The organism is Sandarakinorhabdus limnophila DSM 17366, from assembly GCF_945882885.1.
Taxonomy (GTDB): Bacteria; Pseudomonadota; Alphaproteobacteria; order Sphingomonadales; family Sphingomonadaceae; genus Sandarakinorhabdus; species Sandarakinorhabdus limnophila_A.
The window spans coordinates 1-48561 of the sequence record NZ_CAMCWT010000016.1; the positions used below are offsets into that span (position 1 = coordinate 1).

A 48561-nucleotide genomic window follows, 5' to 3' on the forward strand; every position below is an offset into this window, starting at 1 on the left:
AAATCGGCTGGATGTCGGGTTCGCCGGCGGGGGGTTTAGTGGTTGATACCATTGGGCTTTTCTTGGCTCTTTCAGGCGCACTTCAGATGCCCATTCGGATTAGGGGAAACGGTGCGAAAAGGCCAGTGGAAAGGGCAGGAATTCAGGGCGTGGGCAACGACTGGGTTGCAACCGCCCGGAACAGGGCAAAGCCCAGCCCGGCCCGGCCCGCAACAACGGCCCGTTAATCGACAGGTTCGGCCAAGGCGCAATGCAGCCAGAAGCGATGGGGTCGATCGCGGCAAAAGCCTCCCGTTCTTCGGGCAATCCCGATATCGGCTCGGCAAACCGTCGCGCCGCGGCCGGGTTCGCAGTCACGATGCACGCAGAAACACTGGCCACAATGGCAAAATCGCTGGTGGGCGGCACCGGCAGCGGCGGCACCACCAAGACGTCAGGCAGGCGCTCTGGATGGCGCACGAAGCCCATGCCGAAAAGGCCACGCGAAACACTGGCCTGCATACGGATCAAGGAGCTGCGCTGGTTGACAGATAGACAGGCTTGCAGCGCCTTCATAACCGGCTTTGGCCATTCTGTCGGCCCGTCAATCGCCAATACCCACGTAGCCACATTCTGCGCCCTGCTGCGAACCGCGCAGTCAATCATCTTGTTCACTGACTCCGCATCGGCCCGGCGCCGCGCCACAGCATCATCGGCAAAATTCTTCGATTGCGCGGCGCTTGGCACAGCAAGGCCGGCGAAAGCCAAAGCAACGGCCACGATGGTAACGCGATGCATCAAGCGAGCCTCCAGATCCACCAAGCGAAGGCTCGAACGGCCACAGACAGGAGTCAATACCCCGCAGACGGCTTGCCACTGGTAGCAAGTAACAATGGCTGGCAGCGTACGCCCGTGGCGACTGAGGCCTGACGGATAATAGCTGCTACTCCGCCGCGATCCCCATGTTCGGCACCTGGATGAAGCCCTTGCGCTTCGCAATCCGCGCTTCGATCTCCGGGCGGAAATGCCGGATCAGGCCCTGGATCGGCCAAGCCGCGGCGTCACCCAGCGCGCAGATGGTGTGGCCTTCAACCTGCGTGGTCACTTCCAGCAGCATGTCGATCTCGTGCGGTTCGGCATCACCCGTCACCAGCCGTTCCATCACGCGCCACATCCAGCCGGTGCCTTCGCGGCACGGCGTGCACTGGCCGCAGCTTTCATGCTTGTAGAAGTACGACAGGCGGGCAATGGCGCGCACGATGTCGGTGGACTTGTCCATCACGATCACCGCTGCGGTGCCCAAGCCGGATTTCAGATCGCGCAGGCCGTCGAAATCCATCGGCGCTTCCATGATCTGGTGCGCCGGCACCAGCGGCACCGAAGAACCACCAGGGATCACCGCCAGCAGATTGTCCCACCCGCCGCGGATGCCGCCGCAGTGCGTGTCGATCAGTTCACGGAACGGCAGGCCCATGGCTTCTTCCACCACGCAGGGCCGGTTCACATGGCCACTGATCTGGAAAAGCTTGGTGCCTTCATTCTTGGGCCGGCCGATGGCGGCGAACCATTCCGGGCCACGGCGCAGGATGGTCGGCACGACGGCGATGGATTCGACATTGTTCACCGTTGTCGGGTTGCCATAAAGGCCAGCGCCGGCCGGGAACGGCGGCTTCAGGCGCGGCTGGCCCTTCTTGCCTTCCAGGCTTTCGATCATCGCGGTTTCTTCGCCGCAGATATACGCCCCGCCGCCGCGATGGACGACGACATCCAAATCATAACCGGTGCCGCAGGCGTTCTTGCCGATCAGGCCGGCGGCATAGGCCTCCTGCACGGCGGTCATCAGCACCTTGGCTTCGGCGATATATTCGCCGCGGATATAGATGAAGGCCGCACGCGCGCGCATGGCAAAGCCGGCGATCAGCGCGCCTTCGATCAGCTTGTGCGGATCATGGCGAATGATCTCGCGATCCTTGCAGCTGCCGGGTTCGGATTCATCGGCGTTGATGACCAGATAGCTCGGCCGGTCCGGGTTCGGCGTCTTGGGCATGAAGCTCCACTTCATGCCGGTCGGGAACCCAGCGCCGCCGCGCCCGCGCAGGCCGCTGGCCTTCACCGAGTCGATTAGCGCATCGGGGCCAACGCTCATCAGATCCTTGGTATCGGCCCAATCGCCGCGCGTGCGCGCCGCCTCAAGGTTCCACGGCTGGAAGCCATAGAGGTTGGTGAAGATGCGATCCTTGTCGGCCAGCATCACACCATCTCCTGCAACGTTGTTGGACCAGCTTCGGGGCACGAAGCGGTGCGGCCGATCTGGCTGCCAACCTTGGGCTCCTCCCCGCGCGCCAGCATGTCCAGGATGGCGGTCATGCTATCGTAGGTCAGGTCTTCGTAGTTGTGATCGTTGATCTGCACCATCGGCGCATTGGCGCAGGCGCCCAGGCACTCGACCTCGGTAAGCGTGAACAGGCCATCCGCCGTCGTGGCGCCCTTGGCCATCCCCTTGTCCTTGCAGGCCTTCATGATGTCGTCCGAACCGCGCAACATGCAGGGCGTGGTGCCACACACCTGCACGTGGAAGCGGCCGACGGGCTTCAGATTGTACATAGTGTAGAAGCTGACGACCTCATAGGCGCGGATATAGGGCATGCCGATCTGGTTTGCGACAAACTCGATCACCGGCACCGGCAGCCAGGCCACACCCGTCTCGTCGCGCACCTGATATTGCGCCAGCCACAACAAGGGCATGATGGCGCTGGCCTGACGGCCGGGCGGATAGAGGCCGATCAGGCGCTGCGCTTCGGCGGCGTTCTCGGCGGTCCAGTTGAAATCGGAAAAATCGCTCACCGGATGAACTCCACGCGGCTGCACTTGTCGCCGTCGAAACTATAGACGCTCATCACCTCGAACGGCTCACCCGCATTCGTGCGCCACACCTTCTCGTGCAGCACAGCGAACGGGCCAAGCTCGTAACCCTTGATGATCTCGGCGCGGTTTTCGGGGAACTGGGCGAACATCGCCTTCAGGCCGGAATGCACGCCTTCCTTGCCTTCACGCAGCGCCGCGCCGCGATAGCCGGCTTCCACCGCATCATCGCTCATCAGCGCCACATAGGCATCAGCATCCTGCGCGTTGTAATGCGCGATCATGGCCTTGGCGATGGCAAGCTTATTCATGAGTGGCGCCGCCTGGCCGACCAGCGCACGAACGCCGCCGTCCACAAGGTCGCGCCAAGCGCCACGATCGGCATGCCGGCGCCTTCGCCCCACAGCTGCGCCGCCGCAAAGCCGGTGGCTGCGATCACCGCAGCGCCCAGGGCCGCCACGGCCAGAAGCTTGCCCTTCTCGTTCACCGGTCAACCTCGCCAAACACGATATCCAGGCTGCCCAGCACCGCCGGCGCGTCGGCCAGCATGTGGCCCTTGCACAGGAAATCAATCGCCTGAAGGTGGGCCATGCCGGTGGCGCGGATGTGGCAGCGCCACGGCTTGTTGGTGCCATCGGCGACCATGTAGATGCCGAATTCGCCCTTGGGGCTTTCGGTCGCCACATAGGCATCGCCGGCCGGCACGTGCAGGCCTTCGGTGTAGAGCTTGAAATGGTGGATGAGCGCTTCCATCGAGCGCTTCATCTCTCCCCGTGACGGCGGCGCCACCTTGCGGTTGTCGGTGATGTGGCTGCCCGCCGGCATCTCCTTCGCGCACTGCTTGATGATCTTCAGGCTCTCGCGCATTTCCTGCATGCGCACCATGAAGCGGGCATAGCAGTCGCCATCGTTCGACACCGGCACGTCGAAATCCATCAGGTGATAGGCGTCGTACGGCTGGCTCTTGCGGATATCCCAGGCCACGCCGCTGGCGCGGATGCACGGGCCCGTGAAGCCCCAGGCAATCGCGTCTTCCTTGGAAATCACGCCAATATCGACAAGGCGCTGCTTGAAGATGCGATTGTCGGCCACCAGGCCCTGCATCTCGTCGAGTACCTTGGGAAAATGGTCACACCAGGCCAGCACATCGTCCAGCAGGCCCGCCGGCAGATCCTGGTGCACGCCGCCAGGGCGGAACCAGGCCGCGTGGAAGCGCGCACCGGAAACGCGCTCGTAAAACTCCATCAGCTTTTCGCGCTCTTCGAACAGCCACAGGATCGGCGTCATCGCGCCCACGTCCATGGCGTGTGCGGTCGTGTTGAGGATGTGATTGAGAATGCGCGTGATTTCCGCAAACATCGTGCGGATATATTTCGCGCGCAGAGGCACCTCGATGCCCGCCAATTTCTCGATGGCCAGCACATAGCTGTGCTCCATGCACATCGGGGAGACATAATCGAGGCGGTCCATATAGGGCAGCGCCTGCAGATAGGTCTTGTACTCGATCAGCTTTTCGGTGCCGCGATGCAGCAGGCCGATGTGCGGATCGCAGCGCTCAATGATCTCGCCGTCCAGCTCCATCACCAGCCGCAACACGCCATGGGCCGCTGGGTGCTGCGGCCCGAAATTGATCATGTAGTTCTGGATTTCGTTGCCGTCCTTGGCGGGCAGCACGTCGGTGGTGTCGTCAGCCGTCCACGCGGCACCAGCAGAACCCAGGCTGCTCATTTGCCAGTCGCCTTTTCATCGCCCGGCAGCACATAATCCGTGCCTTCCCAGGGGCTGAGGAAATCAAAGCTGCGGAAATCCTGCGCCAGTTTCACCGGCTCATACACCACGCGCTTATGCTCTTCCGACCAGCGCAATTCGACATGCCCGGTCAGCGGAAAATCCTTGCGGAACGGATGGCCTTCAAAGCCATAGTCCGTCAGGATGCGCCGCATGTCCGGATTGCCGGTGAACATCACGCCGTAACAATCCCAGGTCTCGCGCTCATACCAGCCTGCGTTGGGATAAAGCCCAGTCAGCGACGGCACCGGCGCGCGGCCATCGGTAGAAAGCTTCACGCGCAGCCGCAGATTGTGCGTCATCGACAACAAGTGGATCACGATCTCGAAGCGTTCAGCCCGGTCCGGATAATCGGCGCCACATATGTCGGTGAGCTGGTTGAACTTGAGGTCAGCCGCATCGCGCAGCGCCGTGATCGCCGGCACCAGCGCCTCGCGCTGCACCACCGCCGTGGTCTCGCCGGCATGTTCAATCACGTCGATCAGGGCACCGCCCAGCAACTCGCCCAGCCGCGCGCTGAGCGCATCATGGGTGGCCATCACCGGCCAGCTGTGCCGGCCCAATTCAGGAGCAACAATTGCCATGTCGCTTACCGTTCAAACACGCCCACGCGGCGGATCTTCCGCTGCAGGGCCAGGATGCCATAAAGCAAAGCCTCGGCCGTGGGCGGGCAACCGGGCACATAGATATCCACCGGCACGATGCGATCGCAGCCGCGCACCACCGAATAGCTGTAGTGGTAATAGCCGCCGCCATTGGCGCAGCTGCCCATCGAGATGACATAGCGAGGCTCGGCCATCTGGTCGTACACACGGCGTAGCGCCGGGGCCATCTTGTTGCACAGCGTGCCGGCCACGATCATCACGTCCGACTGGCGGGGCGATGCGCGCGGCGCGATCCCGAACCGTTCCAGATCATAACGCGGCATGCTGCTATGCATCATCTCGACCGCGCAGCAGGCGAGGCCAAAGGTCATCCACCACAGGCTGCCGGTGCGGGCCCAGTGGAACAGATCTTCGGTCGATGTGACAAGGAAGCCCTTGTCCGCCACTTCCTGGGACACGTCGCCCAGGAATTGATCGCGGTTGTTGGCCGGCAGCAGAATGCCGCCATTGGTGACCATCAGGTCATCGCCGGGCTGGTTCACTCCCACTCCAACGCTCCCACTTTCCAGGCGTAAATCAGACCGATGCCGAGTTCGCCGAGGAATTCCATCATTGCCCACCAGGCACTTTCGCCGCCCCAATGCAGGCTCACCGCCCACGGAAACAGGAAGGCCGCTTCCAGATCGAACACGATAAACAGGATGGCGACGAGGTAGAATTGCACATCGAACTTGGTGCGCGCGTCGGAGAAAGCGGGGAAACCGCTTTCATATTCCGACAATTTCACCGCTTCCGGCTTGGACGTGCCGATCAGGCCGGACACGGCAATGGGCGCACTGACGAAGATCAGCGCGAAGGCGATACCCACTGCGAAGAACAGCAGCACCGGCAGATATTCAGAGGCAATGGCCGACATGGCCTGGGGGTTTCCAACAGCTGTTGCAATGTAGCGTGATTAGCCGTCCTGCCCCGGCAGGGCAACCTCTTCGAGCCGATAATTGCGACATTTTGTCAGGTGCGCGGCACTGGCAACCCTTGGCGCCCAGCGCTACCGCAACGCGCCCGCGATCAGCTTGTGGAGGCGCGACTGGATGGATTGGTTGCCCACGATGATCTCGCGCCGGCCGACCATGCCATCACTGCCCCGGAAATCGCTGACAAAGCCGCCGGCTTCCTTGATGATCAATATGCCCGCCGCGATGTCCCAATAGGAAAGCCCGGTTTCCCAGAAGCCATCAAACCGCCCGGCCGCCACCCAGGCCATATCAAGGCTGGCCGCACCGAAACGGCGCACACCGGCCACTTCCGGCATCACAGCATTCAGGATCGAGTTGAACTTGGCACGATCGCCATGGCCCAGATAAGGGATGCCGGTGGCGATCAGGCAATCATTCAGATCACGCCGGCCCGAAACGCGCAGGCGCTGTGTCTGCAGCCAGGCGCCACGGCCCTTTTCCGCCCAATAGCTTTCCCCGGTGAGCGGCTGGTGGATCAGGCCGGCTGTCACTTCGCCATCGATTTCGGCGGCGATGGAAATGGCGAAATGCGGGATGCCGTGGAGGAAGTTGGACGTGCCATCCAGCGGATCGACGATCCAGCGGCAGCGTTCATCCTCGCCCTTGATCTCGCCGCCTTCTTCCAGCAGCAGACCCCAATCGGGGCGCGCATGGCGCAGCACTTCCACCACCGCATCTTCGGCGGCCCGATCGGCATTGGAAACGAAATCAGCCGGGCCCTTGCGGGACACCTGCAGCGCATCCACTTCTCCGAAATCGCGGCGCAGCTTGGGCGCGGCCTTGCGCGCGGCCTTTTCCATGACGGTGATGAGCGAGCTATGGGCGACCATGGCGAAATCCTTGCAGCCGGCGTGAATGCGCGGGCGGCGATTGGGGAATGGGAATGCGAAAGAGCAATTAGAGAACGGGGCGCGCCTTAGCGGATGCGGGGCGCGATTACCAGCCCAGCACGTCCCCGAAAGCGGCAACCCCCGCCCCCGGCCCGCCCTCGTGATCCCACACCGCCCGTACCACGGCGATGAAATCCGCCCCGGCCTCGACCAGCGGCGCAGCGTTGTGCGGGAAGATGCCGCCGATGGCGACGCAGGGCAATTGGCTCAGCGTGATCCACCAGCTCAGTATTTCCGGCTGCGGGCGATAATGACTGGGCTTGGTGGTGGTGTCGTAAAACGCCCCGAACGCCACATAATCCGCGCCCTGCTCGCCGGCTTCCATCGCCAGGTGCCGGCTGTCGTGGCAGGTGCGGCCGATCTGGGCCTCGCGACCAAGCAGCGCACGGGCATCCGCAATCGAACCATCGCCCTGCCCCAGATGGACGCCGTCAGCGGCGGCCTGTTTGGCCAGATCGGCACGGTCGTTCAGGATGAAGGCCACGTCAGCCACATTGCACACCGGCAGCAACGCCTCGCAGGCGCGCAGCACGTCGGCATCGCTCACATCCTTCAGCCGAAGCTGGAACGCCGCCACCGGGCCGCCATCGAGCGCGGCCTTCAGGCTTTCAGTGAAGGCGGGGATCTCGATGCGCGGCGGCGAGACGACATAAAGCTGGCAGGCCGGCCGCTCATCCTGTTCGAAGCGGTCGGCAAAGTCGGCCGGCAGGGGAACCAGTTCGTTGTCCGTGCTGCTCAAGGTCAGGCCTTGCCGAGGTAAATGTCGACGATCTTGTCCAGCATGGCCATCGCTTCGGCGCGCGGGCGCTGGAAGGTGTTGCGGCCGATGATGCTGCCGTTGCCGCCGCCATCACGGATGGCAACCGCATCGCAGAACACCGCATCGGTGCCCTTGGTCGCGCCGCCGGAGAAGACCACCAGCCGGCGGCCATTGAGGCAGGATTTCACCACGTGCGCCACGCGCTTGTCCTGGCCGGACCAGTCGCCGCCTTCATAGGCCTTGTGCGCATCCTTCTGTTCGATATGCGCACTCGGCAGCTTCACCTTGATGATATGCGCGCCCAGCAGCGCCGCCATGTGGGCCGCATAGGCCCCAACATCCAGCGCCAGTTCGCCGTCCTTGCTGAGCAAGCCGCCACGCGGATAGCTCCACAGCACGGTGGCGAGGCCAACCGACTTGGCTTCGGCGGCCAGTTCGCGGAATTCCTCCATCATGTCGAACACGTCGTCCGCACCCGGATAGATGGTGAAGCCGATAGCGGCGCAACCCAGGCGCAGCGCGTCGTCCACGCCGCCGGTCACGGCCTGGTTGATGCCGGTGGCCCAGCTGTTGCTGCTGTTCACCTTCAGGATGGTCGGGACCTGGCCGGCGAACGTGTCCGCACCCGCTTCCAGCATGCCCAGCGGCGCGGCATAGGCCGACAGGCCGGCATCGATTGCCAGCTGGAAATGATAATGCGGATCATAGGCTTCGGGATTGGGCGCAAAGCTGCGCGCCGGGCCATGCTCGAAACCCTGATCGACCGGCAGGATCACCATCTTGCCGGTGCCGCCCAGCCGGCCCTGCATCAGCATGCGGGCGATGTTGCCCTTGGTGCCGGGATTGTCGCTCTCGTAATTGGCAAGGATCGCCTTGACGGTGGGCGTGATCGACATGCTGCGTCCCCTTTTCAAGCCTGTTGAAGCGCAACCACGCCCGGCAGCGGTTTGCCTTCCATCCATTCCAGGAAGGCGCCGCCGGCGGTGGAAATGAAACTGAAATCCTGGGTGACGCCGGCATGCGCCAGCGCCGCCACGGTATCGCCGCCGCCCGCCACGGTGAGCAGTGTGCCCCCTTGCGTGAGCGCTGCCGCCGTGCGGGCCAGCGCCACGGTGGCGGCATCGAAGGGCGGAATTTCGAACGCGCCCAGCGGCCCGTTCCACAGGGCGGTGGCGCAGGTTTTCAGCGCATCGGCCAGCGCCTCGACCGCGGCCGGGCCGATATCGAGCACCATTTCATCGGCCTCGATATCGTGGATATTGGCGACACGGTTGGCGGCGTGGGCCTTGAACTCCTTGGCCACCACCACGTCGTACGGCAGGTGGACGGTGCAGCCGGCAGCATCCGCCCGCGCCATGATGTCGAGCGCGGTTTCCTTCAGATCATGCTCGCACAGCGATTTGCCGACATCGATGCCGCGCGCCGCCAGGAAGGTGTTGGCCATGCCGCCGCCGATCATCAGGTGATCAACCTTTTCCACCAGATGTGTGAGCACGTCGATCTTGCTCGACACTTTGGCGCCGCCCACGATCGCCGCCACCGGCCGTTTCGGCGTGCCGAGCGCGGCTTCCAGCGCCTTCAATTCGGCTTCCATCGTCCGCCCCGCAAAGGCCGGCAACACATGCGCCAGGCCTTCGGTGCTGGCATGGGCGCGGTGCGCGGCCGAAAAGGCGTCGTTCACGTAAAAATCGCCGGCCGCGGCCAGTTCGGCGACGAACGCCGGATCATTGGCTTCCTCGCCGGCATGGAAGCGCGTGTTCTCCAATACCGCGACGCTTGCCTGCGGCAGCGCCCGTACAGCGTCCGTCACCGGCCGGCCAACGCAATCCGCCACAAAGGACACCGGCCGGCCCAGAACGGCAGCAAGTGCCAGCGCAATCGGCTTCAGGCTGTTCTTTTCATCGCGGCCCTTGGGCCGGCCGAAGTGCGACAGCACCAGCACCTTGGCGCCGCCGTCAGCCAGCGCCGCGATGGTCGCCACCGCAGCGCGCAGGCGGGTGTCATCACTCACATGGCCATCGGCCATCGGCACGTTCAGATCGGCGCGGACCAGCACGGTCTTGCCGGCAAGCGCCGGCATGTCATCGATAGTGCAGAACGAAGCCATTGTTCTTACAGGAACTTGCCCATGGCCACAGCGGTATCAGCCATGCGGTTGGAGAAACCCCATTCATTGTCATACCAGGTCAGCACACGCACCATGTTGCCGCCGATCACGGCGGTTTCCAGACTGTCCACGGTAGACGAAGCCGGGCTGTGGTTGAAGTCGATGGAAACCAGCGGCTCCACGGTGAAATCGAGCACGCCCTTCAGTTCACCCGCAGAAGCCTTCGCAAGCGCCTGATTCACTTCATCTTTCGTCGTCGGACGAGCAGATTCGAAGGTGAGATCGACCACCGACACATTCGGCGTCGGCACCCGGATCGCCGAACCGTCGAGCTTGCCCTTCAACTGCGGCAGCACCTCACCCACCGCGCGGGCGGCACCGGTGGTGGTGGGGATCATCGAAAGTGCCGCAGCACGGGCGCGGCGCGGATCGTCATGAATTTGATCAAGAATTTTCTGATCGTTGGTATAGGCGTGCACCGTCGTCATCAGGCCCTTCACGATGCCGAACTCGCGGTCCAGCACCATGGCGACCGGCGCCAGGCAGTTGGTGGTGCAAGAGGCGTTGGAAACGATGTTGTGATCGGCCGTCAGTTTGTCGTGGTTCACGCCGTAAACCACTGTCAGATCAACATTCTTGCCCGGTGCGGAGATCAGCACCTTCTTGGCACCGGCCGTAATGTGGGCACCGGCCTTGGCGGCATCGGTGAAGAAACCGGTGCATTCCAAGGCAATATCCACGCCCATGGCGGCATGGGGCAGGTTGGCCGGGTCACGCTCGGCGGTGACCGCAATGCGCTTGCCGTTCACAACGATGGCATCATCATCCACGCTCACCGTGCCGGGAAAGGCGCCATGCACGCTGTCGCGCGCCAGCAGGCGGGCGTTGGCCTCAGGGCTCGCCAGATCGTTGATCGCCACCACTTCGATATCGGTGCGGCCGGATTCGATGATGGCGCGCAGCACGTTGCGGCCGATGCGCCCGAAACCGTTGATTGCAACTTTCACAGCCATGTCATTGATCCTTCTTGAATTTCAGCCCAACCGGGCCTTGACGCGCGCAGTAATCGCCGGCGCGGTCAAACCATATTCGGCATAGAGCCGTTCCGCCGGCGCCGAAGCCCCGAAATGATCAAGGCCGATATTCAGACCGTCGCTGCCCGTCCAGCGTTCCCAGCCCATGGTCACGCCGGCTTCCACCGAGACCTTCAGCGCATCGCCCGGCAGCACATCGGTGCGGTAGCCTGCGTCCTGCGCCGCAAACACTTCCCAGCACGGCATCGATACCACGTCGCAGCCAATGCCATCGGCTTCAAGCAGCGCCGCAGCTTCGGCAGCAATATGCACTTCTGAACCGGTCGCGACCAGCACGACCTGGCGCGGCGCGGTGGCAGCCTTCAGGCGATAAGCGCCTCGCGCCGAACGATTTTCGGTGACGTCATCCCGCAGCGGCGGCAAGTTCTGCCGCGACAGCGCCAAGATGGAGGGGCGCTTTTCGTCCTTCAGGGCAAAGGACCAGGCTTCCGCTGTCTCGATGGCATCGGCCGGCCGCCACACCGCCAGATTAGGCATGGCGCGCAGGGAGGCCAGATGCTCGATCGGCTGGTGGGTCGGGCCGTCCTCGCCCAGGCCGATGCTGTCGTGCGTGCCAACGTGGATCACGCGGATCTGCTGGATCGCCGCCAGGCGGATGGCGTTGCGCATGTAGTCGGTGAACACCAGGAAAGTGCCGCCATAGGGGATGATGCCGCCGTGCAGCGCCATGCCGTTCATCGCGGCGGCCATACCGAATTCGCGAATGCCGTAATGAACATAGCGGCCACTGTAATCAGCCGCCGTGAACAGCGGCTGGACCTTGGCCTTGGTGTTGTTGGAGCCGGTCAAATCCGCCGAACCTCCCAGCAGTTCAGGCAACGCCGGCACCAATGCGTCAAGCGCCATTTCGCTGGACTTGCGGGTCGCAACCTTGGGCGGCGTCACCACCAGGCTGGCCAGATATTCTGGCATCGGATCGGCGGCGGGAAGCTCGCCTGCCATGCGCCGGTTGAACTCGCCGGCTTGGCTGTCGGCAGCGAGACGCGCTTCCCAAGCTGCGCGCGCCGACTTGCCGCGGGCGCCCAACCCTTCCCACCAGGCCTTGATGTCAGCCGGGATCTCGAACGGGCCATATTCCCAGCCCAGCGCGGCGCGGGCGCCTTCGATTTCCTTGGCGCCCAGAGGCGAGCCATGGCTGCCGCTGGTGCCGGCCTTGGTCGGCGCGCCCTTGCCGATGGTGGTACGCGCGGCGATCAAGCTGGGGCGCGGATCGGCCTTGGCCGCGGCCAGCGCCGCATCGATGCTGGTGAAATCGTGGCCGTCGCAGGCCACGACATGCCAACCGGCGGCAGCGAAGCGCCCGGCCATGTCTTCACTGGACGACAGGCTCACCGGGCCATCGATGGAAATCTTGTTGTCGTCCCAGATCACGTTGAGGCGGCCCAGCTTCAAATGGCCGGCCAGCGAAATCGCTTCCTGGCTGATGCCTTCCATCAGGCAGCCATCGCCGGCAACCACCCAGGTGTGGTGATCCACCAGCGCATCGCCGAACACGCCATTCAGGTGCCGCTCCGCCATCGCCATGCCCACCGACATCGCCAAACCCTGCCCCAACGGCCCGGTGGTGCATTCCACGCCCGGAAGCTCGGTGTTTTCCGGATGACCGGCGCATGGGGAATGCCATTGGCGGAAGCGCTTGATGTCATCCAGCGACGGCTTCTCATAGCCGGTCAGGTGCAACAGCGCATAGATCAGCATCGAACCATGGCCGGCCGACAGCACAAAACGATCCCGATCCGGCCAGCGCGGCGCCTTGGGATCGAACTTCAGATGGTTGGCGAACAGCACGGTCGCGACATCGGCCATGCCCATCGGCATTCCAGGGTGGCCGCTGTTGGCAGCTTCCACCGCATCCATGGCCAGCGCCCGGATGGCATTGGCGCAGCGTGCGAGCTCGGTCATGAGGCCGTTCCTGTAAACCATCCGCACTGGCGCTGTGGCCGGTACGGGCGGGAGCGATTCCCGATGGTGACTGTTTGTTGCGGGCGGCTTTGGCCTACCCTTCGCGCACGCGTCAACCTTCCAGTTGCGGTTCACCGTGATTGCCGCACGCAGCCGGCTTGACCCGGGCTGATATCCCGTCTTATAAACACGCCGCAAGCCCTTGAGCTGGCTGGGGAGCAGGTCGATTTCGGAGTTGATGAGCCTGTTGGTGCGACTCGAAACGGCGTTGGCCGCGATCGAGGCTCGCCGAAGCGCCGAAGCGGCCACCGCTGCTGGTGACCGCGCACGCCTGCAGCGGATCGAAGCCGCCGCCGCCGAAGCTGTGCGCGCCCTCGACACCCTAATCGGGCAGGAGTGACGAAAATGGGCCAGGCACTGCTCACCATCACCGGTCGCACCTATCGCATCAGCTGCCGCGACGGCGATGAGGAACGCATTTCCCGCCTGGGTGACGAAATCGCCGCCCGCGCTGAACGCATCACCGGATCGCTGGGCAGCGTGCCCGAAGGCCAATTGCTGGTAATGACCGCGTTGATGGTGGCCGATGAGCTGGCCGATGCCCGCGCCGGCATTGCGCCGCCAATCGCTGCTGCGCCCATGGTGGACATCACCCGCCTTGCCCGCATCGTCGGACGGATGGAACAGCTCGCCCGCGCCTGAGGCGCGGTAACGCGCTGAACAATACCACCCATGGCGAGGCTTTGCTTGAGCTTCCGGGCCTTCTACCCTATATAAACAGGTGGCGGGCACTGCCCGGTACGAGCGAGCAAGCATCCCTGAGGCGATAATCATCCTATCGGGGGCTGGCACTGGGTGAACCCTGGTTCACCACAACTGGTTCCCACCTGACGTTCTGGCGTCAGAGGATCTTCAAGGCCAACGGCCCATGGTGGTCCCGCCACACTATCCCGAGAGTGTTACTGCGTGAATAAGACCGACCTGCGCCGCCAGTATCGCGCTGCCCGCAAGGCCTTTGTCGCGGCTCTGCCCAAAGGGGAACGCGAGGCATTGGAGCGCAACCTGGCCGAAGTTGTCGCGCCTGCACTCACCCTTGTGCACATGGCCGGCAGCTATGCCGCGGTGGGTGACGAGATCAATCCCATGTGGATCGAAAAACGCATCGGCCCGCACGCCTTCCCGCGCATCGCCGGGCCAGACATCGTCTTTCACCAAGCCGAATGGAGCGAACTGAAGCCCGGCTTCCAGAACATCCCCGAACCGCCAGCCACGGCGCCGGTGGTGCATCCCAATGTGCTGCTGGTGCCGCTGCTGGCCGTCACCCTCTCCGGCGTGCGGCTGGGCCAGGGCCGCGGCTATTATGATCGCGCGCTGGCCGCCCTGCGCCGCCGGCAACCCGTGCTGGCCATCGGGCTGGCATGGGAATGCCAGATTGCGCCGGCGCTCGTGGCCGAGCCATGGGACATGCCGCTGGACATGATTGCGACGCCGCAGCGTCTGGTCGATTGCCGCAAATCGCGTTAAGGGCCGCTCATGGACCTCGCTCCCCATCGCATCCCGCCCGAACCAAGCTGGCGCAAGCCTGTCGGCATGTTCGGATTGATCGCCTATATCGCGATCTACGCCCTCATCGTCTCGGTGCTGGCCGATCAACTCATTGGCCTGCCGCGCTGGATGGAAACCCTGGCCTATGGGGTGGCCGGCATCGCCTGGGTGGCGCCGCTGAAGCCCTTGTTCCTGTGGATGAACACCGGCCGCTGGAGGCAGAAATGACCGTGTTGCCGCCTGAAGGCTGCCAGACAATGGTGGAGGTGCGCACTGGGGTGGATGCGCTTGATCAGGAACTGGTGGCGCTGCTCGCCCGCCGTTTCGGCTACATGGACGCCGCCGCCCGCATCAAGCCCAGCCGCAGCGATGTGCGCGACGAAGCCCGCAAGGCCCAGGTGATCGCCAACGCCAGCGCGGCTGCTGCCGCTGCCGGCTTGCCGGAAGGTCTGGCCGAAACCCTGTGGGAAGCACTGGTGGAAGCCTCCATTGCCCATGAACTCGATCGCTGGGATTCGCTGCGCACCCAAGTCGCCTGATGCTGGAAAACGAGCCTGCAATCCGCTTGGCTGCCTTTGTCGGCGTGCTGGCGGTGATGCTGCTGTGGGAACAACTGGCGCCCCGCCGCGCTCCGGCCGTTGGCAACGCGACACGCCGCCTCAACAATCTGGCGCTCGTCGGTCTCGATACACTGCTGGTTCGACTGCTGTTCCCGGTGCTGGCAGTGGGCTTTGCCAGCGAGATGGAACAGCGCGGCATCGGTCTGTTCAATTTCATTGCCCTGCCCCACTGGCTGGTGGTGCTGCTCGCCATCATCCTGCTCGATCTCGCCATCTACTGGCAGCACCGCTTGTTCCACGTGGTGCCGTTGTTCTGGCGGATGCATCGGGTCCACCATGCCGATCCAGCCTTCGACACCACCACGGCGCTGCGCTTTCACCCGCTCGAAATCATGGTCTCGATGCTCATCAAGCTGGCCGTGGTGGCCGCATTGGGCGCGCCGCCGCTGGCCGTGCTGCTGTTCGAGGTGATCCTGAACGCCACCGCCATGTTCAATCATGGCAATGTCAGCCTGCCGCCTGCACTGGAGCAGCGGCTGCGTTGGCTGCTGGTGACGCCCGATCTGCATCGGGTGCATCACAGCATCCACGGCGATGAGATGAACCGCAATTTCGGCTTCAACCTGTCGTTGTGGGACCGCCTGTTCGGCTCACTGGCGGCCCAGCCACGTGATGGCCACAGCAACATGATGATCGGCCTCAAGGATTCTCGCGCACCACGCGCGCAATGGCTCGATCGGCTGCTGCTGCAACCGTTCAGATCATCGGGCAATTGATCGGATTTCCACGGCGCCAGCGGCTTTGATGGCCACGTCCTGGTGGGGACAGTGGCGCGAGTGACGGGGCTCGAACCCGCGACCTTCGGCGTGACAGGCCGACGCTCTAACCAACTGAGCTACACCCGCAAGCGCTGTGGAGCCGCGCTGATATGGACGGTGCGCCGCCCTGTCAAGCAGAGTTATGCTTGGATGTTGTGGACAAGCGGAAATCGGCTAGGGAGAGCGCATGGACATCGAAGCCCCCACTCCTGATCCACAACGCGCGGTTACCCGTCTGCTCGGCCTGCTCAATCTGGAGGAGGTCGAAACCGATCTGTTCCGCAGCCAATCCACCGATGAGGGATGGATCAGAGTTTATGGCGGCCAGGTGGTTGCGCAGGCGCTGATGGCCGCCAGCCGCACTGTGGAACAAGGCCGTCTGTGCCACAGCCTGCACAGCTATTTCATCCGGCCCGGCGATCCGAAACTGCCCATCGTCTACAAGGTGGAGCGCGATCGCGATGGTGCCAGCTTCACCACAAGGCGGATCGTCGCCATCCAGAAAGGCCGGCCGATCTTCAACATGGCCGCCAGTTTCCAGGTGCCGGAAGACGGCCTGGAACACGCCATCACCCCGCCATCCGACGTGCCGCACCCCGACGGACTGGAAAGCGATCCGGTATGGGCCCGCCGCAACGCACCAAACGCGCCCGAACCCTGGCGCACCATCTGGCTGACCCGCGAGCGGCCACTTGATGTGCGCGCGGTGGAGAGTGACGATGATTTCTTCAATCCGCAGAAACGCCCGCCGCAACAGCGGCACTGGGTGCGGCTGGCCGCGCCACTCACGCCCGAACAGGCCGGCGATCCGGTGCTGCAACGCTGCCTGTTCGCCTATGCCAGCGACATGACCCTGCTCGATACCTGCCTTGCCCCGCACGGCATCAGCTGGGCCAATCCGGCGCTGCAATCGGCTAGCCTCGATCACGCCATCTGGTTCAATCAGACGCCCGACATGAACGATTGGCACCTGTTCGATCAGGATTCCCCCATGGCTGGGGGCGGTCGCGGCATCAATCGGGCGATCGTGCACGATATCAATGGCCGCCCCGTCGCCACGCTGATGCAGGAAGGGCTGATCCGGCATCGGCCATCACCCAGCGGCGCCCACCCCTGACCCACCGGCTGAAGAAGCCGGCCTATCATTCGGCACTGGGGCCGGGGCTGGTGACAGGCGCCGCCGATGATGATCCTTCCGGCATCGCCACTTATTCGCAGGCCGGCGCCGCCTATGGCTTTGCGCTGTTGTGGCCAGTGGTTCTGGCCTGGCCGTTCCTCACCGCCTTCCAGTTCACCTGCGCTAAAATCGCCCGCGTCACCGGCAAGGGCCTCGCCGCCAATCTGGCCACCCATCTGTCGCGCGCCGCCGTGTGGGCGGTGGTGTTGATGCTGCTGGGCGCCAATATCTTCAACATCGCCGCCGACATCGCCGCCATGGGTGAAGCGGCCCGGCTGGTCACCGGCATCCCGCGCCTGCCGCTGATGGTAGGATTTGCCGTGCTGTCGCTGGGGCTGCAGATCTTCGTGCCCTATCACCGCTATGTTGGCATCCTGAAATGGCTCACCCTTTCTCTGTTTGCCTATGTGCTGGTGGTGCTGGCGGTGGGCGTGGACTGGCGCGCAGCCATGGCCGGGCTGTGGCCCAGCCTGCCGGCCGGCAGTGCCACCACCGTCGTCGCCATCCTCGGCACCACGATCAGCCCCTATCTCTTCTTCTGGCAGAGCGCACAGGAACTGGAGGAGATGAACCTCGAACATGCCCGCCCGCTACTGCAACGCCCGCGCGCCGCGCCGCACGAACTGACCCGCCTGATGAAAGACAGCGCCGGCGGTTTCCTTGTGACCATGATCATTTCGCTGTGCATCATCGCTGCCACCGCCGACACGCTGCATGGCGCCGGCACCACCACCATCGCCACAGCCGCCGATGCTGCTGCTGCCTTGCGGCCCATCGCCGGCGATTTCGCCTTCGCGCTGTTTGCGGTCGGCATCATCGGCGCCGGCCTGCCGGCGGTGCCGGTGCTGGCGGGCTCGGCCGCTTATGCGCTTTCCGAAGTGATGGGCTGGCGCGCCGGACTGGAGCTGAAACCCCGCGAAGCCGGCGGCTTCTATGGCGTCATCTTCCTCGCCGTCACCGCCGCGCTTGGTCTTGATCTGATCGGCATCGATCCAATCAAGGCGCTATTCTGGTCGGCGGTGGTCAACGGGCTGGTGGCCGTGCCGGTGATGCTGGCGATCATGGCGCCGGCCAGCCGTTCCGACGTGATGGGCAAGTTCCGGGCCCGCGGGGCGCAGGGCTGGCTGGGCTGGGGCGCCCTGCTGCTGATGGCGCTATCGGCCGCCGGGATGTTCCTGCTCTGAACGGCGGCAAACCAGCCCGCATCAGCGCGGCGGAAAACGGTCCGCCGCCAGATTCTCCGCAATGGTGCGTTCCAGATCGGCAACTTCGGCCATCAGCCGGCGGTGGCTCTCGGCGGCCTTGGCATGGGCGGCGGCCAGCGCCAGATGCCGGCTCTTGTCGTCGTTGCCATGGCCATTGGCAATGATGTGGCGTTCGTGGTCACGCAGTTCGCTGCCATGCCGATCGAAGCTGGTGTCGTGCCGGCGCAGCGCGGCCGCAACGGTCTCCAGCCGGCGCGCCGCTGCCATGTGCTGGGCATTCCAGCGCGCCTGATCATCAATCCAGCCACGGTGCTGCGTCACCATCGCCGCATCAATAGGGGCGGGTTTACCCTGGCTCACAGCAGCCGGAGCAGCGGCCAAGACAAGCGAGACAAGCGGGATCAGCATGGTGGCACCTTTGCAGCCAAGATTGCCATAATGTAATCTTCTTTGGAGCGACCGCAAGGCCCGCTTGCTTGCAAGGAGCCGGCCAGCGCTTATCCTGCCCGACAGCATCAGCAAGAAACCGCACCATGGCAACGCTCACCCGTCCCGAAGGCACCGAACCCGATGATCTGGCGCTTTCGCGCCGCGCCGTGCTGACCGCTGCCGGCTATGCCGTGTTCGATATCGCCGCCCAGGCCGAACCGATCACCACGCCCACCGATGGCCTGGTGACCGGCTGGGAAACCCTGCCCGGCGGCCTGCCCGCCTTCGTCGCCCGCCCGGCCAGCAAGGGCAAACACCCAGCCGTGATCGTGGTGAACGAGATCTTCGGCGTGCACGAATGGATCAAGGATGTCTGCCGCCGCTTTGCCAAGGCCGGCTATGTCGCTGTCGCTCCGGAATATTTCTTCCGCGGCGATCCGGACAAGACATTGCCGACGCTTAAGGACTTCCCCGCCATACGCGCCATCGTCGCGAAGGCCGGGCTGGAACAGGTGATGGGCGATACCAAGACGACGCTGGACTGGCTGGGCACGCAGAAGTTCGTTTCGCCAAAGAAGATAGCCATCACCGGCTTCTGCTGGGGCGGCGGCATCACCTGGATGGCCGCGGCGCGCTTCCCCGAACTCAAGGCCGGCGGTGCCTGGTATGGCGGCCTGAAAGGCAACCCCGGCCCCGAAAACCGCCGCTTCCCGATGGACGTAGTTGACGATCTGAGGGCCCCGGTGCTCGGCCTCTATGGCGCACTGGACAAGGGCATCCCAGTGGCCGACGTGGAGGCGATGCAGGCCAAGCTGAAGGGCAGCAAGAGCAGCATCGTGCTGTACCCTGACGCCGATCATGGCTTCCTCGCCGATTACCGCCCCAGCTACAACGCCGCAGCCGGCAAAGACGCGTGGGCGAAGCTACTGGCGCATTTCAAGGCGAATGGAGTCTAACCATCCACCTGCGTCGCCCCGAATTTGATGCGGGGCTTGGCTTTCCCCCCTTCAGAACCCCACGAAACGCGCCGCCTCGTCCACGCTCTTGCGTTCCGAAACCACCGCGTTGGCCGGGAAGCTGTCATCCTGCCAGCCGATGGCGATAGCCTTCATGATCACCTGATCATCGGCAATGCCGGCATGTTCGCGCACCACCGGCGATTGCATTATGCCCTGGCTGTTGATCACCGCGCCCAGACCCCGCGACCAGGCGGCGTTGACCAGCGCGGTCGAAACCGCGCCGCAATCGAATGGCGTGTCGTCGCTGCCCGACAGTTTCTTGTCATAGGTGATGATCACGCACACCGGCGCGTCGAACTGGCGGAAACCGCGCAGCACCCAGTCCATCCGGGCCGGCGCGTCGTCGCGGGCGATGCCCATGGCGCTGAACAATTGCTTGGCCACGCCGATCTGGCGTTCGCGGTGAACGCCTTCGAACGCCGTGCCGGTGCGGAATTCGCGGCTGTGCGGGACGCCGGCCATGTTGCGTTCGGTGTTGCCGGCGCGGATGAGATTGAGCGGTTCACCGGTGACCACGGTAAAATTCCACGGCTGCGTGTTCATCGACGACGGCGAGCGCATCGCCATAGTGAGAATTTCCTTGATCAGCTCCAGCGGCACCGGATCGGGCTTGAAACCGCGAATGGAACGGCGGCCCATCACCACTTCGTCATAGCTCATCATGAATGCACTCTCTCCGCGATTGCCGTCCCGGCGGCGTGTCCGCTGGCCCAGGCCCACTGGAAGTTATAGCCCCCCAGCCAGCCGGTAACGTCTACGGCCTCTCCGATGGCGAACAGCCCTTCAATGTGATTGGCCGCCATGCTGCGGGAAGAAAGCCCGGCGGTGTCGATGCCGCCCGCGGTCACTTCGGCCTTGGCAAAGCCTTCGGTGCCATCAGGGCGGAAGGCCCATCCCTTGAGGCGCTGCATTGCGGCGGTGAGCGCCGCATCCTTCTGGCTGGCCATGTCGCCGCCGAGCCCCAGCGTGTCGGCGAGTGCCGTGGCCAGCCGCTCCGGCAAAGCGCTGCCCAGCACGGATTTCAACCCCGCCTTGGGGCGTTGCCGCTTGGCGCTGATCAACCAATCAGTCGGCGCATCGGGCAGGAAATCCACCGCAATCGCTTCGCCGTGCCGCCAGTAGCTGGACACCTGCAGCATTGCCGGGCCGGAAAGCCCCTTGTGCGTGAACAAGGCTGCTTCGCGGAAGGCAGACTTGCCCGCTTTCGCCACCACTTCGGCCGCCACGCCGGCCAGTTCACGGAACAGATTCTCTGTCTGCGGCAGGGTGAAGGGCACCAGCGCCGGGCGCGGCGGGATGATCTTCAACCCGAACTGCTTGCCCAATTGGTAGGCAAAGCCCGTTGCGCCAAGCTTGGGAATCGCCGGCCCGCCGGTGGCGATCACCAGGTTCGGCGAGCTGTAAATGCCGGCACTGGTGGTGACGGTGAAGCGGCCATCAGCATGGCTCACATCGCTGATCGCCGCACCAAAGGCGAAATCCACACGGCCAGCGGCGCATTCGTCCATCAGCATGGCAACAATCTGTTTCGCCGAACCATCGCAGAACAATTGCCCCAGCGTCTTTTCGTGGAAGGCGATATTGTATCGGCGCACCAGATCGACGAAATCGGCCGGCGTGTAACGCGACAGCGCGGAGCGGGCGAAGTGCTTGTTCTCGCTCAGATACCGATCCGGCACTGCACCAATATTGGTGAAATTGCAGCGGCCGCCGCCGGAAATCAGGATCTTCTTGCCCGGTTCCTGGTTGTGATCGATCACCAGCACCCGCGCGCCCATCTGCCCGGCGGTTAGCGCACAGAACAGGCCGGCACCGCCGGCGCCCAGGATGATTGCGTCATGCTGCATCACCTGCGCCTAGCGTGTGGCGCTGCCCAAGGGAAGGCGCTAGCCTTGCGGGATGATCGACTGGACACACCCCGCACAAGCTGCCCTGCCCGGCATGACCGCGCTGCGCCGCGCCATTCATGCCGAACCGGAACTGGGCCTGCACAACCCTCGCACGGCTGAAAAGATCATGGCCGCGCTCGCCGGCCTGCCGCTCGAATTCCGCACTGGCCCTTCCACCACCGGCATCATCGCCACCCTCAAGGGCCCCGCGAACGGCCGCACCGTGCTGCTGCGCGGTGATACCGATGCGCTGCCGATGCCAGAGGAAACCGGTCTCAATTTCGCCAGCACCATTCCTGGCGCCATGCACGCCTGCGGCCATGATGCCCATGTCGCGATGCTGGCCGGTGCTGCGCGCATGCTGTGCGAACGGCGCGAGAGTCTTGCCGGCAGCGTGATGTTCATGTTCCAGCCCGGCGAGGAAGGCCATCACGGCGCCCGCTACATGCTGGATGATGGCCTGATCGATCCGCTCCCTGATGCGGCGTTCGCGCTGCACATTATGCCCAATGCGCCGTGGGGCGTTGTGGGTGGCCGCACTGGCGCGCTTCTGGCCAGCAACGACAAGCTCCGCATCGTTATCACCGGCCGCGGCGGTCATGCCTCCATGCCGCACGATGCGCTCGATCCCGTCCCCATCGCCTGCGAGATCGCGCTGGCGCTGCAGACGTTCGTGACCCGCCAGATCAGCGTGTTCGATCCCGCCGTCATCACCATCGGCCAGATCAGCGCCGGCACCACCGACAATGTGATCCCCGAAACCGCGCTGCTGTTCGGTACCATGCGCACGCTCTCGGCGGCCACGCGCCTGAAACTCCACGATGGCCTGCCGCGCCTCGCACAGGGCATCGCGGCGGCCCACGGCGCCAGTGCCACGGTGGAGATCATCCCCGGCTTCCCGGTCACCAACTGCGACGGCCGCGCCGTGGCATTGGGCGAAGCGGTGACGAAACGCCTGTTCGGCGAGGACGCCTGGCAAACGCTGGCCAATCCCATCATGGGCGCCGAAGATTTCGCCTATGTGCTGGAAAAAGTGCCGGGCGCGATGTTCTTCCTCGGCGTGGCCGAACAGGGCACGGACTGGCGCGCCTGCTGCGGTCTCCACAGCACCCACATGCACCTTGATGAAAGCGCCATGGCCCGCGGCGCCGCCCTGCACGCGGCGATTGCCGAGCAGTATCTGGCGCACGGGTTCGACTGATTTCTCCGTTGCAAAGTGCCGCCGCCGCGCTATATCGGCGGCCCTCCCGAACGGGGGATCAGGATTTGGTGCGGGGCAGTAGCTCAGATGGGAGAGCGCAGCAATCGCACTGCTGAGGTCAGGGGTTCGATCCCCCTCTGCTCCACCATTTCCTTCCCGCGCTGATCGATCCCGAAGCCCGGTTCAGCCCCCCGCGTAGATACCCCCATGCCAATGGCCGAGCTGTGCAACCGTAGAAGCCACAACGCGCAGTTCCCGCACAAAGCCCTATCCTGTCTCGTATCCACTGTTCGCGAGGCAACACATGCTTATTCAGACCATCATCGTTCTCATCGTCGTTGGCGTCCTGCTCTGGCTGGTCAACAACAAGATCCCGATGGACGGCACCATCAAGTCGATCATCAACATCGTCGTGATCATCGCCGTCATCGTCTGGCTGCTGCGCATCTTCGGCATCGTGAGCTTCTGATCCGCCCCAACGCCCGCGACGTGCTGCCGCTTGGCGGTTTGATGCCCGCGCGCTACACCCGCCGGCGTGAACACCGCCGCGACCCTCGTTCTTGCCGTCGTCTCGATGGCCGCCATCATCGCCGTCCGTTACCTCGCGGTTTCGGGCGGCTTTGCCTGGCTCACACAGCGGCGTGGCGTTCAGGCCGGGCCAGCCGATCCGGCCAAGCGCCAGCGCCAGATCAGTGCCGAAATCCGCTGGTCGCTGATCTCCGCCATCATCTATGCCATCCCCGCCGGCCTTGCCATCGAAGCCTGGCGCGGCTGGGGCCTCACGCAGATCATGGTGAGCGTGGATGGCCCCCTGCAGGCCGCCTGGATACCCGTCTCAATCCTCGTCTATCTTTTCCTGCACGACAGCTGGTTCTATTGGGCGCACCGCTGGATGCACCGCCCAAGCCTGTTCAAGGCCGCCCACGCCGTCCACCACGCCAGCCGGCCGCCCACCGCCTGGGCCGCGATGAGCTTCCACCCGTGGGAAGCCATTTCCGGCGCCATCCTCATCCCCGCGCTGATGTTCATCATCCCGATCCACATCGGCGCGCTGGGCATCGTGATGCTGATCGCCACCATCATGGGCGTCACCAACCACATGGGCTGGGAAATGTTCCCGCGCTCGTGGATCAATGGCTGGTTCGGCCGCCACATCATCTCGGCCAGCCATCACGAGGCCCATCACCGCCACTACAACTGCAATTACGGCCTCTATTTCCGCTTCTGGGACAGGCTGTGCGGCACCGATCGCGGCCTTGCCAACTGGACCACACAGGCCTAGTCCAGACTCATTCCCCGGGGTGCCGCATTAGCGGCTGAGAGCGCAAAGGCGCAACCCGCTGAACCTGATCCGGTTGACCCCGGCGGAGGGAGGGAGCGCCCGAAGTTCTGGCAATTGCCAGATGCGCACCATCCATTCCGACTATTGGAAGGATGCACGACCATGGCCGATATCAACTCCAAGCTGGAAATGCCGGTCACCACCGGGCCGCTGCCGGGCAGCCGCAAGATCCATGTCGCCGGCACCATCCACCCGGATATCCGCGTCGCCATGCGCGAAGTCGCGCTCGATCCCTCGGCCACGGAGCCGCCGGTGCGCATCTATGACGCGTCCGGCCCCTACACCGATGCCACCACCACCATCGATATCGCCGCTGGCCTGCCCCCCTTGCGCACCGCCTGGGTGGAAGCCCGCGGCGACCTGGAACGCTATCCCGGCCGCGAAGTGAAACCCGAAGACAATGGCGTCGCCAACGTGCCCGGCGGCAAGGCCGACGTCGCCGAATTCCCCAACGTCGTGAAGAACCCGCTGCGCGCCAAAGCCGGCCAGGCCGTCACCCAGATCGCTTATGCCCGCCGCGGCATCATCACGCCGGAAATGGAATATGTCGCCATCCGCGAAAACATCGGCCGCGCCCAGCGTGATGGCCTGATCCGCGACGGTGAATCCTTCGGCGCCGAAATCCCCGATTACGTCACGCCGGAATTCGTGCGCAGCGAAATCGCCCGCGGCCGTGCCATCATCCCGGCCAACATCAACCACCCGGAAGCCGAACCGATGATCATCGGCCGCAATTTCCTGGTGAAGATCAACGCCAACATCGGCAACTCCGCCGTCGCGTCCTCCGTGGCGGAAGAAGTCGAAAAGATGGTCTGGGCCGCCCGCTGGGGTGCGGACAACATCATGGACCTGTCCACCGGCCGCAACATCCACAACACCCGCGAATGGATCCTGCGCAACAGCCCCGTACCGATCGGCACCGTGCCGATCTACCAGGCGCTGGAAAAGGTGAACGGCGTCGCCGAAGATCTCACCTGGGAAGTCTATCGCGACACGCTGATCGAACAGGCCGAACAGGGCGTCGATTATTTCACCATCCACGCCGGCGTGCGCCTGGCCTATGTGCCGCTCACGGCCAAGCGTGTCACCGGCATCGTTTCACGCGGCGGCTCGATCATGGCGAAATGGTGCCTGTCGCACCACAAGGAAAACTTCCTCTACACCCACTTCCGCGAGATCTGCGAGATCATGCGAGCCTATGATGTGAGCTTCTCGCTGGGTGACGGCCTGCGCCCCGGCTCCATTGCGGACGCGAACGATCGCGCCCAGTTTGCCGAACTCGAGACCCTGGGCGAACTCACCCAGATCGCCTGGGAACATGATTGCCAGGTGATGATCGAAGGCCCCGGCCACGTGCCGATGCACAAGATCAAGGTGAACATGGAAAAGCAGTTGGAAGAATGCGGCGAAGCCCCCTTCTACACGCTGGGGCCGCTCACCACCGACATCGCCCCCGGTTACGATCATATCACCAGCGGCATCGGCGCCGCCATGATCGGCTGGTTCGGCTGCGCGATGCTCTGCTACGTCACGCCCAAGGAACATCTCGGCCTGCCCGATCGGGACGACGTGAAAGTCGGCGTCATTACCTACAAACTCGCCGCCCACGCAGCTGACCTGGCCAAGGGCCACCCGGCCGCCCAACTGCGCGACGACGCGCTGAGCCGCGCCCGCTTCGATTTCCGCTGGCGCGACCAGTTCAACCTGAGTTTGGACCCGGAAACCGCTCTGGCCTATCACGACGAGACGCTTCCGGCCGAAGGCGCCAAAGTGGCGCACTTCTGCTCCATGTGCGGGCCGAAGTTCTGTTCGATGAAGATCACGCAGGACGTGCGCGACTACGCCGCCAAACAGAACAGCGCCGAAATGCTGGAAGCCGGCATGGCGGAAAAGAGCGCCGAGTTCAGGGCCAAGGGCGGGGAGATTTATCTCCCGGCGGCGGAGTAAAAGGAGACCTCCGGCCAGCAGGAGTGCCCCCTGCCCTGCAGTGAATGCTGGCCTGCGCCAGCATGACAGGGCTTTTTGGAGGCCAAGGGCTGCCCGAAAACAAACGGGTGCAGTGGTCACCCCTGCCTGCCGCGAAGAACGAAGTTGACGCCCGCGCTGGCGGCGGTGATGCAGCGATAGCGGCCGTGCGTTCGGCATTTTCAGCGCAGTGGTGATTTGGGCAGGGGAGTGTGCGCGGTGGGCGAGAAGTTCGAGCGGCACAAGCAGGCGTGGACGAGCGATGAAGTGCAGAAACTGCACACGCTGGCGAAGAAGGGCATGCCGCTGCGGGCCATCGCCAAGGCGCTGACCCGCAGTGAGGAATCGGTGAAGGCGCGGGCGAAGGAAGACAAATTGGGCATTGTCAGCCTGCGGTAACCGCACGGCAGCAAGGCGGCGCGCTTTCAGTCTGGTGCGCCGCCGATCAGTTTCATCACCGCGCCGAAACCACCGACAGACCAATCAGCAGTGAAGGGGAAATTCACTTGGTCGAAGGGTTGGCCTGGATCACCTTCTTGGGGGCTTCCTTCTTGGGCTTGCGGACTTCCTTGTTGGATTTTGCCTGACCCTTGGCCATCGTCTGTCTCCTGAACGGACCCATGCCGTCGGCTGACTATGCGACCTTCCCGGCCCGGCGTCACCGGTCAATTGTTGATATGGGCGTGGTGAAACCGGCGAAATGCGTCAAAACTGTCAAATAAAATGCACAAAGTGAAATGGCCCGCACGTGTGGCGAGGTCTTGTTGGCTCTTTCAAAACAGGATGGCAGGCGCACACTGCAGGGGCCGCCCAAAAACAAACGGGTGCAGGGGCGAGTCCGACACGCCATTCCTGCAGATTGGCGAGACCAAATATGGCAAGCCGGTGCTCGATCGCATGCTCACCTATGAAACACCGATGGCGGAAGCCCTGAAGATCGCGCTGATCAGCTTCTCTGCCACCATGCGATCAAACCTGGCCGTGGGCCTGCCCGTCGATATCGCCACCATCCGCAGCGGCGTTTCCGATCTGGAGCTGATCCACCCGATCGAGGTGGATGATGAATATTACAGCGAACTCAACAACCGCTGGAGCAACGCCCTGCGCGCTGCTGCCGCCGCCATTCCGCTGCCGCAATATGCCAGCCAGCCGGAACAGGAATTGCGCAGTTAGGCAGGCGCCAGTTGTGCGTTCGGCTTCGCCCGCGTCACCCACAACATCAGCGCCAGCACCAGCCCCAAGACACTCACCCCGGTCATCGCCAGATAGCCCAGCGCGGCATCGCCATCGGCCACCAGCGCATCATAAAGATAACCGGAAACGAAGGTGGTAAAGGCCTGCGCCGGGGCCGAGGCAAGCGCCATGTAGATCATCTGCGCCGTCGCCGTCTGTTCGTCGCCCATCATCTGGTTGACCAGCCGCATCGCGCCCAGGAACACCGCCGCAAAGGTGCCGGCGTGCAGCACCTGCAGCGGCCACAGCGCCCATTCCGGCGGCAGGAAGGCCATCGCCGTCCAGCGGATGATGCAGGCGACGGCGCCCACCAGGATCAGGGTTTCCGAAGCAAATTTGCTCGACCAGCCGCCAAGGAACATCAGGAACAGCACTTCCACCGCCACCCCGACCGACCAGAGATTACCCGCCACCGTCTGTGAAATCGCCTGATCCTTGGTCCAGATCAGCACGCCAAAGCCGTAGAAATAGCCGTGCGTGGCCTGCAAGATGCCGGCGGCGAAGATCAGCAGCGCAAAGCGGCGGTTCTTTAGAAGGCCCACGCCTTCCTTCAGGCGGCCAAGGAAATCGCCTTCCTCATTGCCCCGCACGGGCTCCTTCTGCATCACGAACGCCGCACCGATCAGCGCAATCGACACGCCCAGCAGCCATGCCCAGATCGCCCACGGCCCGAAATCCGTCACCAGCGCGCCCACACTGGACGAACCGACAATGAACGCTGCCGACGCCAGGCCACGCGCGAAGCCGTAGTGCGGCAGCCCCGATTTCGTCAGCCGGATCAAGGCTGCCTCCACGGCCGGCAGCAGGCCCCAGAAGCCGACATCCATCAGCAGGATGATGACAAACACCGGCCAGAAGCCTTCAACGAACCAGAGCGCACCAAAACCAGCGCTAAGCAGGAAGGCGAACAGAAACAGCGGCGCGCGCTTGTCGCTTTGGCCTGCGGCCCAGGCGGCAGTGAGCGGCCCGACCACAATTCGCGACAAGCCACCAACCGTGAGCACCAGGCTGATCTGCACGCCGGTGAAGCCCTGCACCGCATCCAGCCAGGTCGGCAGATGCGGGATCAAAGCGCCAAAGCCGGCAAAAAACAGGCACGACAGGATGGTGGCGCGCACGCCGTTGGAGCTCAGCTTTGCGGGAGATGATTCGGTCATGGCGTTTGATGGCAGGCTGTCACCACCCTGTCACTCTTAGCGCGTGGACAGATGGTGCAGCAGCGGCCTAGATTGCGTCAAACAACCACTGGGGAGACTTCGCCATGGCCCTTCCGGCACTTTTTGATCTGACCGGGCAGACCGCCCTCATCACCGGTTCCAGCCGCGGCATCGGCAAGGCCATTGCCCACCGCATGGCCGAACATGGCGCCTACGTGGTGATCTCCAGCCGCAAGGCGGATGCCTGCGAAGCCGCACGGGACGAGATCAACGCCGCCGTCGGCCGCGAAGCCGCCATCAGCGTGCCGGCCAATATTGCCAGTAAGGAAAGCCTGCAGGCGCTGGTTGATGCCACCGTCGCCAAATGGGGCCAGATCGATCACCTGGTCTGCAACGCCGCCAGCAACCCCTATTATGGCCCGCAGGGCGGCATTTCTGATGAAGCCTTCACCAAGATCCTGCAGAACAACATCGTTTCGAACCACTGGCTGATCAGCATGGTGGCCCCGGCGATGCGTGCCCGCAGGGATGGCACCATCACCATCGTCAGCAGCATCGGCGGCCTGCGCGGCAGCACCATCATCGGTGCCTATTGCATCTCGAAGGCGGCCGACATGCAGCTCGCCCGCAACCTCGCCTGTGAATATGGTCCCGACAATGTGCGCGTGAACTGCATCGCGCCCGGCCTGATCAAGACCGATTTTGCCAAGGCGTTGTGGGATGATGCCGAAACCCTGAAGCGCTCCACCGCCACCGCGCCGCTGAAGCGCATCGGCGTGCCGGATGAAATTGCCGGCATGGCCGTGTTTCTGGCTGGCAAGGCCGGAGCCTTCACGACGGGGCAGAATTTCGTGATCGATGGCGGGGTGACGGCTGCCTGATCGCAGCGCCTACCGCCTGTCGTAGTAGATCTGCCCCATCAGCCCGAACAGGCGGATGGCATCGGGCGGCGTCGGGTCGTTGTTATACTCGCGATACAGCGTGTCGACATTGACCGCGATGCGTTCGGCGTCCTTCCACGTCGCATAACGGCCCAGCCCGATGTCGCGCGCGGCGTCCTCGGCCGACAGGCCGGCGGCGTGACGGGTGCGGGCTTCGCTGTCGATATAGGCGAGATAATCCGCCACCTCGCGCACACCAGCCTTGTCGGTGAGGGGGCCGTGACCCGGCACGATGACATCCACATCCATGGCAATGATGCGGTTGCAGGCGGCGATCCAGTTCGATACCGGCCCGGCCCACATGATCGGCGTGCCTTCGATGAACAATATGTCGCCGGTGAACACCGCCTTGGCTTGCGGCACATGCACCAGCACATCGCCGGCGGTGTGCGCAGGGCCAACTTCAATCAGGTCAACCGCACGGCCGCCCACGTCCAGTTGGGTCTGGCCACAGAAGGTGCGGGTCGGCGTGCGTTCCTGCACGCCGGCAAAATCGAACGGCGCAAACACCTCGGCGAAATAGCGACCGGCCACCCCCATCTGCCCGGCCGCGCCTGCCGCCTTCAACTGCGCTAGCAATGCCGGTGAAAACGCCTCCATCTCGCGCGCCGACGCTTCCGACGCGATGATGTCCGCCTTTTCCAGCAGATGATTGCCGTGGGTGTGATCGCCATTGGCATGGGTGTTGACCACCTGGCCGATGCTCGCCGCGCCAAAGCCCGTCGCGCGCTCCATGCCGGCCAGCATCTCGGCAGTCAGCTGGGTGTCGAACAATGTGTCCACCAGCGCCGCCGCGCCGTCACCGGGCCGCCCTTCCACGATCAGCCCGGCGTTGGACCAGCCCCAGCCGCCATCGGGCTGCAGCCAGGCGAACAGGCCGTCGCCGATTTCGTGCAAGCCCCGGGTGAAGCTGGGCGTGAAGGCCGTCATGGCTGGCCTTCCAGCTCAAAGCTGATCGTCACCTGCGCGGACAATGACAATTCACCCGGCTGCACCGTCGGCGCGGCGCCGACTTCGGCCATCGCCATGCGCATCATCGGCCGCGGGCCGGGTTCCGGAGCGCCGGCGCCTTCGCTGATGCTGGCAATGCGCTTCACTCTCAGGCCGGCAGCCTTGGCATAAAGCTCCGCCCGGGCCCGGGCCTTGGCAACCGCCGCGGTGCGCGCATCATCCAGCGCGGCGTCCGGATTGGCCAAGGTGAACTCCGGCCCCTGCACCTCGTTGGCGCCGGCTTTGATCGCCACGTCGATCAGCTTGCCGGCATCGCCCAACTTCAGGGTGCGCAGGCTGATGCTGTTGCGGGCCTGGTAACCAGTGAGGATCGGCGACTGGTTCGGTTCGTAACGATATTGCGGATTGAGGCTGAGCCCGGTGGTCTGCACGTCGCGATCGGCGACGCCGGCGGCTTTCAGAGCCGCCAGCACATCGTTCATGCGGGCCGCGTTGGCGGCCATCGCCTCGGCCGCCGTGGCCGAAGTGGTGAGCACGCCGGCCGTCATCCGCAGCTGGTCCGGCGCCCGGGCCACATCGGCACTGGCGTTGACGGTGAGCATGGCTGGCATCGGGGCGGTGCGTTGCAGCATCAAGCGCATGGGGCCGTCAGCGGGCAATGGCGGCAGACCAGGTGGCGGCACTTGCGTCCGATCCTGAGCAGCGACGGGAGCGGAGACAGCCAGCAAGAGCAGCAGAACGGCAGACAAGCGCATGGATCAGCTCCTGGTTCGCGGTGCCGGCATGATGCCGCGACTGGCCGTCGCCGTCACCCCTGCTATTTTTTGCCCCCATTCCGTGCGGCGAAATAGCGTCGAGTAGCACTCAAATTTGTCTTTTTGCTGCCATAGACTTGCTCTATGAAAGCATCTTGCATGCGGTGATGTATTTCGATAATACACCAACGCAGAGGAACTATGTTCATGAACGCCCACCAGTCCGTCCCCTCGCCAGCTGCGGCTGAGGTCTATTCCTTTCCGCCGACCGAAGGCGACACGCCGTCAAAGCGCAACCGCTGGCTGAAGCCGGGCCTGATCGCGCTGGCTGTCGCGCTGGCTGGGGCGGCTGCGTGGCAGGCGTTCGGCCCCGCTGCGGCACCGCCGGCCGCGCCCGCAAGCAACCTGCCGGAAGTGACCGTGCTGGTGCCGGGCACGACCATGCTTGCTGATGCGATCACCGCGCCTGGCAGCATTGCCGCCAAGCGCGATGCCGCCGTGGGTGTGCAGGGCGAAGGTGGTCGCGTGGTGCGCGTGACGGTGGAACCCGGCCAGCGCGTTGGCGCCGGCCAGGTGCTGGCCCAGATCGATCGCCAGGTGCAAACCCAGGAAATCGCCCAGCTTTCTGCCAGCGTTCGCCAGGCCGAAGCCGAAGCCCGGCTGGCGCAGGCCAATCTGGCCCGCGCCGAAAGCCTGGTGGCCAAGGGCTTCATCAGCCGTGCCGACATCGATCAACGCCTTGCCACCCGCGATGGCGCACAGGCCCGCGTTGGCGTGGCCCGCGCCCAGTTGGGTGCGGCCCGCGAACGGGCTGACCGACTTGACGTGCGGTCGCCGGCTGCTGGCCTGATCCTGTCGCGCAATGTCGAAACCGGCCAGGTGGTCGGCCCCGGCACCGGCGCACTGTTCCGCTTGGCCGAAGGCAATGCGCTGGAAATGCGCGCCCAGGTCGCCGAACAGGATCTCGCCCGGCTGAAGGTAGGCATGTCTGCTGTCGTCACTCCGGTGGGCGCGACCGAAGGCTTCAAGGGCAAGGTGTGGCTGATCGATCCGGTGATCGATCCGGCCAATCGCCAGGGCATCGTGCGCATCCAACTTGAACATACGCCCGGCCTGCGGGTTGGCGCCTTTGCCCGCGCCCGCATCGAAGGCGGCGAAACCACGCGGCCGCTGCTGCCGCAATCCGCGGTACTGGCAGATGCGAACGGCAATTTCGTCTATGTACTGGGCAAAGACAACAAGGTGGAGCGCCGCAGCATCGAAGTGGGCGCGATCAGCGATGCCGGCGTCGGTGTTGCTTCGGGCCTCACCGGCGCGGAACGGGTGGTGGCCAGTGCCGGCGCCTTCCTGAAGCCGGGCGATACGATCAAGCCGGTGCTGGCCGCACCCGCCACGCGCTGATTTCGACAGGACACGCCCACAATGCGCAATATTTCCGCCTGGTCGATCAAGAACCCGGTACCGCCGCTGGTGCTGTTCGCACTGCTGATGCTGGCCGGCATCCTTTCGTTCCGGGCGATGGACATCAACAACCAGCCCGATATCGAATTCCCGGGCGCGATGATCATGGTGGCGCAGCCGGGCGCTGCCCCGGAAGAGCTGGAAAACCAGGTCACGCAGCGGGTTGAAGCGGCGGTGCGCAACATCACCGGTGTCGATGAAGTGAACAGCACGGTTTCCGAAGGCAGCAGCCGCACCATGGTGCAGTTTGCCATCGGCACGCCGATTGATCGCGCCGTTAACGATGTGCGCGACGCTATTGCCAATATCCGTTCCGATCTGCCGCAGGGCATCCTGCAGCCGCAGGTGAGCCGGCTCGACATTGCCGGCGGGCCGATTGCCTATTTCGCGGTTGAATCCACGGCGATGACCCTGGAAGAACTCAGCTGGTTCGTCGACAACACCGTGGCCAAGCGCCTGCTGGGCATCCCCGGCATGGCTCAGGTGCGCCGTTCGGGTGGGGTCAGCCGCGAAATCCGGGTGATCCTCGATCCCGATCGCATGCAGGCCTATGGCGTCACGGCAAGCCAGGTGAACGCCCAGCTGCGTCAGGTGAACCTGAATGCCGCCGGTGGCCGCGCCGAAATCGCCGGCGCCGAACAATCGGTTCGCGTGATGGGCAATGCCCGCAACGCCGTGGGCCTCGGCGAAACCCAGATCAATCTTGGCCAGGGGCGCAGCATCCGACTTGCCGATATCGCCGATGTACGCGACGGCTATGCAGAGCAGCGCAGCATTTCCAAGCTTAATGGCCGCCAGGTGCTCAGCTTCTCGATGGCCAAGGCCAAGGGCTCGTCCGACGTCACGGTGTATGATGCGGCGGTGAAGGAAATCGATGCCCTGCGCACGCAGTATCCCAAGGTTTCGTTCAAGCTGGAATTCACCTCGGTGGAATATACCAAGAACCAGTATCACGGCGCTATCGACGCGATGATCGAAGGCGCGATCCTCGCCGTGCTGGTGGTGTGGCTGTTCCTGCGCGATTGGCGCGCCACAGTGATCTCGGCACTGGCCATCCCTCTTTCTGCCATTCCCACCTTCTGGTTCCTCGATGTCTGGCTGGGCTTCAGCCTCAACCAGCTTTCGCTGCTCGCGCTCAGCCTGGTGGCGGGCGTGCTGGTTGACGATGCCATTGTGGAGATCGAAAACATCGTGCGCCACATGCGCATGGGCAAATCCGCCTGGCAGGCCAGCATGGACGCGGCCGACGAGATCGGCCTGGCCGTCGTTGCCACCACCATGTCGATTGTCGCGGTGTTCCTGCCGGTGGCGCTGATGCCCGGCATTTCTGGCCAGTTCTTCAAGAATTTCGGCGCAACCGTTGCGGTCTCCGTCCTGATCAGCCTTGCCGTCGCCCGCCTCATCACGCCGATGCTCGCCGCCTTCTTCCTGAAGAGCGAGGGCCAGGCCGAACATGGCACCGGCAAGTGGGTCGATGTCTATATGGGTATCCTGAACTGGGCGCTGGCCAACCGCATGAAGACCGTGTTCGGCATTGGCGGCGTCGCGCTGGGGCTGACGATCGTGTTGTTTGCCACCCTGCCGATGACCTTCCAGCCCGACGTCGACAATGACGACGCTCAAGTGACCATCTCCCTTCCGCCTGGCGTCACGCTGCCACAAACCGAAGCCATCGTTGAAAAGGCTGTGGCCGTGCTGGAAAGCTCGCCCGATCTGGCGCTGGCCTTTGCCGATGTCGATGTCGGCGGCGGCAACATCTATCTCACGCTGAAGAAAAGCCGGACGATGCACCGCATCGATTGGGAACGTGCAATGGCGCCCAAGCTGGCCGCCATTCCCGATGCCCGAATCGGCTTTTCAGCCCAGGGCGATGGCCCGCCCGGCGGCCGCCCGATCAGTGTCACACTCACCGGCAATGATCCCATCCTGCTCGAAAGCACCGCCCGCAAGGTGGTGGAAGAAATGCGCGCGATGCCAGAACTGCGCCAGGCCCGGATCGATGGCGGCCTGCAACGGCCGGAAATCACCATCAAGCCGCGGCTTGATCTTGCCGCCGAACTGGGTGTGACCACGGCTGCGCTGTCGGAAACCATCCGCATCGCCACGCTGGGCGATATCGATCAGAATGTCGCCAAGTTCAGCGTCGCGGATCGCCAGATCCCGATCCGTGTCGCACTGGCCGAATCCTCGCGGCGCAATCTTTCCACGATCGAAAACCTGCCGGTGCCCACCGCGCGCGGCGGCACCGTGCCACTGAAGGTGGTCGCCGAAATCAGCTTTGGAACCGGCCCCACCGAAATCCGCCGCTTCAACCAGCAGCGCCGCATCCTGATGGGTGCCGATCTTGCCCCAGGCCTGCTGTCTGGCGATGTGCAGACCAAAGTGAACCTGCTGCCCAGCCTGAAGAACCTGCCGCCTGGCGTCGAAAAGGTGCAGCTGGGCATGCAGAAGTGGTTGGGCGAACTCGTGTCAAACTTCATCCTGGCGGTGATCGCCGGTGTGGTGATGGTGTTTGCCGTGCTGGTGTTGCTGTACAAGCGGGTGTTGCCGCCGTTCGTCAACATGATGTCGCTGTTGCTGGCGCCGCTGGGTGGCCTGATCGCCCTTGGGCTCACCGGCAATGCCATCTCCATGCCGGTGTTTATCGGCCTGCTGATGCTGCTCGGCATTGTCGCCAAGAACTCCATCCTTCTGGTCGACATGGCCATCGAAGAAATGGAGAAGGGCGTTCCAAAACTGGAAGCGATCCTTGAGGCCGGCCACAGGCGCGTGCAGCCGATCGTGATGACCACGGTCGCCATGGTAGCGGGCATGATGCCGGTGGCGCTGGCGCTGGGTGGTGACGGTTCCTGGCGCGCACCGATGGGCATCGTGGTGATCGGCGGCCTGATTGTTTCGACCGCTCTCACCCTGATCATCGTGCCCGCCGGCTTCTCCATCGCCGTTTCGGTGGAAGAATGGCTGGCGCCGCGCATGAAGCGGTGGTTCACCAACAACGAAGGGGCTGCTAAGCTTCCCGGCGCAACGCCTGCGGAGTGATCACGCCCTGAACAGCCTGCTGCCGGAATCGCCCTTTCACCGGATGCGCCTGATGGCGACGCTGCTGCTGGCAGCGATGGCCGTGATTTTCATCGTCTGCCTGATGTTTTCCAAGGCGCATCCGTCTGTGCCGTGGGTGATGGCGTTCAGTGAAGCGGCGATGGTGGGCGGCCTTGCCGACTGGTTCGCCGTCACCGCGCTGTTCCGTCATCCGCTGGGTCTGCCGATCCCGCACACCGCCATCATCCCGCAACAGAAGGACCGGCTGGGCGGAACCCTGGCCCAGTTCCTGAAAGACAATTTCCTGAAACCCCAGGTCGTTGCCCGCCGGCTGGATGATGCCGATCTGGCCGGCGTGCTGGCGCGCTGGCTGGCGGCACCGCCTGCGGAAGGCCCGAACCGCAAGAAGGGCCTTGCGCCACTGGTTGGCCAGTTGATCGACGGGCTGGATGATCCCTCAATCGCCAAGGCGGTGGAAGATCTGGCCCGCGGCCGGCTGCAATCGATGCAGCTGTCACCCATCGTTGCCGATGCGGTGGACACGCTGGTGGCGGGTGGCCGCCACGAACTGCTGATCGATGCCGCTGTCGAATGGGGGCTGGCGACCATCGTTGACGAAGCCCCCAATATTCGCGGCAAGGTGACAGAGCGCACCAACTGGCTGCTGCGCCTCGCCGGCGCCGATGAAAGCCTGTCGGACACGATGATCAGTTCGGTGCAGCGGCTGCTGGTGGAGATCAAGCATGATCCCTGGCACACGGTGCGCCAGCGTCTGGTGGAGGCGTTCAAGCAATGGACGTTCGATTTGCGCCACTTCCCCGAATCCCAGGCGCGCGTCGAAGGCTTCAAGGATGATCTACTCGCCAATCAGGCGATGGGCAGTTGGGTGCAGGGCCTGTGGGATGCCGCGCGCGGCGCGCTGGCCAGCAGCCTGAAACAACCCGGCGAGAACCGGCTGGGCGATGCGCTGATGGCGCTTGGCAACCGCATCGAAGGTGACGACGCGTTGAAGGCGGGGCTGAACACCGCCCTGCGCCGCGCGGTTGCCGGGCTGGCCAAGACCCATGGCGACGAGATCGTGAAGCTGGTTTCCGAAACCGTGCGCAGCTGGGATGCCGATACCGTCACCGACAAGGTGGAACAGGCGGTTGGCCGCGATCTGCAGTTCATCCGCATCAACGGCACGCTGATCGGGGGTTGCATCGGCGTGGTCATCTATGCCAGCGCGCGCTTTGTCCTCCTGCCACACTGAGGCTCCCATGCTGAACCGCCAGCCCACCCTCACCCATCCCGCCGTCACGTTGCGCCCCGCCACCGCAGACGACTGGCCGGCGCTGTTTGCCGCCGCCCATGATCCCGGCATCTGGGAAGGCCACCCGGCGCATGATCGCTGGCAGGAACCGGTGTTCCGCGCCTTCTTCGACGATGGCCTGGCCAGCGGCGGCATGCTGGTCGCCGCAGAACCGGCAACCGGCGTCCTCATCGGTTCCTCGCGCTTTGACTTGGGCCGAGCCGAAGCCGGTGAAGTGGAAGTGGGCTGGACCTTCCTGGTGCGCCGCCACTGGGGCAGCCGCACCAATCACATCATGAAGGCACTCATGGTCGGCCACGCGCTGCAGAGCGTGGAACGGGTGATCTTCCTGATCGGCGAAACCAACATTCGCAGTCGCACCGCCATTGAACGGATCGGTGCGACGCTGACCGACCGGCAGACGACCGCCCAACTGTCCACCGGGCCGGTCATCCACCTCTTCTACAGCATCGACCGCGCGGGCTTCGGCACCGGGCCGCTCTTCCCACTATGGGAACAACGGATCAGCTGACATCCACCAGATTGTCGTCCGAATTGCGGTCGACATATTTGTTGTAGGGATCGATCCCGGCAAAGGCCGGCTTGGCCTTGCTGATCAGCACCAGCACCTGTTTGCCCGATTGCACCGGCAGCAGCGTCATCGCCAGCACATCGGTCCGGCTGAACGCCCCCTGCCCCGGCTTGGCGGTGAAAAGGCCAACGTCGATCGTGTCGGCCAGCGGCGCCGCCTTTTCCACGCCCTTGCCATCGGCATAGAGCTTGGCGGCGTCCACCGTCAGCCGCGTTTCCCAGCGGCCATCGGCCAGTTTCCGGGTCGTCGCCGCCGTCGCCTTCAGATCATACAGGGTGATGCGCTCGAACAGGTCGCTCACCAGCTGCCGTTCGGCGTCATTTCGGGCCAGCGACTTGTAGCCATCCACCAGCGTGGTGGAGGTGAGATAGGGCGCGCCCTTGAACTTGTGGGCCGCAAGGATGCCAGCCAGCATGGCGTTGACCCGATCCTCGCCCAGCCGGTCAGCCAGAAGATACATCACCAGGCTACCCTTGCGGTAATGGATATAGCCCTGGTTCTCGACCCGGTTCAGCGGCAGTTCCTCGATGATCTCGCCGCCGCGGTTGCGCAGATAATTGTCCAGCTCGTACTTCAAGAAGCGGCGGATCTTGTCCTCGCCATAGAGCTGTTTCATCACCATCAGCGCCGAATAATGCGCCATGGTCTCCACGAACAACGTGCCGCCCTGCATCTCCGCGCTGATGATCTGGTGGCCCCAATATTGGTGGGCGACCTCGTGCGCGGTGACATAGGTGACGTAATCGATCTTTTCGGGATCGTCATTGGCGGGCAGGGACTCAGTCCCTGCACCCGCGTTGCGGCCAGCCTTCTTGAGCGGCAAATCATCGACCGCGCCTACTTCGAGGAGCTAGAGCGAATAAGGCTCAACGACCAGTTCATATCAGTCGCAAGCTTGCAGCGTTACATCCACTCGCCGGACTTCGCGCCGATGGAAAATGAGCTACGGACTTATTGGGTGAGGTTGGGACGCTTTCTTGTGCCGACCCTTAACCGCTGATTCCACCGACTGGGGGCACGGTCCCGCCGTCCAGCGAACGCGAAAACATACGGGTGCAGGGACTGCGTCCCTGCCCGCCGGAGGCCCCTTTCTCCTACCCCGGCAGCCCGCCCGTCTGCCGCAGGGCCTCCCCCACCGCCAGCCCGGCCGACATGGCGAGGTTCAGCGAGCGCACGTCGCGTTTCATCGGCAGGCGGATGCGGCCCTCGCAGGCGGCGTGGACATGCGGTGGCGCACCGGCGCTTTCCTTGCCGAACAGCAGCACGTCGTCGGGGCGGAAGACGAAATCATAGGCCGAAACGCTGCCCTTGGTAGTAAGCAGCACCAACCGCGCGGCACCAATGCTGGCGTGAAAGGCGGGCCAGTCGGCGTGGCGGGTGATCGCGACGTGATCGATATAGTCCATCGCCGTGCGGCGGACGCGGGCATCGTCCCACAGGAAACCGAGCGGTTCGATCAGATCGACGGGCACGTCCAGGCAGGCGCCGAGGCGCAGGACGGCGCCGACATTGCCGGCAATTTCCGGCTCAAACAGCGCGATGCGCATTCTCAGCGCAGATTGCCCACCGCGCGCTGGATGCGCTTGCAGGCTTCTTCCAGCACCGCGTCTGACGTCGCATAGCTGATGCGGAAGGCCGGCGAGCCGCCGAACGCCGCGCCATGGACAACGGCAACACCTTCGGTTTCGAGGAAGTAGGCCGCGACTTCTTCATCGTTGATCAGCACGGTGCCGGTGGGCGTCGTCTTGCCGATCAGCCCCGAGCAATCAGGATAGACGTAGAAGGCGCCTTCCGGGCGCGGGCAGATCAGGCCGGGCGTCTGGTTCAGCATGGACACCACCAGATCGCGGCGGCGCTGGAAGGCGGCGTTGCGCTCGGCAAGGAAGCTCTGATCACCGTTCAGCGCCGCCACCGTGGCGGCCATGGAGATGGAGCAGGGGTTGGAGGTGCTCTGCGATTGCAGCTTGGCCATCGCCTTGATGATCCACGCCGGACCGCCGGCAAAGCCGATGCGCCAGCCGGTCATGGCATAGGCCTTGGAGGCGCCATTGACGGTGAGCGTGCGGTCGTACAGGCCGGGTTCGATCTCGGCCAGGGTGCCGAAATCGAAATCGTCATAGACGATATGTTCGTACATGTCGTCGGCCAGCACCAGCACCTGCGGATGGCGCATCAGCACGTCGGCCAGCGCCTTCAGTTCCGTGCGGGTGTACGCCGCGCCGGTGGGGTTGGACGGGGAGTTGAAGATGAACCAGCGGGTTTTGGGCGTGATCGCCGCTTCCAGCTGTGCGGGGGAGAGCTTGAAGCCCTGCTCGACGCCGCACTGGATCACCACCGGGGTGGCACCGGCGAGCAGCACGATATCGGGATAAGACACCCAATACGGCGCCGGAATCACCACTTCATCGCCCGGATCGAGCGTGGCCAGCAAGGCGTTGAAAATCGTGTGCTTGCCGCCGGAATTGATGCTGATCTGGTCAAGTCCGTAATCGAGGTTGTTGTCGCGCTTGAACTTGGCCTGCACCGCGGCCTTGCATTCGGGCGTGCCATCCACCCCCGTATATTTGGTCTGGTTGGCGTGGATAGCAGCGATAGCTGCCTCCTTGACGAAATCCGGCGTGTCGAAATCCGGCTCGCCAGCGCCCAGCCCGATGATGTCGCGGCCCTGACGCTTTAACTCGGCCGCCTTGTTGGTCACCGCGATGGTGGGCGATGGCTGGATGCGGTTGATGGCGGCAGAGGTGCGGTTCATGGGTAGATCCTTTCGCGCCGCAGGGCATAGGTTGGCATTTGTTACGGTGCAACCCGCGATTGCCTTCATCCACCCATACGGCGGATATGATGCCACAACCGTTCCACCAGCCGATCGTGCGGATCCCAACCCAGCACATCCATCGGATTTTCCACGAAGGGCGACAGGCCGTTGATATCGTGGAAGCGCGGTGTGCCGCACACATCGTCAATCATATATTCGATGCTGCACACCTCCATGCCGGCCTCACGCGCCAGCATTTCGGCCGCGGCAGTCAGATTGGGCGGGGGTTCGGCACGACGGCGGCGGCGCTGGGCCAGGCGCTGCAGCCGGTCATCAGGGCTGGCGAGCATCAGCGCATCCTCGGCAGCGGCAACATCGACCCCATAAAGGTAGCGGCCACCCAGAACCTCGATCCGAGTGGTGGTGCCATCGCGCGGTTTGACCAGCGCCTGGCACAGCCACACACCGTTGGCCGATGGCGGCAACAGGCCAGCTTCGGCGGCATGCGCCAATGCAGCACGATCATCGAAGCGGGTGACGCCCGATCCGGCACCGCTCACATCCGCTTTCACCACCACCGGAAAGCCGATAGTCGTGGCCGCCGCCAGCAGCGCCGCTGTGTCGTGCACCACGCGCGTTGCCGGCGCCGCCAGCCCCAGCCGGTTGATCAGCGCCAGCTGCCGCGCCTTGCTGGCATCGATCGCCATGGCATCGGCGCCGTTCAGCACCAGCGCCCCCTGCCCGGCCCAATGATCGAGCAGCGCCATGGCGTAATAGACCGGGTGATGCACGCCGTGGCGGGCCGAGCTCATGGCGATGCGGTTGAAGATCACCGGCGCCGGCGGCTGGCCACCAATGGGATCAAAGCCGTGGCCGGCGGTGTGCACCGGCAGATAATCGATCCCGGCCCGGGACAGCGCGGCAAACAGCGGCTGAAACCCATCCGGATGGTCATGAACAATTGCCAGTTGATGCATGTACGCCCCCGGCCTGCTGCACTGCACAGGCCTTTTGTTGTTCTGCTGCCAGACTGGGAAAAAACGCCCTCCGTTGCAATACCTAATAGGGCTTGCCCGTATTTTCGCAGCGCAACACGGCGCGCCAAAAGGGCCAAAGCTGCAATAACCATTAGGGGGCAACACCATGCCGGCGACCCTGGCAAAATCAGGCGGCCTGTTTCTGGCCATGATCATCGCGCTGTTTGGCATGGCCCAAGCGCAAGACACCGCCTTTGCGGTGCACATGGCCTCGCCGTGCCTGCCGCCCATATTGTCGCCACCGGCGCGCTGATGAAGGCCGGCGTGCTGGTGAAGGACGGCAGCGCGCTCGAACGGCTCGCCGAAGCGGACGCCGCCGTATTCGACAAGACCGGCACCCTCACGCTTGGGTCGCCCGAACCCGTTGACCTGTCGATGCTGGACGCAACACAAGCCGGCATCGCGCTGGCTCTCGCCCAGTGCAGCCGCCACTCACTCTCTGAAGCCCTGCGCACCGCCCTCACCGGCGCCGGCACCGTGCCGCAACGGGTGACACTGGTCACGGAAACGCCCGGTGAAGGCCTAAGCGGCCAATGGCATGGCAAGTCGTGCGGCTTGGCCGCCCCGCCAGCGATGACGGTGACATGATGGCTGCCGCTCTCTCGATCGGCGCGGCGCCGGAAATCCTGCTGCGCTTTGCCGATCCGCTGCGCCCGGCCGCCGCTGCCACCATCGCCGAACTGGCCCATCTGGGCCTGCCCGCCCGTATCCTCTCCGGCGATCGCCCCGAACCGGTCGCGGCGGTCGCGCGGGCGCTGGGTGTCACCGGCGAAGGTGGCCTCAACCCCGCTGATAAGCTAGCGGCGATCAAGTCGCTCGCCGCCAACGGCCGCCGCGTACTGATGGTTGGCGACGGCCTCAACGACGGCCCGGCGCTGGCGGCCGGCCATGTCTCGATGGCGCCAGGTTCGGCGGCCGATGCCAGCCAGAATGCCGCCGATGCCCTTTTTACGCCGCTGCCCGGTCCAAGGCTTTACGCATGATTCCGGAGTGAGCCGGTTCCGAGGGGCTTTTCGCCAACCAATGAACGGCGTAACAGGCGGCGCATGACAGCATCGCTCACCCTGCGCCGCCCCGATGATTGGCATGTTCACCTGCGTGATGGCCAGATGCTGGCCGCCGTGGCCGATGCCACCGCGCGCCAGTTCGCCCGTGCCATCGTGATGCCAAATCTGAAACCGCCGGTGACGACCGCTGCCGCTGCCGCTGCCTATCGGGACCGCATTCGCGCCGCCGTTTCGCCGGGCCTGAAATTCGAGCCGCTGATGACCTGCTATCTGGTCGATGGCATCGATTCGGACGAACTGGTGCGCGGCCATGCGCAAGGCATCTTCACCGCCGCCAAGCTTTATCCGGCCCACGCCACCACCAACAGCGCCCATGGCGTCACCGATGTGCGCCACATCTATCCGGCCCTGGAAGCGATGCAGCGCATCGGCATGCCGCTGCTCATCCACGGCGAGATGACCGATCACACAGTCGACATCTTCGACCGCGAGGCGGTGTTCATCGATCGCATCCTGAAAGGCGTCGTCGCCGATTTCCCGGCGCTGAAGATCGTGTTCGAACATATCACCACCAAGGATGCGGTGGATTTCGTGCGCGATTCCGGCCCCAACATCGCCGCCACCATCACGCCGCACCACCTGGCCATCAACCGCAACGCCATGTTTGAAGGCGGCATGCGCCCGCATTTCTATTGCCTGCCGGTGGCCAAGCGCGAAGTGCATCGTCAGGCGCTGCGCCAGGCGGCCACCGGCGGCGATCCGAAATTCTTCCTCGGGACCGATAGCGCACCGCACGCCGTGGAGACCAAGGAGAGCGATTGCGGCTGTGCCGGCATCTACTGCGCACCCTTCGCCATCGAATCCTATGCGCGCGTGTTCGAGGAAGAAGGCGCGCTGGACCGGCTGGAAGGCTTTGCCAGCGAGCATGGCCCGCGCTTCTATGGCCTGCCGCTGAATCAGGATTTCATCACGCTGGAAAGGGTCGCAACGCCCGTGCCACCCCGCATCCCGGCTGCTGGCACCGAAATCGTGCCCTTCCACGCCGGCGAGGTGCTGGACTGGCGCTTCGTTGCCTGAGCATCCTTACGAAGGCCGTCGCGTCGTGCTGGCCACACAGCACGGAAAGCTGCGCGCGCTGGCGCCACCATTGGCGCGCCGGCTGGGACTGATTATTGAACCTGCCGCCATCGATACCGATGCGTTCGGCACCTTCACCGGCACCACCTCGCGCACCGGCACCGCAGCCGAAGCGGCATTGGCGAAGGCGCGGGCCGGGATGGCCGCCGCCGGGCTTGATCTGGGCTTGGCCAGCGAAGGCAGTTTCGGCCCGCACCCATGGCTGCCGTTCGGCGCCGGCGGCGTGGAGACCCTGGCCTTCATCGACGCACCGCGCGGCCTCGAACTCACCCTTTCCGCTGTCTCGCGCCGCACCAATTTCGCCCAGCATGAGGTGAGCGCCGGCACCGATATCGCCGCCTTCCTCACGCGCGTCGGCTTTCCGTACCACGCGCTGGTGGTGAAGGGGCCCGATGGCGACGTACTAGCCACCGGCGTGCAGGACATGGCCACGCTTTCGCCCTTGGCCTGGCCCGGCAACCGGCTGGAAACCGACATGCGCGCCCACATGAACCCCACCCGCATGGCAGCGATCCGCAGCCTTGCCGGCCGGCTGGCGGCGCGACTGGCCGCCCTGTGCCCGGATTGCGGCGCCCCCGGCTGGGGCCAGGTCGATCTGCTGCGCGGCCTGCCCTGCTCCTCGTGCAATCAACCCACGCAGGGCGTGATGGCCATCATCGATGGCTGCACCGTCTGCCACCACCGCGAAACCCGCCCGCGCCCCGATGGCGTGACAGCCGCCAGCCCCGCCAGCTGCGATTGGTGTAACCCTTAACCCAGCCCCATCTGCCGCCCGGCCAGATCGAGCATGATCTCTTCCGAACCGCCGCCGATCGCGTTCACCCGCACCTCGCGATAGATGCGCTCGATCTTGGATCCCGTGATGTAACTGGCGCCGCCCAGCACTTGCGCGGCCTCGCGCACGACATGTTCCAGCATGCGCGTCGCCTGCACCTTCAGCATGGCGTAATCGGCCGGCACACCCGTCCCCGAACGATGCTGATGCGCACACAGATCGACCCAGGCCTGCGTTGCCTGAATCTGGCGGGCGCAATCGGCCAGCTTGATGCGGATCGATTGATGCGCGCCCAGTTTCTTGCCGAACGTCTCGCGCTGCTGGGCCCAATCCATCGCCTCTTTCAGCGCCACCCGCGCCATCGAACAGCAGCCATGCGCCATGCCCAGCCGTTCACTGTTGAAATTGCGCATGATGCCGATGAAGCCGCCATTTTCCGGCCCGATCATGTTTTCCGGCGGCACTTCGACATTGTCGAAATAAACGGCGGCGGTGTCCGAACAGCGCCAGCCCATCTTGTCGAGCCTTGTGCGGCTCACGCCCGGCCGATCGGTTTCGATCAGCATCAGCGAAATGCCCTTCATCCCCGGCCCGCCGGTGCGCACCGCCACCGTCATGTAATCGGCGCGCATGCCGGTGGTGATGAACATCTTCTGCCCATTCACCACATATTTGTTGCCCACTTTCTCGGCGCGGGTCTTCAGTTGCGCCACGTCTGAGCCCCCGGAGGGCTCCGTTATGGCCAGGCTGATCAATTTCTCGCCAGCCAGCACGGGCGGCGCGATGCGGCGCTTCATCTCGTCCGAACCCAGCGCCAGGATCGGCGGCAGGCCGATCCCGTGCGTCATCAGGCTGGCGCCCAGCCCGCCAGCGCCGGCCGCAGACATTTCTTCCGTCTGGGTGAGCCCGTGGAAAACATCGAAGCCTTCGCTATGGCCGCCATATTCTTCCGGATAGTTCAAGCCCAAGATGCCGGCCTGCGCCGCCTTCTTGTGCAGTTCGCGCGGCAGTTCGCCATCGGCTTCCCACTTGTCGATGTTGGGCAGCACTTCGGCGGCCATGAACTTGCGCACCGATTGCGCCACGGCCTCGTGGGTTTCATCATAGAACGGCGAGCGTGCGCGCCATTCATCAAAGCTGATAGTCATGTCTGCTTCCTCACTGTTCAGGCCAGTGTGCCCTTGCTAGCGTCCGCAATCTGCCTTGGGAAAACGACAGGACACACATGAAAATCGCTCTGCTTGCTGCCTGCCTGCTGGCCTCGACTGCCGCCATTGCCGCGCCTTCTTTGGCCGATGAAGTGTTGTGGGACAGTTACGGCGTTCCCCACATCTATGCCGATAGCGAAGCCGGCGCCTTCAAGGGCTTCGGCTGGGCGCAGGCGGCCAGCCACGGCAATATCCTGCTCAGGATGTACGGCGAAAGCCGGGCGCGGGCGGCGGAATATTGGGGAGCGGAACACGCCCCGCTCGATCGCTACCTGATCGCCCATGACGCGCCGGAACGCAGCAAGGCGTGGTACAAGGCGCAAACGCCCCAGATGCGCGCCAATCTCGATGGCTTCGCTGCCGGCATCAACGCCTATCTCGCCGCCCACCCGGATCATGTGCCGGCCGAACTCAAACGCGTGCTGCCCATCACCGGTGTCGATGTGATGGCCCATGCCCATCGGCTGATGCAGTTTCTCTATGTCGCCCCGATGGGCCGCATGCTCACGCCGCCTGCCGCCTTCAAGCCAACCGGTATTGGCGATGACGGGAACGGTGATGCCGGCGGTTCCAACGGTTGGGCCGTCGCGCCGCAGCGCACGAGCGATGGCGCAGCAATGCTGCTGGCCAATCCACACCTGCCGTGGGCGCCGTCGCTGCTCACCTACTACGAGGCGCAGATCACCGCGCCGGGCTACAGCGTCTATGGCGCAACGCAGGTCGGTCTGCCGGTGCTGCGCTTTGCCTTCAACAACAACCTGGGCTTCACCAACACCGTCAACAACATGCTGGGTGCGACGCGCTTTGCGCTGGAGGAAGCGCCCGGCGGCTATCGCCTTGACGGCAAGGTGATGGCCTATCGCCGCGTCACCAAATCGCTGCTGATCCGCCAGAGCGACGGCAGCCTGAAGCGCGAGAGCTTCATCCAGCGCCACAGCGTGCACGGCCCGGTGTTCGATGTGGACGGCAAGCCGATTGCCGTGCGCATCGCCGGCCTCGATCGCCCCGGCGTGCTGCAGGCCTATCTCGACATGGGCAAGGCGCAGGATTTCGCCGGCTTTGAATCAGCCCTGAAACGGGTGCAGATCCCCAGCTTCAACATCGTCTATGCTGATCGCGCCGGCCATGTGTTCCACATTTCGAACGGCATCCTGCCCCACCACAAGACGGGCGGGACGCACGCCTTCTGGGCGGGCATCGTCCCCGGCAACCGCGGCGACCTGATCTCCACCGAGATCGAGCCCTATGAAAGCCTGCCTAAGGCGCTCGATCCGCCGGGTGGTTTCGTCCAGAACGCCAACGACACGCCATGGGTGAACAGCCTGCCGCGCGTGATCGATCCCAGGAACTATCCTGCGTACGTCGCCCCGCCCCAGCCGACCAGCCTGCGTGCGCAAATGTCGGCCCGGCTGCTGGCTGGTACAGACAAATTGTCCTTCGCCGAGTTCCAGCGCCGTAAGCTCACCACCACCAGCCTGATGGCGGAACGCATGAAACCAGCCCTTCTGGCTGCCGCCGCCAACAGCCCGGACCCGGACATTGCCGCCGCGCGCGACCTGCTGACAGGATGGGACAATCGGTTTGAACCAGACAGCCGCTCCGCCATCCTGTTCGAGGAATGGGCCACGCGCTTCGCCGGGCCCAATTTGAACGATCAGGCCAACTATGCTCACCGCTGGACCCTGGACGATCCGGTGAACACGCCATCTGGCATCAAGGACAATGCGGCCGCCACCGCCATGCTGAAAGCGGCCGCACAGGCCGTGACAGCCCGCCACGGCCGCCTTGATCCCCGCTATGGCGACGTTTCGCGTTTCAGCGCGGGGGAAAACATCACCTTCCCTGGCCACGGCGGCGAAGGCGGCCTTGGCCTCTTCCGCACCATCAGTTGGTGGCCCTGGAAGGACGGGAGCCGCACGCCCGAAGCCGGCGAAACCTGGGTCAACCTCATCCAGTTCACCACGCCGATGAAGGCCATCGCCACCATGAGCTATGGCAACAGCAGCCAGCCCGGCACGGCGCACCGCAGCGATCAATTAAACCTGCTCAGCGAAAAGCGGTTCCGGTCACTGTGGCTGACACGGGCAGACGTGGAACGGAATCTGGAGAAGCGGGAAGGATATTAAGGCACGCGGGCGGCGGCGCTGAAGGCAAGAAGAAGAAAGAGCGCGGCAAAGCCGCGCCGTCAGACGAACAGAAAAAGGGCGGCCCGTCGGGGCCGCCCTTTCTCTTTCGCTGGCCGATCTTGCCGGAGTCGGTGGATAGCTGCGCTATCCACCCGCCCCGCTGCGATCAGAACTTCACGCGGGCACCCAGACGCAGCGCCCACAGCGAACCGTTGAGGTTCACACCCTGTACCGGCGCCGTCACGGTGGTCCCGCTCCGGTTGGCGAACTGATACGCCGTGCAAGCCGGGGTGGAGCAGGTCACGTTGACCAGCGTGCCGTAGCCCGGGAAGGCCACCTGGCGGATGGTGCCCCAATCCTTGTTCAGCAGGTTCAGGAAGTTCTCGATGTCGGCGCTCAGCTCGATCTTGCCGCCAAACACGAACGGCACTTCCTGGCGGAAGGCGAGGTCGAGACGGTTGTAGCGCGGCGTCTTGCCGATGTTCTTCGGCGCGATCCCACCCTGATAGCGGTTGAGTTCCGAGTTCTGCACGACGTTCTGGAAGCCGGCAAAATCGAAGCCCGTCGCATACACAACACGCGGATCAGCCGTGGCCGAGCTGACGTTCGGCACATACATCAGATAGCGGTTGTTGGTGCCGGTGACACCGAACACGGCCGAGCGGTTGCTGCCCGACGCCTGATCCGCCATCGTGTAGCTGAAGCGCTGACCAGCCTGGCTGTTGAAGAACAGCTCGATCCGGGTGTTGTTGTCCCCGAACATGTTGAAGTCATAGCTGGCCATCAGGCGATAGGCATCATCACGCTGATAGCTGGAGATGCCATAAGCGGCATTGTTGGGATCGATGCCGGCAGCGGCGTTGACGTAGTTGGAGAAGGCCACCGACGAAGTGCCGCTGTTGGCATCACGCGCACGCTGGAAGGTGTAGCTGCCGCCCAGGCG

51 protein-coding genes, 2 tRNA genes, 2 pseudogenes and 1 riboswitch are annotated in these 48561 nt (G+C 64.2%); of the genes and pseudogenes, 27 read left to right on the plus strand and 28 right to left on the minus strand.

Translation table 11 applies throughout. From position 1 onward, the window contains the following. Nucleotides 1-99: 99 nt before the first annotated feature. The 15 genes and pseudogenes from Q7O19_RS05195 to tkt all read right to left on the minus strand — a co-directional run bounded on the left by Q7O19_RS05195 (nucleotide 100) and on the right by tkt (nucleotide 13003). On the minus strand, nucleotides 100-798 hold the full coding sequence (locus Q7O19_RS05195) for a hypothetical protein (RefSeq protein ID WP_303809087.1): 699 nt from the start codon (nucleotides 796-798) through the stop codon (nucleotides 100-102). Between the two features lie 124 nt (nucleotides 799-922). Further along, complete coding sequence (gene nuoF / locus Q7O19_RS05200; protein ID WP_303809089.1) at nucleotides 923-2230, minus strand: NADH-quinone oxidoreductase subunit NuoF; 1308 nt, start codon at nucleotides 2228-2230, stop codon at nucleotides 923-925. Then, on the minus strand, nucleotides 2230-2823 hold the full coding sequence (nuoE, locus tag Q7O19_RS05205) for an NADH-quinone oxidoreductase subunit NuoE (protein ID WP_022679123.1): 594 nt from the start codon (nucleotides 2821-2823) through the stop codon (nucleotides 2230-2232). Before nuoE ends, nuoF begins: the two co-directional genes overlap by 1 nt. Beyond that, complete coding sequence (locus tag Q7O19_RS05210; protein WP_303809094.1) at nucleotides 2820-3152, minus strand: nuclear transport factor 2 family protein; 333 nt, start codon at nucleotides 3150-3152, stop codon at nucleotides 2820-2822. Before Q7O19_RS05210 ends, nuoE begins: the two co-directional genes overlap by 4 nt. After that, nucleotides 3149-3328, minus strand: coding sequence for a hypothetical protein (locus Q7O19_RS05215; protein ID WP_022679125.1), 180 nt, complete (start codon nucleotides 3326-3328; stop codon nucleotides 3149-3151). The genes Q7O19_RS05210 and Q7O19_RS05215 overlap by 4 nt, the downstream gene beginning before the upstream one ends. Then, nucleotides 3325-4569, minus strand: a complete 1245-nt coding sequence (locus Q7O19_RS05220) for an NADH-quinone oxidoreductase subunit D (protein ID WP_022679126.1) — start codon at nucleotides 4567-4569, stop codon at nucleotides 3325-3327. The genes Q7O19_RS05215 and Q7O19_RS05220 overlap by 4 nt, the downstream gene beginning before the upstream one ends. Nucleotides 4570-4577: 8 nt before the next feature. After that, nucleotides 4578-5192: pseudogene (locus Q7O19_RS05225) on the minus strand (NADH-quinone oxidoreductase subunit C); the annotation flags it as partial. 26 nt (nucleotides 5193-5218) lie between these two features. Continuing rightward, nucleotides 5219-5782, minus strand: a complete 564-nt coding sequence (locus Q7O19_RS05230) for an NADH-quinone oxidoreductase subunit B family protein (protein WP_022679128.1) — start codon at nucleotides 5780-5782, stop codon at nucleotides 5219-5221. Beyond that, the gene (ndhC, locus tag Q7O19_RS05235; protein ID WP_303785199.1) at nucleotides 5773-6150 is read right to left on the minus strand and encodes an NADH-quinone oxidoreductase subunit A; all 378 of its coding nucleotides are present in this window, start codon (nucleotides 6148-6150) and stop codon (nucleotides 5773-5775) included. Before ndhC ends, Q7O19_RS05230 begins: the two co-directional genes overlap by 10 nt. A 132-nt stretch (nucleotides 6151-6282) precedes the next feature. After that, nucleotides 6283-7080 carry an inositol monophosphatase family protein gene (locus Q7O19_RS05240; RefSeq protein WP_303809095.1) on the minus strand — a complete coding sequence of 266 codons (798 nt, stop codon included), beginning with the start codon at nucleotides 7078-7080 and terminating at the stop codon, nucleotides 6283-6285. 106 nt (nucleotides 7081-7186) lie between these two features. Continuing rightward, nucleotides 7187-7879, minus strand: coding sequence for a thiamine phosphate synthase (gene thiE / locus Q7O19_RS05245; protein ID WP_303809096.1), 693 nt, complete (start codon nucleotides 7877-7879; stop codon nucleotides 7187-7189). Nucleotides 7880-7881: 2 nt separating this feature from the next. After that, entirely contained in the window at nucleotides 7882-8796 is a 915-nt protein-coding gene (locus Q7O19_RS05250; RefSeq protein ID WP_303809097.1) for a class I fructose-bisphosphate aldolase, read from the minus strand. Between the two features lie 14 nt (nucleotides 8797-8810). Beyond that, a complete protein-coding gene (gene pgk, locus Q7O19_RS05255; protein WP_303809098.1) occupies nucleotides 8811-10007 on the minus strand; it encodes a phosphoglycerate kinase in 1197 nt (398 codons plus the stop codon). Between the two features lie 5 nt (nucleotides 10008-10012). Then, entirely contained in the window at nucleotides 10013-11020 is a 1008-nt protein-coding gene (gene gap / locus Q7O19_RS05260) for a type I glyceraldehyde-3-phosphate dehydrogenase (RefSeq protein ID WP_303809099.1), read from the minus strand. A gap of 21 nt (nucleotides 11021-11041) precedes the next feature. Continuing rightward, the gene (tkt, locus tag Q7O19_RS05265; RefSeq protein ID WP_303809100.1) at nucleotides 11042-13003 is read right to left on the minus strand and encodes a transketolase; all 1962 of its coding nucleotides are present in this window, start codon (nucleotides 13001-13003) and stop codon (nucleotides 11042-11044) included. Between the two features lie 238 nt (nucleotides 13004-13241). Between tkt and Q7O19_RS05270 the strand changes: the two genes are divergently transcribed. The 6 genes from Q7O19_RS05270 to Q7O19_RS05295 all read left to right on the plus strand — a co-directional run bounded on the left by Q7O19_RS05270 (nucleotide 13242) and on the right by Q7O19_RS05295 (nucleotide 15884). Next, nucleotides 13242-13403, plus strand: a complete 162-nt coding sequence (locus tag Q7O19_RS05270; protein ID WP_303781355.1) for a hypothetical protein — start codon at nucleotides 13242-13244, stop codon at nucleotides 13401-13403. Between the two features lie 5 nt (nucleotides 13404-13408). After that, nucleotides 13409-13705 (plus strand): cell division protein ZapA, encoded by a 297-nt coding sequence (locus tag Q7O19_RS05275; protein ID WP_303809102.1) that lies wholly within the window; start codon nucleotides 13409-13411, stop codon nucleotides 13703-13705. A 264-nt stretch (nucleotides 13706-13969) separates the two neighbouring features. Beyond that, nucleotides 13970-14527 carry a 5-formyltetrahydrofolate cyclo-ligase gene (locus Q7O19_RS05280; protein WP_303809103.1) on the plus strand — a complete coding sequence of 186 codons (558 nt, stop codon included), beginning with the start codon at nucleotides 13970-13972 and terminating at the stop codon, nucleotides 14525-14527. Nucleotides 14528-14536: 9 nt separating this feature from the next. Continuing rightward, entirely contained in the window at nucleotides 14537-14776 is a 240-nt protein-coding gene (locus Q7O19_RS05285; RefSeq protein ID WP_303809104.1) for a DUF2842 domain-containing protein, read from the plus strand. Then, the gene (locus Q7O19_RS05290; RefSeq protein WP_303809105.1) at nucleotides 14773-15087 is read left to right on the plus strand and encodes a chorismate mutase; all 315 of its coding nucleotides are present in this window, start codon (nucleotides 14773-14775) and stop codon (nucleotides 15085-15087) included. Before Q7O19_RS05285 ends, Q7O19_RS05290 begins: the two co-directional genes overlap by 4 nt. Nucleotides 15088-15113: 26 nt before the next feature. Further along, nucleotides 15114-15884, plus strand: a complete 771-nt coding sequence (locus Q7O19_RS05295) for a sterol desaturase family protein (protein WP_303809106.1) — start codon at nucleotides 15114-15116, stop codon at nucleotides 15882-15884. A gap of 52 nt (nucleotides 15885-15936) precedes the next feature. Here Q7O19_RS05295 and Q7O19_RS05300 read toward each other — a convergent pair. After that, nucleotides 15937-16013: transfer RNA gene (locus tag Q7O19_RS05300), tRNA-Asp, on the minus strand. Between the two features lie 100 nt (nucleotides 16014-16113). Between Q7O19_RS05300 and Q7O19_RS05305 the strand changes: the two genes are divergently transcribed. Continuing rightward, nucleotides 16114-17043 (plus strand): acyl-CoA thioesterase II, encoded by a 930-nt coding sequence (locus tag Q7O19_RS05305; RefSeq protein WP_303809107.1) that lies wholly within the window; start codon nucleotides 16114-16116, stop codon nucleotides 17041-17043. 50 nt (nucleotides 17044-17093) lie between these two features. Beyond that, on the plus strand, nucleotides 17094-18287 hold the full coding sequence (locus tag Q7O19_RS05310; protein ID WP_303809108.1) for an NRAMP family divalent metal transporter: 1194 nt from the start codon (nucleotides 17094-17096) through the stop codon (nucleotides 18285-18287). A 21-nt stretch (nucleotides 18288-18308) separates the two neighbouring features. Here the strand turns inward: Q7O19_RS05310 and Q7O19_RS05315 are convergent, their stop codons facing one another. Then, entirely contained in the window at nucleotides 18309-18716 is a 408-nt protein-coding gene (locus tag Q7O19_RS05315) for a hypothetical protein (protein WP_303809110.1), read from the minus strand. Nucleotides 18717-18841: 125 nt separating this feature from the next. Between Q7O19_RS05315 and Q7O19_RS05320 the strand changes: the two genes are divergently transcribed. Next, entirely contained in the window at nucleotides 18842-19693 is an 852-nt protein-coding gene (locus Q7O19_RS05320) for a dienelactone hydrolase family protein (RefSeq protein ID WP_303809112.1), read from the plus strand. 51 nt (nucleotides 19694-19744) lie between these two features. Here Q7O19_RS05320 and Q7O19_RS05325 read toward each other — a convergent pair whose 3' ends face one another. Continuing rightward, a complete protein-coding gene (locus Q7O19_RS05325; protein ID WP_303809149.1) occupies nucleotides 19745-20416 on the minus strand; it encodes a nitroreductase in 672 nt (223 codons plus the stop codon). Next, entirely contained in the window at nucleotides 20416-21603 is a 1188-nt protein-coding gene (locus tag Q7O19_RS05330; protein ID WP_303809114.1) for an NAD(P)/FAD-dependent oxidoreductase, read from the minus strand. The genes Q7O19_RS05325 and Q7O19_RS05330 overlap by 1 nt, the downstream gene beginning before the upstream one ends. A 52-nt stretch (nucleotides 21604-21655) precedes the next feature. On the opposite strand from Q7O19_RS05330, the gene Q7O19_RS05335 reads away from it, so the two are divergent. From Q7O19_RS05335 to Q7O19_RS05365, 7 genes are all read left to right on the plus strand, one after another. Then, nucleotides 21656-22846, plus strand: coding sequence for a M20 family metallopeptidase (locus Q7O19_RS05335; RefSeq protein WP_303809115.1), 1191 nt, complete (start codon nucleotides 21656-21658; stop codon nucleotides 22844-22846). 72 nt (nucleotides 22847-22918) lie between these two features. Next, a tRNA-Ala gene (locus tag Q7O19_RS05340) sits at nucleotides 22919-22994 on the plus strand. A gap of 156 nt (nucleotides 22995-23150) precedes the next feature. Next, the gene (locus Q7O19_RS05345; RefSeq protein WP_303794188.1) at nucleotides 23151-23315 is read left to right on the plus strand and encodes a Thivi_2564 family membrane protein; all 165 of its coding nucleotides are present in this window, start codon (nucleotides 23151-23153) and stop codon (nucleotides 23313-23315) included. Nucleotides 23316-23381: 66 nt separating this feature from the next. Then, nucleotides 23382-24128: a sterol desaturase family protein gene (locus tag Q7O19_RS05350; RefSeq protein ID WP_303809117.1), complete on the plus strand. Its 747-nt coding sequence runs from the start codon at nucleotides 23382-23384 to the stop codon at nucleotides 24126-24128. Nucleotides 24129-24133: 5 nt separating this feature from the next. Continuing rightward, nucleotides 24134-24236: riboswitch (TPP riboswitch) on the plus strand. Between the two features lie 54 nt (nucleotides 24237-24290). Further along, nucleotides 24291-26135, plus strand: coding sequence for a phosphomethylpyrimidine synthase ThiC (thiC, locus tag Q7O19_RS05355; RefSeq protein WP_303809118.1), 1845 nt, complete (start codon nucleotides 24291-24293; stop codon nucleotides 26133-26135). Between the two features lie 237 nt (nucleotides 26136-26372). Further along, a complete protein-coding gene (locus Q7O19_RS05360; RefSeq protein WP_029131171.1) occupies nucleotides 26373-26552 on the plus strand; it encodes a hypothetical protein in 180 nt (59 codons plus the stop codon). 486 nt (nucleotides 26553-27038) lie between these two features. Continuing rightward, nucleotides 27039-27326: a hypothetical protein gene (locus Q7O19_RS05365; protein WP_303809119.1), complete on the plus strand. Its 288-nt coding sequence runs from the start codon at nucleotides 27039-27041 to the stop codon at nucleotides 27324-27326. On the opposite strand, the gene Q7O19_RS05370 is transcribed toward Q7O19_RS05365, so the two are convergent. Continuing rightward, nucleotides 27323-28543 carry an MFS transporter gene (locus Q7O19_RS05370; protein WP_303809121.1) on the minus strand — a complete coding sequence of 407 codons (1221 nt, stop codon included), beginning with the start codon at nucleotides 28541-28543 and terminating at the stop codon, nucleotides 27323-27325. The two genes, Q7O19_RS05365 and Q7O19_RS05370, sit on opposite strands and share 4 nt — an antisense overlap. 104 nt (nucleotides 28544-28647) lie before the next feature. Between Q7O19_RS05370 and Q7O19_RS05375 the strand changes: the two genes are divergently transcribed. Continuing rightward, entirely contained in the window at nucleotides 28648-29424 is a 777-nt protein-coding gene (locus Q7O19_RS05375; RefSeq protein WP_303809123.1) for an SDR family NAD(P)-dependent oxidoreductase, read from the plus strand. Nucleotides 29425-29433: 9 nt separating this feature from the next. Here the strand turns inward: Q7O19_RS05375 and Q7O19_RS05380 are convergent, their stop codons facing one another. Next, the gene (locus Q7O19_RS05380) at nucleotides 29434-30414 is read right to left on the minus strand and encodes an MBL fold metallo-hydrolase (RefSeq protein WP_303809125.1); all 981 of its coding nucleotides are present in this window, start codon (nucleotides 30412-30414) and stop codon (nucleotides 29434-29436) included. Then, nucleotides 30411-31067, minus strand: a complete 657-nt coding sequence (locus tag Q7O19_RS05385) for an SIMPL domain-containing protein (RefSeq protein ID WP_303809127.1) — start codon at nucleotides 31065-31067, stop codon at nucleotides 30411-30413. The genes Q7O19_RS05380 and Q7O19_RS05385 overlap by 4 nt, the downstream gene beginning before the upstream one ends. 330 nt (nucleotides 31068-31397) lie before the next feature. On the opposite strand from Q7O19_RS05385, the gene Q7O19_RS05390 reads away from it, so the two are divergent. The 4 genes from Q7O19_RS05390 to Q7O19_RS05405 are packed head-to-tail and all read left to right on the plus strand — an operon-like array spanning nucleotide 31398 to nucleotide 37513. Further along, complete coding sequence (locus tag Q7O19_RS05390; protein WP_303809129.1) at nucleotides 31398-32591, plus strand: efflux RND transporter periplasmic adaptor subunit; 1194 nt, start codon at nucleotides 31398-31400, stop codon at nucleotides 32589-32591. Nucleotides 32592-32612: 21 nt separating this feature from the next. Further along, complete coding sequence (locus Q7O19_RS05395) at nucleotides 32613-35690, plus strand: efflux RND transporter permease subunit (protein ID WP_303809131.1); 3078 nt, start codon at nucleotides 32613-32615, stop codon at nucleotides 35688-35690. Between the two features lie 52 nt (nucleotides 35691-35742). Further along, on the plus strand, nucleotides 35743-36942 hold the full coding sequence (locus Q7O19_RS05400; RefSeq protein ID WP_303809133.1) for a DUF445 domain-containing protein: 1200 nt from the start codon (nucleotides 35743-35745) through the stop codon (nucleotides 36940-36942). A 7-nt stretch (nucleotides 36943-36949) separates the two neighbouring features. Next, a complete protein-coding gene (locus Q7O19_RS05405; RefSeq protein ID WP_303809135.1) occupies nucleotides 36950-37513 on the plus strand; it encodes a GNAT family N-acetyltransferase in 564 nt (187 codons plus the stop codon). Here Q7O19_RS05405 and Q7O19_RS05410 read toward each other — a convergent pair. The 4 genes from Q7O19_RS05410 to Q7O19_RS05425 all read right to left on the minus strand — a co-directional run bounded on the left by Q7O19_RS05410 (nucleotide 37506) and on the right by Q7O19_RS05425 (nucleotide 41305). Then, entirely contained in the window at nucleotides 37506-38396 is an 891-nt protein-coding gene (locus tag Q7O19_RS05410) for a M1 family aminopeptidase (protein ID WP_303809137.1), read from the minus strand. The two genes, Q7O19_RS05405 and Q7O19_RS05410, sit on opposite strands and share 8 nt — an antisense overlap. Before the next feature lie 271 nt (nucleotides 38397-38667). Beyond that, complete coding sequence (locus Q7O19_RS05415) at nucleotides 38668-39120, minus strand: tRNA (cytidine(34)-2'-O)-methyltransferase (RefSeq protein WP_022679163.1); 453 nt, start codon at nucleotides 39118-39120, stop codon at nucleotides 38668-38670. Nucleotides 39121-39122: 2 nt separating this feature from the next. Then, on the minus strand, nucleotides 39123-40325 hold the full coding sequence (locus Q7O19_RS05420) for a pyridoxal phosphate-dependent aminotransferase (RefSeq protein WP_022679164.1): 1203 nt from the start codon (nucleotides 40323-40325) through the stop codon (nucleotides 39123-39125). 65 nt (nucleotides 40326-40390) lie between these two features. After that, nucleotides 40391-41305, minus strand: coding sequence for a RimK family alpha-L-glutamate ligase (locus Q7O19_RS05425; protein ID WP_303809138.1), 915 nt, complete (start codon nucleotides 41303-41305; stop codon nucleotides 40391-40393). Nucleotides 41306-41471: 166 nt separating this feature from the next. Here Q7O19_RS05425 and Q7O19_RS05430 point away from each other — a divergent pair, with 166 nt between their 5' ends. The 5 genes from Q7O19_RS05430 to Q7O19_RS05450 all read left to right on the plus strand — a co-directional run bounded on the left by Q7O19_RS05430 (nucleotide 41472) and on the right by Q7O19_RS05450 (nucleotide 44263). Continuing rightward, on the plus strand, nucleotides 41472-41618 hold the full coding sequence (locus Q7O19_RS05430; RefSeq protein WP_303809139.1) for a hypothetical protein: 147 nt from the start codon (nucleotides 41472-41474) through the stop codon (nucleotides 41616-41618). Beyond that, nucleotides 41582-41953, plus strand: coding sequence for an HAD family hydrolase (locus tag Q7O19_RS05435; RefSeq protein ID WP_303809140.1), 372 nt, complete (start codon nucleotides 41582-41584; stop codon nucleotides 41951-41953). The genes Q7O19_RS05430 and Q7O19_RS05435 overlap by 37 nt, the downstream gene beginning before the upstream one ends. After that, entirely contained in the window at nucleotides 41950-42348 is a 399-nt protein-coding gene (locus tag Q7O19_RS05440) for an HAD-IC family P-type ATPase (RefSeq protein WP_303809141.1), read from the plus strand. Before Q7O19_RS05435 ends, Q7O19_RS05440 begins: the two co-directional genes overlap by 4 nt. Before the next feature lie 63 nt (nucleotides 42349-42411). After that, nucleotides 42412-43449 carry a dihydroorotase gene (gene pyrC / locus Q7O19_RS05445; protein ID WP_303809142.1) on the plus strand — a complete coding sequence of 346 codons (1038 nt, stop codon included), beginning with the start codon at nucleotides 42412-42414 and terminating at the stop codon, nucleotides 43447-43449. Continuing rightward, nucleotides 43442-44263, plus strand: coding sequence for a DUF6671 family protein (locus Q7O19_RS05450; protein WP_303809144.1), 822 nt, complete (start codon nucleotides 43442-43444; stop codon nucleotides 44261-44263). The genes pyrC and Q7O19_RS05450 overlap by 8 nt, the downstream gene beginning before the upstream one ends. On the opposite strand, the gene Q7O19_RS05455 is transcribed toward Q7O19_RS05450, so the two are convergent. After that, nucleotides 44260-45432 carry an acyl-CoA dehydrogenase family protein gene (locus tag Q7O19_RS05455; protein WP_303809146.1) on the minus strand — a complete coding sequence of 391 codons (1173 nt, stop codon included), beginning with the start codon at nucleotides 45430-45432 and terminating at the stop codon, nucleotides 44260-44262. The genes Q7O19_RS05450 and Q7O19_RS05455 overlap by 4 nt on opposite strands. A gap of 77 nt (nucleotides 45433-45509) precedes the next feature. Between Q7O19_RS05455 and Q7O19_RS05460 the strand changes: the two genes are divergently transcribed. Continuing rightward, complete coding sequence (locus Q7O19_RS05460; protein WP_303809148.1) at nucleotides 45510-47618, plus strand: penicillin acylase family protein; 2109 nt, start codon at nucleotides 45510-45512, stop codon at nucleotides 47616-47618. Nucleotides 47619-47784: 166 nt separating this feature from the next. Here Q7O19_RS05460 and Q7O19_RS05465 read toward each other — a convergent pair. Further along, a pseudogene (locus Q7O19_RS05465) lies at nucleotides 47785-48561 on the minus strand (TonB-dependent receptor); the annotation flags it as partial.

Bases quoted from the DNA above. Each gene is read 5' to 3' on its own strand.
- Q7O19_RS05460 (WP_303809148.1), top strand. From the start codon at position 45,510: ATGAAAATCGCTCTGCTTGCTGCCTGCCTGCTGGCCTCGACTGCCGCC.
- Q7O19_RS05250 (WP_303809097.1), bottom strand. From the start codon at position 8,796: ATGTCGATCACGCCCACCGTCAAGGCGATCCTTGCCAATTACGAGAGC.
- Q7O19_RS05455 (WP_303809146.1), bottom strand. From the start codon at position 45,432: ATGACTATCAGCTTTGATGAATGGCGCGCACGCTCGCCGTTCTATGAT.
- Q7O19_RS05285 (WP_303809104.1), top strand. From the start codon at position 14,537: ATGGACCTCGCTCCCCATCGCATCCCGCCCGAACCAAGCTGGCGCAAG.
- Q7O19_RS05400 (WP_303809133.1), top strand. From the start codon at position 35,743: ATGGCGACGCTGCTGCTGGCAGCGATGGCCGTGATTTTCATCGTCTGC.
- Q7O19_RS05390 (WP_303809129.1), top strand. From the start codon at position 31,398: ATGAACGCCCACCAGTCCGTCCCCTCGCCAGCTGCGGCTGAGGTCTAT.
- Q7O19_RS05380 (WP_303809125.1), bottom strand. From the start codon at position 30,414: ATGACGGCCTTCACGCCCAGCTTCACCCGGGGCTTGCACGAAATCGGC.
- Q7O19_RS05315 (WP_303809110.1), bottom strand. From the start codon at position 18,716: ATGCTGATCCCGCTTGTCTCGCTTGTCTTGGCCGCTGCTCCGGCTGCT.
- Q7O19_RS05210 (WP_303809094.1), bottom strand. From the start codon at position 3,152: ATGAATAAGCTTGCCATCGCCAAGGCCATGATCGCGCATTACAACGCG.
- pyrC (WP_303809142.1), top strand. From the start codon at position 42,412: ATGACAGCATCGCTCACCCTGCGCCGCCCCGATGATTGGCATGTTCAC.
- Q7O19_RS05425 (WP_303809138.1), bottom strand. From the start codon at position 41,305: ATGCATCAACTGGCAATTGTTCATGACCATCCGGATGGGTTTCAGCCG.
- Q7O19_RS05335 (WP_303809115.1), top strand. From the start codon at position 21,656: ATGATCGACTGGACACACCCCGCACAAGCTGCCCTGCCCGGCATGACC.
- Q7O19_RS05275 (WP_303809102.1), top strand. From the start codon at position 13,409: ATGGGCCAGGCACTGCTCACCATCACCGGTCGCACCTATCGCATCAGC.
- Q7O19_RS05415 (WP_022679163.1), bottom strand. From the start codon at position 39,120: ATGCGCATCGCGCTGTTTGAGCCGGAAATTGCCGGCAATGTCGGCGCC.
- Q7O19_RS05430 (WP_303809139.1), top strand. From the start codon at position 41,472: ATGCCGGCGACCCTGGCAAAATCAGGCGGCCTGTTTCTGGCCATGATC.
- Q7O19_RS05420 (WP_022679164.1), bottom strand. From the start codon at position 40,325: ATGAACCGCACCTCTGCCGCCATCAACCGCATCCAGCCATCGCCCACC.
- pgk (WP_303809098.1), bottom strand. From the start codon at position 10,007: ATGGCTTCGTTCTGCACTATCGATGACATGCCGGCGCTTGCCGGCAAG.
- gap (WP_303809099.1), bottom strand. From the start codon at position 11,020: ATGGCTGTGAAAGTTGCAATCAACGGTTTCGGGCGCATCGGCCGCAAC.
- Q7O19_RS05370 (WP_303809121.1), bottom strand. From the start codon at position 28,543: ATGACCGAATCATCTCCCGCAAAGCTGAGCTCCAACGGCGTGCGCGCC.
- Q7O19_RS05240 (WP_303809095.1), bottom strand. From the start codon at position 7,080: ATGGTCGCCCATAGCTCGCTCATCACCGTCATGGAAAAGGCCGCGCGC.
- Q7O19_RS05305 (WP_303809107.1), top strand. From the start codon at position 16,114: ATGGACATCGAAGCCCCCACTCCTGATCCACAACGCGCGGTTACCCGT.
- thiC (WP_303809118.1), top strand. From the start codon at position 24,291: ATGGCCGATATCAACTCCAAGCTGGAAATGCCGGTCACCACCGGGCCG.
- Q7O19_RS05220 (WP_022679126.1), bottom strand. From the start codon at position 4,569: ATGAGCAGCCTGGGTTCTGCTGGTGCCGCGTGGACGGCTGACGACACC.
- Q7O19_RS05330 (WP_303809114.1), bottom strand. From the start codon at position 21,603: ATGCAGCATGACGCAATCATCCTGGGCGCCGGCGGTGCCGGCCTGTTC.
- Q7O19_RS05440 (WP_303809141.1), top strand. From the start codon at position 41,950: ATGATGGCTGCCGCTCTCTCGATCGGCGCGGCGCCGGAAATCCTGCTG.
- nuoF (WP_303809089.1), bottom strand. From the start codon at position 2,230: ATGCTGGCCGACAAGGATCGCATCTTCACCAACCTCTATGGCTTCCAG.
- Q7O19_RS05290 (WP_303809105.1), top strand. From the start codon at position 14,773: ATGACCGTGTTGCCGCCTGAAGGCTGCCAGACAATGGTGGAGGTGCGC.
- Q7O19_RS05345 (WP_303794188.1), top strand. From the start codon at position 23,151: ATGCTTATTCAGACCATCATCGTTCTCATCGTCGTTGGCGTCCTGCTC.
- Q7O19_RS05320 (WP_303809112.1), top strand. From the start codon at position 18,842: ATGGCAACGCTCACCCGTCCCGAAGGCACCGAACCCGATGATCTGGCG.
- Q7O19_RS05385 (WP_303809127.1), bottom strand. From the start codon at position 31,067: ATGCTGCAACGCACCGCCCCGATGCCAGCCATGCTCACCGTCAACGCC.
- tkt (WP_303809100.1), bottom strand. From the start codon at position 13,003: ATGACCGAGCTCGCACGCTGCGCCAATGCCATCCGGGCGCTGGCCATG.
- ndhC (WP_303785199.1), bottom strand. From the start codon at position 6,150: ATGTCGGCCATTGCCTCTGAATATCTGCCGGTGCTGCTGTTCTTCGCA.
- Q7O19_RS05395 (WP_303809131.1), top strand. From the start codon at position 32,613: ATGCGCAATATTTCCGCCTGGTCGATCAAGAACCCGGTACCGCCGCTG.
- Q7O19_RS05270 (WP_303781355.1), top strand. From the start codon at position 13,242: ATGAGCCTGTTGGTGCGACTCGAAACGGCGTTGGCCGCGATCGAGGCT.
- Q7O19_RS05325 (WP_303809149.1), bottom strand. From the start codon at position 20,416: ATGAGCTATGACGAAGTGGTGATGGGCCGCCGTTCCATTCGCGGTTTC.
- Q7O19_RS05375 (WP_303809123.1), top strand. From the start codon at position 28,648: ATGGCCCTTCCGGCACTTTTTGATCTGACCGGGCAGACCGCCCTCATC.
- Q7O19_RS05405 (WP_303809135.1), top strand. From the start codon at position 36,950: ATGCTGAACCGCCAGCCCACCCTCACCCATCCCGCCGTCACGTTGCGC.